The 57,671-nt window shown below is 44.8% G+C and carries 35 protein-coding genes (2 of these 35 cut by a window edge); 3 read left to right on the top strand and 32 right to left on the bottom strand.

Annotated elements, in window-relative coordinates; translation table 11 throughout:
• From AC0YN7_RS09150 to AC0YN7_RS09075, 16 genes are all read right to left on the bottom strand, one after another.
• Positions 1–1,392: the 5' portion of a M81 family metallopeptidase gene (locus AC0YN7_RS09150; RefSeq protein WP_475809668.1), read on the bottom strand. It extends 69 nt beyond the left edge of the window; only the first 1,392 of its 1,461 coding nucleotides appear in the window; its start codon is at positions 1,390–1,392; the stop codon falls past the left edge of the window.
• Between the two features lie 27 nt (positions 1,393–1,419).
• Entirely contained in the window at positions 1,420–2,853 is a 1,434-nt protein-coding gene (locus AC0YN7_RS09145; RefSeq protein WP_475809667.1) for a carbohydrate-binding family 9-like protein, read from the bottom strand.
• Positions 2,854–2,950: 97 nt separating this feature from the next.
• Positions 2,951–3,073, bottom strand: a complete 123-nt coding sequence (locus AC0YN7_RS09140) for an SDR family oxidoreductase (RefSeq protein ID WP_475809780.1) — start codon at positions 3,071–3,073, stop codon at positions 2,951–2,953.
• A gap of 171 nt (positions 3,074–3,244) precedes the next feature.
• Entirely contained in the window at positions 3,245–4,372 is a 1,128-nt protein-coding gene (locus AC0YN7_RS09135; RefSeq protein WP_475809666.1) for a M20 metallopeptidase family protein, read from the bottom strand.
• Between the two features lie 14 nt (positions 4,373–4,386).
• Entirely contained in the window at positions 4,387–5,301 is a 915-nt protein-coding gene (locus AC0YN7_RS09130) for a fumarylacetoacetate hydrolase family protein (protein ID WP_475809665.1), read from the bottom strand.
• A gap of 156 nt (positions 5,302–5,457) precedes the next feature.
• Positions 5,458–6,774: an aspartate aminotransferase family protein gene (locus AC0YN7_RS09125; RefSeq protein ID WP_475809664.1), complete on the bottom strand. Its 1,317-nt coding sequence runs from the start codon at positions 6,772–6,774 to the stop codon at positions 5,458–5,460.
• A gap of 88 nt (positions 6,775–6,862) precedes the next feature.
• Positions 6,863–8,599, bottom strand: a complete 1,737-nt coding sequence (gene ilvD / locus AC0YN7_RS09120) for a dihydroxy-acid dehydratase (protein WP_475809663.1) — start codon at positions 8,597–8,599, stop codon at positions 6,863–6,865.
• A gap of 23 nt (positions 8,600–8,622) precedes the next feature.
• A complete protein-coding gene (locus AC0YN7_RS09115) occupies positions 8,623–9,396 on the bottom strand; it encodes an SDR family NAD(P)-dependent oxidoreductase (protein ID WP_475809662.1) in 774 nt (257 codons plus the stop codon).
• A gap of 1,234 nt (positions 9,397–10,630) precedes the next feature.
• Positions 10,631–15,964, bottom strand: a complete 5,334-nt coding sequence (locus AC0YN7_RS09110) for a DUF4838 domain-containing protein (protein WP_475809661.1) — start codon at positions 15,962–15,964, stop codon at positions 10,631–10,633.
• A gap of 443 nt (positions 15,965–16,407) precedes the next feature.
• Entirely contained in the window at positions 16,408–21,693 is a 5,286-nt protein-coding gene (locus tag AC0YN7_RS09105; protein ID WP_475809660.1) for a glycoside hydrolase domain-containing protein, read from the bottom strand.
• Between the two features lie 56 nt (positions 21,694–21,749).
• On the bottom strand, positions 21,750–23,774 hold the full coding sequence (locus AC0YN7_RS09100; protein WP_475809659.1) for a hypothetical protein: 2,025 nt from the start codon (positions 23,772–23,774) through the stop codon (positions 21,750–21,752).
• Positions 23,775–23,827: 53 nt separating this feature from the next.
• Entirely contained in the window at positions 23,828–25,249 is a 1,422-nt protein-coding gene (locus AC0YN7_RS09095; protein WP_475809658.1) for a hypothetical protein, read from the bottom strand.
• 85 nt (positions 25,250–25,334) lie between these two features.
• On the bottom strand, positions 25,335–26,219 hold the full coding sequence (locus tag AC0YN7_RS09090) for a GNAT family N-acetyltransferase (protein WP_475809657.1): 885 nt from the start codon (positions 26,217–26,219) through the stop codon (positions 25,335–25,337).
• A gap of 21 nt (positions 26,220–26,240) precedes the next feature.
• Positions 26,241–27,125 (bottom strand): carbohydrate ABC transporter permease, encoded by an 885-nt coding sequence (locus AC0YN7_RS09085; protein ID WP_475809656.1) that lies wholly within the window; start codon positions 27,123–27,125, stop codon positions 26,241–26,243.
• 25 nt (positions 27,126–27,150) lie between these two features.
• Positions 27,151–28,047, bottom strand: coding sequence for an ABC transporter permease (locus AC0YN7_RS09080; protein WP_475809655.1), 897 nt, complete (start codon positions 28,045–28,047; stop codon positions 27,151–27,153).
• Between the two features lie 111 nt (positions 28,048–28,158).
• Entirely contained in the window at positions 28,159–29,862 is a 1,704-nt protein-coding gene (locus AC0YN7_RS09075; RefSeq protein ID WP_475809654.1) for an extracellular solute-binding protein, read from the bottom strand.
• A 211-nt stretch (positions 29,863–30,073) separates the two neighbouring features.
• On the opposite strand from AC0YN7_RS09075, the gene AC0YN7_RS09070 reads away from it, so the two are divergent.
• Both AC0YN7_RS09070 and AC0YN7_RS09065 read left to right on the top strand, forming a co-directional pair.
• Positions 30,074–31,831, top strand: a complete 1,758-nt coding sequence (locus AC0YN7_RS09070; protein WP_475809653.1) for a sensor histidine kinase — start codon at positions 30,074–30,076, stop codon at positions 31,829–31,831.
• A complete protein-coding gene (locus AC0YN7_RS09065; RefSeq protein WP_475809652.1) occupies positions 31,819–33,483 on the top strand; it encodes a response regulator transcription factor in 1,665 nt (554 codons plus the stop codon). The genes AC0YN7_RS09070 and AC0YN7_RS09065 overlap by 13 nt, the downstream gene beginning before the upstream one ends.
• Before the next feature lie 81 nt (positions 33,484–33,564).
• Here AC0YN7_RS09065 and AC0YN7_RS09060 read toward each other — a convergent pair whose 3' ends face one another.
• The 13 genes from AC0YN7_RS09060 to AC0YN7_RS09000 all read right to left on the bottom strand — a co-directional run bounded on the left by AC0YN7_RS09060 (position 33,565) and on the right by AC0YN7_RS09000 (position 51,684).
• Complete coding sequence (locus AC0YN7_RS09060; RefSeq protein ID WP_475809651.1) at positions 33,565–34,332, bottom strand: SDR family NAD(P)-dependent oxidoreductase; 768 nt, start codon at positions 34,330–34,332, stop codon at positions 33,565–33,567.
• A 45-nt stretch (positions 34,333–34,377) separates the two neighbouring features.
• Positions 34,378–35,862 (bottom strand): M81 family metallopeptidase, encoded by a 1,485-nt coding sequence (locus tag AC0YN7_RS09055; RefSeq protein WP_475809650.1) that lies wholly within the window; start codon positions 35,860–35,862, stop codon positions 34,378–34,380.
• Positions 35,863–35,962: 100 nt separating this feature from the next.
• Positions 35,963–36,157 (bottom strand): hypothetical protein, encoded by a 195-nt coding sequence (locus AC0YN7_RS09050; RefSeq protein WP_475809649.1) that lies wholly within the window; start codon positions 36,155–36,157, stop codon positions 35,963–35,965.
• 1,328 nt (positions 36,158–37,485) lie between these two features.
• A complete protein-coding gene (locus AC0YN7_RS09045; RefSeq protein WP_475809648.1) occupies positions 37,486–39,789 on the bottom strand; it encodes a glycoside hydrolase family 95 protein in 2,304 nt (767 codons plus the stop codon).
• A 129-nt stretch (positions 39,790–39,918) separates the two neighbouring features.
• A complete protein-coding gene (locus AC0YN7_RS09040; protein WP_475809647.1) occupies positions 39,919–40,713 on the bottom strand; it encodes a polysaccharide deacetylase family protein in 795 nt (264 codons plus the stop codon).
• 99 nt (positions 40,714–40,812) lie between these two features.
• Positions 40,813–42,525 carry a hypothetical protein gene (locus AC0YN7_RS09035; protein WP_475809646.1) on the bottom strand — a complete coding sequence of 571 codons (1,713 nt, stop codon included), beginning with the start codon at positions 42,523–42,525 and terminating at the stop codon, positions 40,813–40,815.
• 4 nt (positions 42,526–42,529) lie between these two features.
• A complete protein-coding gene (locus AC0YN7_RS09030; RefSeq protein WP_475809645.1) occupies positions 42,530–43,609 on the bottom strand; it encodes a glycoside hydrolase family 88/105 protein in 1,080 nt (359 codons plus the stop codon).
• 1 nt (position 43,610) lies between these two features.
• The gene (locus AC0YN7_RS09025; RefSeq protein WP_475809644.1) at positions 43,611–44,678 is read right to left on the bottom strand and encodes a TolB family protein; all 1,068 of its coding nucleotides are present in this window, start codon (positions 44,676–44,678) and stop codon (positions 43,611–43,613) included.
• Positions 44,679–44,702: 24 nt separating this feature from the next.
• Positions 44,703–47,045, bottom strand: coding sequence for a helix-turn-helix domain-containing protein (locus AC0YN7_RS09020; RefSeq protein ID WP_475809643.1), 2,343 nt, complete (start codon positions 47,043–47,045; stop codon positions 44,703–44,705).
• Positions 47,046–47,068: 23 nt separating this feature from the next.
• Entirely contained in the window at positions 47,069–48,673 is a 1,605-nt protein-coding gene (locus tag AC0YN7_RS09015; RefSeq protein WP_475809642.1) for an extracellular solute-binding protein, read from the bottom strand.
• 89 nt (positions 48,674–48,762) lie between these two features.
• On the bottom strand, positions 48,763–49,569 hold the full coding sequence (locus tag AC0YN7_RS09010; RefSeq protein WP_475809641.1) for a carbohydrate ABC transporter permease: 807 nt from the start codon (positions 49,567–49,569) through the stop codon (positions 48,763–48,765).
• A gap of 100 nt (positions 49,570–49,669) precedes the next feature.
• On the bottom strand, positions 49,670–50,644 hold the full coding sequence (locus AC0YN7_RS09005; RefSeq protein WP_475809640.1) for an ABC transporter permease: 975 nt from the start codon (positions 50,642–50,644) through the stop codon (positions 49,670–49,672).
• A 308-nt stretch (positions 50,645–50,952) separates the two neighbouring features.
• A complete protein-coding gene (locus AC0YN7_RS09000) occupies positions 50,953–51,684 on the bottom strand; it encodes a ThuA domain-containing protein (RefSeq protein WP_475809639.1) in 732 nt (243 codons plus the stop codon).
• A 194-nt stretch (positions 51,685–51,878) separates the two neighbouring features.
• On the opposite strand from AC0YN7_RS09000, the gene AC0YN7_RS08995 reads away from it, so the two are divergent.
• Positions 51,879–52,826: a helix-turn-helix domain-containing protein gene (locus tag AC0YN7_RS08995; protein ID WP_475809638.1), complete on the top strand. Its 948-nt coding sequence runs from the start codon at positions 51,879–51,881 to the stop codon at positions 52,824–52,826.
• A 33-nt stretch (positions 52,827–52,859) separates the two neighbouring features.
• Here AC0YN7_RS08995 and AC0YN7_RS08990 read toward each other — a convergent pair whose 3' ends face one another.
• The 3 genes from AC0YN7_RS08990 to AC0YN7_RS08980 form a co-directional block, all read right to left on the bottom strand.
• Positions 52,860–55,124 (bottom strand): helix-turn-helix domain-containing protein, encoded by a 2,265-nt coding sequence (locus AC0YN7_RS08990; protein ID WP_475809637.1) that lies wholly within the window; start codon positions 55,122–55,124, stop codon positions 52,860–52,862.
• A gap of 158 nt (positions 55,125–55,282) precedes the next feature.
• The gene (locus AC0YN7_RS08985) at positions 55,283–56,851 is read right to left on the bottom strand and encodes an extracellular solute-binding protein (protein WP_475809636.1); all 1,569 of its coding nucleotides are present in this window, start codon (positions 56,849–56,851) and stop codon (positions 55,283–55,285) included.
• Positions 56,852–56,907: 56 nt separating this feature from the next.
• A protein-coding gene (locus AC0YN7_RS08980) for a carbohydrate ABC transporter permease (RefSeq protein ID WP_475809635.1) crosses the window boundary here: on the bottom strand, positions 56,908–57,671 show its 3' portion. 112 nt of this gene lie beyond the right edge of the window; the window shows 764 of its 876 coding nt (coding positions 113–876); the start codon falls outside the window, past its right edge — the gene reads right to left on this strand; its stop codon occupies positions 56,908–56,910.

Raw genomic sequence — 57,671 nt, 5'->3', positions numbered from 1 at the left:
ACTGCAGCAGCCTGGTGTGTCCAGATAGATAGTATGCCGACAAACCGAGCCGAATGCGGTTTTCCATGCGACAGCTGCTTTGACGACGATAATATGGAAATCCTCAGCACGCAGTCCGACACAACCAATATGATTCGGATCCCACGGTCCTACACGTTTCTCGGTCATGACGATGGTTAAGTTTCCTGCTTCAATAACGGCCGTTTTGCCCATCGTTGCCCACTGTCCTGTCATATATTCGCCAATATGCTTATAATTCCCGTCCGATAACAGGCGGATTTTCCCTCGGATGTGAACTGGATCACCGTGCAGATGATCGCTTTTCCCACCAATCTCGGATTCGAAAATCGCTCCAACACCTAAGCGATGTGCTTCTAGCACGGCGTTTTCATCACGAATAACAATGAGGCATGTTTTCGTGGCATCAACTAGGTGCTGCAGCGTATGCGTAGCATCCCCTGGTCCGCCGCCTCCGACATTGTCGGAGCCTTCAACGAGAATAACTGGTCCTTCCGTCAATGCCATTGCCTTGGAGATTGCCTCTACAACTGGCGTATCGAGATGAGTCAGCTGCTCACGGCTGTTCCAAGCCATCTGACACAGTTCATCCGCGTATTGATCCGCTAACGCTTGGTCGTCATTAGTCGTAACTACAAATGCTATCCCTGCATCAGGGACATCGCTGTAAGGAAAACCTCCTGCGACCGTTATAGATAACACTCTCGGATCACGCTCAATGGCAAATGTCCGCTCCATAATATCCTTGAATGCTCCATCCTCTTCAGTCATCATCGTCTGAGGAACAATGAGCATCTGCGGAAACTTAAGCGCACGTACTGGCTTAATGTTTCCTTTAATTGTATGGATAAGCAGCTGGGTTGCTTCTCTGGCTCTTTCATACGCATCAACATGAGGATAAGTATCGTAGCCAACTACGATTTCAACATGATCGATCATAAGTGGTGTAATTGTAGCATGTAAATCCAACGTTAACGCAACTGGTACGTGAACCCCGACCTTATTGCGAATCCGACGCAGCAGCTCACCTTCGAAATCGAGATAGTTTTCAGAAACCATCGCTCCATGTAAAATGGCGACGACCCCGTCGGCTGTAGTATCTATCGAATTTATCAGAGCATCCAGCAGCGTATCCGCTGTCTCCGCTGTTACCATCCCGCTTGGTACTGCTGAAGTGTAGAATCCTGCTGCTAGCTCCGCACCTGCATCTTTAACCTCATCTACAACGCCGCCCATCGATGTACGAGTCCCCGTATAGCGATATAGGAAGCTTTCATTGCCAGTCACCCACTCATGGGCAAAATCTCTTATTTCTGTTATTCCAGGTGCGAACGTATTCGTTTCATGGATCACACCTATAACTGATATTTTCATAGCCGCTTATTCCCCCTGTGGCATCGCCTACTCAAAAATAACTGCACCAAATCTTGAAGGTGTATGAAAATCAACTATACCCGTTGGAGACCATGCCCAATAATGACGTTCACCCTGTAAATCTTCATCAATGCGATAAAAGTTTATTTTCCACGTTGTACCTTTCACTGGCACTTTATCGAAAGCGGCTACCGGCATAGTGATATTATAATAACGATACCCCTGTTCGTCGGTAGTTACTTCTGTTTGCATACCTTCTACATGCCAGCTAGTATCTACAACTAGTCTCTTTCCCGGCTCATTCACAATAAGCGCATCAAAAATCACGTTGAGCGGACTAAATTCTAATTCCTTATAATGTATGCCTTCTCCAGACTCATCAATAAAAATCTCTACTACATCTTCTTCGTAAATAGGATCATCATGATTGGTATAGTTCGCTACAACATGATCATCTTCGCATGCAAAATGTACATGAACATAGTCAGCGGTACGACACATTTTAACGAGTGTTGACAGCCTTGGCTGCTCTCCCGCCACTGTCCCAGACAGCTGAAAACCTTCAATCGCCGCCCAATCGACGACTGGCTCTTCACTATATGTACATGAATACGTATAATTTTGATTGGCTCTCATACTCCAACACCTTCCGGGCAGCTCACTGCGAAATATCTCAACGTTGCCATGATCAGAGATCGTCACATAACAGGTGCGGCCATCAGGTCCACCAAAAGTAATGTTCGTACAGTCTTTGCCTATTAACTGAATTTCTCGCAGCAGCTCACCTGATGGCGAGATCATCGCGATACACCCTTTGCCAATCCGCGTCGCATATAAATTACCGCTCACATCACAACGCATTCCATCTAATCCGAAATCCGGAAATGAAATGAGTAAACGTTTATTGTTGATCTCATAGCTTGGAGAAAGATCGTATGCCCAAATATTGCGCTGTATCGTTTCGTTCACATAAAGTGTTTTCTCATCGGGACTAACCTCAATACCATTGGTCGTCCCCATATTTTCTTCCAAAAGCGTCGTTTTTCCATCTAGATCAATTCGCCACAAATTGCCCGTCGATTGCTGCCAATTTGGATCGGACGCGAATAACGTACCATCTTTTGTTATCGCAATATCATTAGGCTGATTCATCGCTGGCTCATGTGCATATACGCTTATGTGCTTGGTCCCAGCAGCTACCTTCAAAATGTTATGGCCGCTATAATCAGCGATAAACATATCACCTGCTCGATTAAATCGGATTCCTGAAGCCGTGCTTCCATCAGGCAATTCAACATAAATACTGCACTCGCCATCAGGTGTAACCCTACCAATTGTATGCGATCGCTCAAACTCTACCGCATACAGATTGCCTGCTTGATCGCAAGCGGGCCCTTCTATTCCAGCGGTGAAGCCCGAAGGAGCTGTAAAGGCTCTGCTTACATACAATTCGCTACTCATATTGTTCATCTCCTTCTCTGCTAACTTAGAAGCGCACTTGCAGCTCCGATGTCATTATTTCTCGTTCCTTATGAAGAGAAGGCATGCAAGCGTATAGCTAACCTCCGTTCACTGGATACATTGAACCCGTCGCATAGGACGCTTCACCGGAAAGTAGAAATGCTGCCACTCTATTAATCTCATTTGCATTCCCGCTCCTGCCGAATAGACTTTCGCATATTCAACAGCCATCACGATCTACCATGCCATATTTCTGACCTATCCAAATCATACGATAAGAATAGATTATTGTAAATAATCTTCATTAAGATTGTAGACAATATAATCGCACAAAAAATAACAAAAAGCTTCTTCGTTTTTTAAACAAATCAGCTTTTTTTTGTAATAACTATTAAGATAGACGATTCAGCACAAGCTCCGTGAACAGGGAAGCACCTAATGAAATACTTTGTTCATTAATTGTGAATTTTGGACTATGCAAACCATAAGCTTCCTCCGCGTTCTCGCTCGGGCCAGATCCTAGCCAGAAATAACAGCCTGGGAAATGCTGCTGGTAGAAAGCGAAATCCTCCCCTCCCATGGAAAGCTCAGCATCTACACAGTGATCTTCTCCAATAAGACGTCTCGCTGCTTCTCTTAATGTTTTTTCACAATTTTTATCATTGAATACCACTGGGACCTGTCTTATATACTTAACTTCCGCTGTACATCGATAAGCATCTGCAATACGACCTGCTAATCTTTCTATCCGTTCTGGCATACACTCACGTATACCATTTGAATACGTTCTAATCGTACCTGTCATTTCCACCAATGAAGGGATCACATTATTCGCCGTACCTGCATGAATGCTGCCAATACTAACCACCACCGGTTCAATAGGCGAAATTTCACGGCTTACCGTTGTTTGTAAGCCCATAACAATCGCTGATGCCGCAACAATAGGGTCGATACACTGTTCTGGCATGGAACCGTGCCCACCCTTGCCATGTACAGTGATGTCAATACGATCGATCGCAGACATGAAAGGACCAGCCTTGGTGGCAATCTGACCAGTTGAGAGCGTCGGTAAATTATGCAGCCCATAAATTTCATCAACACCCGTTAATACACCCTCGTCTATCATTCGCTGAGCAGCAGCCAATATCTCCTCAGCAGACTGAAATATAAAGCGAACGTTGCCCGCCATACGGTCTTGATAGCGAACTAGAAGTGATGCTGCTCCCAACAATATAGTCGTATGCACATCGTGACCACAAGCGTGCATCACCCCTAATATTAAAATAGGGGCAGTAATACCAGCCTCTCGCAATTCCAATGCTTCATCTAAAATAGCGACAGCTAAGTAGTCAACGCCGCACCCTATAGCTTCCTTGGAAACTTCGACTGCACCATGACCATAAGCATCTGCTTTCACTACAGCCATCAACTTCATCGATGAGGGGATAACACTACGAAACCCTTCAATGTTATGGCGCAATGCATTCAATGAGATTTCGGCCCGAGTCGCTTGAAACAAATCATACTCTCTCTTTATTTTTTCCATTCTGAACGACGATCAGGATTTTCCGCAACAAACCGATTGGTTAATTGACCCAGCTTCTCTATAGTAATTGTCACCTCATCGCCTGGTTGAAGATAGACCTGTTCATCGAGCGGCTTGCCTAGAACTACTCCTTCTGGCGTTCCCGTCAAGATAATATCTCCGGGCACCAAAGTCATGTGCTGAGAAATATAACTAACAATTTCAGAGCAGTAGAATATCATATCCGAAGTATTCGAATGTTGTCTGACCTCGCCATTAACAGTTGTGTGTATGCTCAACTGATTCGGATTGCCAACCTCATCAGCCGACACCAAATAAGGGCCAAGCGGACTAAAATCATCACAGGTTTTACCGAGCAGCCATTGCTGCGTTCGCAATTGCAAATCCCTGGCAGACAAATCATTTACAATCGTATACCCATATACGTAATCCAAAGCCTGATCCTGCGGCACATATTTCGCTTCTTTTCCGATTACGATTACCAACTCAGCTTCGTAGTCCATCTTCTCCGTAACACGAGGAATCGCAATATTAGACAGGTTGCCGGTTAGTGAATTATTAAATTTGTTGAATAAGATCGGCACCTGAGGATAAGGAGCATTCGTTTCATCTGCATGTTTTTTGTAGTTCAGTCCTACACAAATCATCTTGTTCGGGCGAGTCACGCATGGCCCCCATTTCAAATCACTTTCTTGGAGCCACACATCCTCATTCATCTGAGCTTGATTCGCCAGAAGCTCCAATTTAGCTATCGCTTCTTTACCTCCTTGAATCAATTCCATATCGCATCGAGGAGCATCGCCCTCATATACCGCCAGTGCGGCTGTTACATCAAGCACACGATCTCCAACCATCATTCCTAACGCAGACTGGCCCTCTTTGATAAAAGTAAGTGTCTTCATATATTCACTCCGTATTTAGGCATTTTTTCCGAAAGTAATTCCTCTATCCATATAGAACGGTGAGCCTATCTATCATAAAGGACGAATCGTCAGAAGCTAGAAAAAGCTCGATTTTGATTACTCCCTTCGGATGTCCAAGTTCACCGCAAAAAAAGTTTAAATTCGAGCAATCGCACGCTCAAGTGCTTGCAGAGTTGCATCAATTTCCGCATCTCCGTGCACAGCGGACACATACCATAGACCATTCGGACGAATGAGTACACCTTCATCAAGCATCAGTTCTGCCAAACGGGAATATTTCGCTCCGTCACGCTTGTTGAATGAGACGAAATCCTCCACCCTTTCTTGCTCTGTAAACATGAAGTGGAAAACAGGTCCTAAATGATTAATAACCCCAGAAATACGATGTTTCGCAAGTACCGCTCGGATGCCTTCGACCAGCTTGCTCGCTACTTGCTCCATCTGTCCATAAATTGCTCCATCGTCTTTACCCAGTTCATTCAAAATAGTCAATGCTGCTGCCGTCGAGACACAGTTGCCGTTCAACGTTCCGAGGTGGCTGACCGTACCATTCTCAATCAGTGACATAATTTCTGCTTTACCTGCAACTCCGCTGATTGCTATACCACCGCCCATCGCCTTGCCTATAGTAACCAAATCAGGTTTAATACCGAACTTGCCATGCGCTCCACCAAGCCCTAGCCGGAATCCGGTAATAACCTCATCCATAATCATGACTATACCGAGCTCCTCAGTCAGTTTACGCATATATTGCAAATAACCTTCCTTCGGCTGAATACATCCAGAATTGCACATGATAGGCTCAGTTATAACGGCAGCTATCTCGTCTTTGTGATTGCGCAAAGCTGTTTCCAGCGCAACCTTGTCATTCCAAGGAAGCAGGATTACTTCTTGCAGACTGGTCTCACTTTGTCCCCCGGTGCCCGGTTGCACGGCATCAATGGATGAAGCCTTAACCCCAGTGGATTGTCTCATGTCTGAGCTTGGAAACGATGTGAAAATGGTATCCGACCAGCCATGATAATGTCCGTGGAAGCGGACAATCTTCCGTTTGCCTGTATGGGCACGCGCTAGTCGCAATCCCAACATCACCGCTTCTGTGCCAGAGCCGCTCAACACAGCGCGATCTGCACATGGCAGTATTTCCGTAAGCAGCTTCGCAAGCTCAATCTCTCCGGTATGCTGCAGCCCATATGTAGCACCCGAGCTCATAGCTTCTGTCACACTTTGAGTCAGCGCAGGATGTGCGTGTCCCAGAATAAGCGGACCATAGGCTAGCAGATAATCGATATATTCATTGCCATCCACATCTTTAATACGTGCACCGCTTCCGGATTTCGCGAATAAAGGCGTCGGTTTCATCGCTGCGCGCAGCGATGAAGCTACTCCGCCTGCCAAATACTTTTTGGATTGTTCATATAAGTCAATCGAGGTTTGATAATTTTTAGCCATATAAGTAGCCCTCCAATAAGTTCGAGTGTTTACGATAAAATTCAAAATACGAGTTTATAAGTCACTTGGTTGTCTTTGCTAATTACTATTAATAGCTTGAACATGAGCCGCCTTCGAGAGCAGGTCTTGCAAGCTTCGTGTATTGTCCGAGTACACCCTTATGAGAAATGAGCGGAGCTGACCAGCTTAGCATACGCTTCTCAATAATTTCCTTGATCTCCGCTTGCGTGCGTTCCACACCCTCTGTTCCAACGATATCTATTCTTCTGTTGGGAATATCAATCAGAACCAGATCATTATTCGCAACTACTGCAATCGGTCCGCCATCTACAGCTTCAGGTCCCATATAACCAACACAAGGTCCGCGTGTTGCACCCGAGAATCGACCGTCTGTTACAAGTGAGGTTGTATGCGAGAGTACAGGATCAGATGCGATAAGCTCCGACATGAAAAACATCTCCGGCATTCCAGTCGCTCGCGGTCCCTGATAACGGATTATAATCACATCTCCAGGTACAATCCCCTTATTTACAACTGCATCTACTGCTTCTCTTTCCGTGTCATATACCTTTACCGGTCCTTGATGCACCATCATAGATGCAGAAACGGCCGACTTCTTAATCGTCGCTCCACGTGGAGCTAGATTACCAGTCAGTACAGCAAGTGAACCTTCCGACTTCAACGGCTTGCTGATTGGGTAAATGACATTCCGACGATTCAGCTTGTAATTTGCTAGGAACATCTCGGCAAATCGCGGCATTTCATTCTTGCGGTACTCTTCAATGTTTTCCCGCAATGTCTTCCCAGTCACTGTTAATACATCGAGATGTAAAAATTGTTCAAGCTCAATCATCACCTGCGGCACCCCGCCTGCGTACCAGAACAATTCCGTTGGGTATTGACCTGCGGTTTTCGTATCCACGAGCACTGGAATGCGACGATGTATCTGATCAATCTCCTGTGCTTCCAGCGGCATGCCGATTTCACGAGCAATCGCGATCAGATGCATTACAGCATTCAGCGATCCACCGATAGCAGAATGAACCATAATCGCATTTTCGAATGCTTCGCGCGTTAGAATCTTAGCAGGAGTAATCTCTGCCTGTACAAGCCGCATGACTTGTTGTCCAGCTGCCCGTGCTGCACGGCTGATCTCCGCATTTGTCGCCGGAATAAGCGCTGACCAAGGCAACGCCAATCCCAAAGCCTCTGCCATCACCTGCATAGTTGCTGCTGTTCCCATATATTGACAAGCACCACAGGTCGGACAACATGCTCGCTGGAATGCCAAAAACTCTTCCTTCGTCATTTTCCCCTGATCGACTTCCACGCTCATATGCCATAACTCTTCATTAGATCTCATGCATGGGCCTGCGCCCATTGCACCTCCAGGCACATGAATTGCCGGTATATTAAGTCGAGCAATTGCCATTAAATGAGCAGGAACCGCCTTATCCCCTGCCGATGACAGCACCATCGCATCGAACGGTGTAGCGAGTGCATGAATTTCTACCATTGAAGCGATCATATCTCTTGATGGCAGCGAGTAACTCATTCCATTATGCGCCTGAGCTATACCGTCACATATATCTGTAGTTGTATAAATCGCAGGCTTACCGCCCATCTGGAAGACACCTTTCTCGACTTCGCTGATCAATGCATCCAAATGGTAAGAGCTCGGATGGCTTGCCCCGTGAGTACTCTCGATAAGCACTTGAACCTTATTCAAATCTTCTACCGTCCAATCCATAGACATCCGAAGAGCATCACCTTCAAAGCTAATTTTGCGAACTTTCTGACTTTCTAAATTGCTCGTGTTCTCCATTTGAACTCTACTCCCCCATAATTTTAATAAACTTCTGCTGTCAATCCACCATCAACAAACAAGTGATTTCCTGAAATAAAAGATGCATCGGCCGAAGCGAGGAACACTAGTGTCTTAGCAACCTCGTCAGGCTCAGCAATGCGACGCAGCGGATAATGTCGATATACTTCCTCCCGCGCTTTAGCCGGATCAGGCTGAAAATCGAAAAATTGCTTAACCATCGGCGTTTGCACATCTCCTGGACATATGCAGTTCACCCGAATGCTATATTGTCCATAGGAAACAGCCATGGACTTAGTCAGGGCAATGATTGCCCCTTTAGTAGCACCGTATATAGATAGATCAGGGTCACCAACTACACCTAGCACCGAACTGATCGACAATACAACGCCGCTTCGTTGTTTCATCATAATAGGAAGTGCATATTTACAACCCAAAAATACACCCTTCAAATTCACATTAATCGTCTGATTGAAATCAGCTTCCTCATATTCATGCAATGGCCCCATAATCTGAATAGCGGCATTGTTAACCAGAACATCAAAGCTTCCGAATTGATCGTTTACTAATGAAACGGCTTGTTCCATCTGCACAGCGTTACTAACATCCGCATGAATAGCTATACTTCTTCCACCGGCCCTTATAATCGAATCCGCCACACGCTCGGCCGCTTCTTGGTTATAATCCAATACGGTAACCTGTGCTCCTTCAACTGCGAATTGGTGCGCGGTTGCTTCGCCTAGACCCTGCCCGGCACCTGTTATCAGTACAGATTTCCCCTCAAGTCTCCGATTCAAAAACTCCCCACCTCGGCTCGTGTTAATGAATTTCCATAACTTACAAACATTATAATTCAATGTTGTATGATTGTCTACAATGTTACACCGTCATATTTGTAATATAAAAATAGTCTAGTTAATCATTCATTGCATGGCTTGTGTCCCTATTAAATAGAGAACAATCCTTTTTTCTTGGACTACCAACAGCTATATTTATTTTCAAAATAACTTTCGAGAGACCAAGATTGGGGAAATGTTCTTAAGTAAGCACTTCTGTGTCCTCAGCCTTATTAGCGATGTCTGTTAGTTTCAATATTTGAATTAAATCAGAGATCAAAAGGATAAGCTGTGATTTAGTTTCAGAATTTGAAATTAATCGCTGAATTTGCTTGATCTGAGCCTCCTTTTGGTGATTTAATTGCAAATTCTGAAATTAGCTCGTCTCAAATTCCATGATGACCCACGATAGTTTCACAAAGTGAAACTAAGTTAACTACACTTCCGGGCCGTCAGACGAACAGGTATTTTTCATCGAGATAGGTATCAACAAATTTGTGCATAGAGGCAGAATGACAAGATGGTGACATGGACATGGAGATGGAGATAGAGATGGAGATAGAGATAGAGTTTGAGTTTGAGTTTGAGTTTGAGTTTGAGTTTGAGTTTGAGTTGAGTTTGAGTTTGAGATATGGCAGTAGTCGTGGCACACAAAAAGATGACTCCTTGAAATCAGAAGTCATCTGCTGTTTGTATTAGTCTAATAAAAAACGTAAACGTCCGGCTCTCCCACCCTCTACGTCGAAGTCGTTCGTCTCGCGCAGATAAATAAATAACTTTATAAGTGATTACTTATATTTTTTATCTAGTTAGAAAAATCCACACATTATATGTCTTACCTGCTTCCGTATCAAAAACGATCGTTTGTCCGTTATACGTTACTTTGCGGCTTCTGCCATTCAATGAAATAACCGTACAATTCTTCAAGCGCCCTTGCTGCCATTCAATATCTGCTTTGGACCTTCCGCTTGCTGTCCCTTCACCATTCCCTCAGTCCATATTCTATCGAAGTTACTTTGTCACAGGGGCTTCAACCTAAGAATCTCTCCACCTGTTGCCCATCAGTTACTAAGGTGACTTGGTTCTTACCTCGACCGGACTCTCACCAGTTAGTTGTGTCTAACTTGGTTAGCCGCACAAACATAAATAGAGCCCGTGCGAAATGCCACGGGCTCTTGACAAGCCGATTATCGATTCATTTTTTTACCAATTCGGCATCATCCAGGTAGAAAGTCTCGCCAGCTCCGAAGTTTGATGCCTCGAATCCGACCAGCGCTTTTACGACTTGCTTCCCGTCTACTTGTTCAGGAATATCAAAAGTTAATTTCATCTGTTCCCAAGTTCCATTGCTAATAGTCGCTGGAGTAAGCGTCCCCAAATACTGCTTCAGTTGTGTGCCGTCCTCTGCCTGAAGATTAACGAACATTTGGACCGTCCCGCTTGCCATCGAGCCTTGCGGCTTATAGAGATAAGCAGTGTATTCATACTGTCCGTAATCGGTCAACCTGACGGTCTGGCTCGGCCATACCAAGCTCGTTCCAGACAAGTTCAAACTGTATTTGCCGGTTCTGGCTTGTTCATCGCTTCTCCCCACGAAACAGGTTACCGGGTTGCCGCCGCACCCATAGCCCCAAGGCAAAGCAACGGCATACGCGTATTCGATTTCGAAGGAAGAATTTCTTAATACGGAAGCTAGTGAATCAGCCGTAATGGTGATTTCCGGGCTCAATAGCATGCCCTCATTTTTATACGTAACCCGGTATTTCACGGTTTGTGCCAGTTGAGCCGGCGTAACGATCGGCACGGTTAGCGTCGCCGTATGTGCAGCTGCATCCCAGTTCACTGCGATCGGATGTTCACCTATCGCCTCGTGGCCGTCAACAATCGCTTGCACGGTGAAGTCTGCCGCAACAGGCACTTCTTCCGGGGATTTATTGAAGGCAGCCTGCACAATTCCGTTCTCACCGGTTACTCCCGTTAACATTAATTCATCAGCCGACAATTCCTCCAAGGTAAAGTCGTCCGCATATACCCAACCTGCGCCAGCCGCCTTGTAAATGACGATCGTGACATGGGAGAACCCTTCAGGCGGCGTAAATGTGATCGTATATTTCTTATACTCGTCAGAGTCAACCGTCACGTGGGCTCCTGTCAGTCCAACATCAGGAACGTCCCAAAAATTCATACCGACCAAATTAATATCCGGTTCTCCCGAAGCTTTCGCATAGAATGTAAGTTTATAGGTTTTACCGCTTTCAACGAATACATCTTGCTCGATGCTGCTCCCTTTGACTTTCAAAGCCTGATTACCTGAGTAAGCATCATTCGTCAGTTCAGCAACCGTATCGGGAAAATCGAACCACTCCGACAAGCCATCTTCAAAGCCTGGATTCTTTACGGTTGTTTCATTCATTGACAGCAAAATTAACTTCAATGCATTCCTAACGGTTGAAGAAGGCGATTCTTCGACCAACTGTTCAATTCGCTCTACCATCTCGCTATTCGGATGAGTCGTTATCCATCTTGAAAGCGCCTTTGTCTCATTGCTGGAAACGGCTCCCCAATTGAGTGGGCCTTTATATTGGTAAAACAGCTCATACGTAATATAATCAGCAAATTCCGCAACAAGCGTCTTCCTTTGATCCATCTTGGCGATTCTGTCTAGTATTTTGTTCAGTAAATCCGTCGCTTCAGCATCACTTGCTGGCTCGGCAATCTCGGCTTTCATGTCCGTATAGCTTAGCTTCGACAACTCATAAAATTCAAACATACGCAGTAGGTCTTGTGCCCGTTTCTTCTGCTGCTGCGTCTGCGCCTTGGCAACAACGGATTCAAGAAGTTGCCTTCTGACAGCTAGATCGCTCTGCGATATGTCTCTCAAATAATCCGGAGAGAGCAAAGGCATAAAGTTAGGTCTTTCTGATGCATTCTTCCACGATAAATACCATTCAGTGTCAAATATATCCTGCTCCCAAAATTTTTGCCAAAAAGCATAGTAAGCCTTAAGATCTACCGCTGCTTCAGGTCCAACTGCTCTTTCGTACCATTCTTCAAGCAATGCGTCTACATCCTGTTGCGGATCCCACTGCAGTTTGGCTGACAAGTAAGGCTTTGGCCCTTCACCGAAATTGGCATACAGCTCGCTATAATAAGCACCTACTCCGATAGAAGCCGCGTACTGGTATTGATCTGCCATCAGTTGGAACGGCGTTCTCGGCATCACGTAGGGCGAGCCAAACAGGTAATCATAGAAGGCTACAGTCGCCCCCACTTGCGTCCACAATTCTGACAATTCATACGCGGTCTCCCGCATGTCCGGATCTCCCCATGAGACACGCTCGTCGGTAATATAGACGACAACTCTCGGATCAAGCTTTACGTCAGATGGTGGGTCGTAAACATTTAAGTAAGCATATGTGCCAATATATTTATCTGGATGCTTGGCGAAGACGCCTTTCGACACTTTATCTACCCAATCGAAATAAATATTTGACATGTCGACCATTCCGATTGAATTCAGCTTGGCCGAAGGATCGGTAGGGTCTGCCTCGCAAAATGCCGTTGTATCATTTATCCCTAACGAGTAGGAAGTAGCCTCCGGATGATTATCGAAATAGGCATTAATAATATCGATCGATTCGGCGACGATCCCGTTTGCTTGAAAGCAGGGATGTTCCGTTTCCAAATTTTTATCCTGCGTATTTGGTTTGTAAAATTGTGGGTATTGGGCCACTGGAAGCATTCGATATAAGTTATGTGTGAACTCGATGCCTCCATACATTTGCATTCGCAGGTTTCTCGCCCACTCAGCACGAAGAGGCAGCTCTTCAAGTTGTTCTTCAAAATTTCTAGTGAAAAATGCCGGTTCTTGCCTCACGTTATCGCCTATCGGGACAACCAAGCTTGTCGCCTGCGGAACGTCTTCCCATTCTTCCCCCGGCATTAACCAGCGTACGCCAACGTAACGCTCCAGAAATTCGTCGACACCATACTCCGTTCCCCATGCCGCCTTACCAGCAATCGTAATTCGTTGAGCATTCTGATGTATAACAAATCCGTCAGCACCCATGCTATCAAACAATGTGGATTGCTCCTGTTCGGTCAATCCTTTCTTGCCGATATAAATCTGAGTCCCTTCGTACTGTTCAGGCAAGTCCTGCTCGATCGGCTCTCCGTTGCCGCTCACGGGAGCATCCTGATCGATTGCATCCGCATGGACTAACATTGCATCGTCGATGTAGACGACTTCACCCGCAGCGAAATTCACACCCTCAAACCCGACCAGCGCTTTGACGACTTGCTTCCCGCCTACTTGTTCAGGAATATCAAAAATCATTTTCATCTGTTCCCAATTGCCGTTGCTCACGGTCGCTGCCGTGATCGTTCCCAAATATTGTTTCAGCTGTGTGCCGTCCTCCGCCTGAAGATTGACGAACATTTGAACAGTACCGCTTGTCGTAGAGCCTTGAGGCGTATAAAGTAACGCGGTGTATTCATACTGTCCGTAGCCTGTCAGCAAGACTTTCTGGTTCGGCCATACCAGGCTCGTTCCAGACAATTTTAAACTATATTTTCCGGTTCTGGCTTGTTCAGCGCTTCTCGTCACGAGACTGGTTGGTGCTTCGAAACCGCCGTTCCAATATTCCCAAGGTTTAGCATTGTAATATCCCGCATATCCCGCTTCGAAAGACGAGTTCTTGAGCAATGAACGACTAGGATTGGCTGCAATGAAGATCGTTGGACTGGCAAACGCTTCCCCGTCTTTGAATCTCACTTGATATTTCACAGATTGCTGTACATTCGCCTTTTCGACGCGCGTAACGTTTAATGTAGCTGTCTTCGCAGTCTCGTTCCAGGTTAAGTTGGCCGGGCTTTCATTTTCTGTCGTTACACCGTCAATAATAGCCTGTACTGTGAAGTCCGACGCAGCAGGCGGAGTGGCGGGTGGGTTAAAGTACTCAACATGAATAATTCCGTTCTCGGCCGTCACTTTGTCTGAATTCAGACGATCTACCAGCAACGGCAGCTCAACGCCAGTCGATTTCTTGACATACTTGATCAGCTTGCGAGCAGCAGCTCTCGTCTGGTCGTCGGTCGTGCCGCTGATAACCACCGAAGCTGCGGCGCTTCCCTCATCTACGATTTTCAGTGTGTCACCTGGGTCCGGGCTCGGACTTGGGCTCGGACTTGGGCTTGGTTGTGGATTTGTTGGCGTAGTTGTACCCGATCCTGACGAGCTGTCTGTCCGATCCTTATCTACTAGCTTTGCTTCTATCGTAACCGTGACTTGACTGCCGAAGTTCACTTTATCCGGCCACTTACTCAGGTTCGAACCGCTAACATGCACATTGGCTATGCGAATCGTTCCGTCACCAGTTACGGTGGCGATAGCGTCAAATGTGAACTCTTCAACTACAGTGCCCTGTTTAAGAACAACGTTGACGCTGACGCCTACAGGATGAACTTGCCCGAATCGGCCAAGCAAAACCACTTCCCGTGACAAGGCGGACTCACTCAGATTGATCTCTACATCGTTAAATCCGCTGCCAGCGCCGGTCAGCTCTCCTTCTTCCAAAATACCTCCGCTTTGCATAAGAACATTAGATATGGTAGTTGTGCCAGAAACGAAGATTCTAACCGGAGCATTGCGTTTGTCGACGATAAGTGTTCCCATCAATCGGGAATCCTTGATCTTAATACTGTTGCTCCCGCCGCCGAACACGTACGTTTTACCTTTGACCGTTACGCCGTCCAGGAAAACATCCCCTTCGCCGACGCCTTGCGTGATATAAAGATCGCCGGAGATAACGAGATTTTTCAACTCCATGCCCGCGGTGTTCACGACAACATTGCCTGCGTAATCCTCTTCGTAAGTCCCTTCATTCCTAACAAGCGCCCCCATGACGTTGTCGAGCATTTGCACGACCTCAGCTCTTGTGATGTGCTCTTGTGGAGCAAATCGATTCCCGCTTCTGCCCTTGATGTATTGTCGGCTTTGCAGCGAGGCTACTGCCGCAGATGCATAAGCTGAAATCTGCGCTGCGTCGCTGAATGCAGCCCCTTCCAACGAGGCATCCTCATAGTGAAAAGCGCGTGCAACAATAACAGCTGCATCCTGCCTCGTAATGGCAGCTTCCGGCTTGAACTTGCCTGTACCCGTTCCTTGAATCATACCAGCGGCGTACACGTTGGCAATCGCGCCGGCGTACCAAGCGCTGTTCTTCACATCCGCGAACGGATTGGCGTCAGCGGATTGCCGCTGCAGATTGAATACGCGATCGATCAGTGCTGCGAACTCCGCTCTTGATATCGCATCATTCGGACGGTATTGCCCTGCTCCATATCCTGTTAGCAGTCCATTATTCACCCATTTCGACATTGTACCCTCTGCCCAATGTCCGATTAGATCCGATTGAACACTTACTTCCCTGCTTGCTTCTGCATGATTGGCAACTTGCCCCCACAGCGATACAACCATACCCATTACGATTACGATCGGCAGTAATCGCTTTTTGATCTTCTTTGCCATTTAAGCTGCCCCCCTTCAAAGTATAAAACGCTGTTCATATCCTACACGTCATGTGAAAGTGCAGCCATTTTTCACAGTCGGGAACAGAACCTGGAAACGTTTCGTTCCAAAACAGTTTCATATCTTCATCTTATCTTTCGTTATGTAGGCGCTTCCATTATCAAAAGTCTACTTTTATACTCATTTGTATACTATTTCATAACTCCGAGTACTCCTGCAGAGTCACATTCATTCTAATCGTCTTCGGCATCCTCTTGGTGCTGAAGAAGCTTTAGGGAGAGTTATACGGGATGACGCCACAGGAATACCGATTGGCCAAAAATGGCTGAAGCCGCAGGAATATGTGAGCGAGACTCCCTCCGCAACACAACAACCGGCCTTTCGGACGAATCATTTGTCCTCAAAGCCGGTTGTTGTGCCGGAAGCCAGACTGCGAAGCCCGGTCAGTTTGTTAGCTTATTCAAATAGTTATATATGGCTTGTGCTGCTTCTGCACGATTGACAGAGGCCTTAGGCGCAAAATTGTTATTGCCTCGACCGATCATAATACCCAGCTCCGCCAAAATCTTGGTTGCTTCTTTTGCCCATGAAGAAATCTGCGCGTCATCAGCATAGCTATTTGCTTCAGAAGCCTGGATCGCTTGTTTTCTTTGCCATTCCAAAGCTCTCTTCAGCAATACTGCCATCTCCTCGCGAGTTATCGAAGCTTGAGGGTTAAAGCGATTGTCTCCTTGGCCGTTAACTAGGCCAGCCTGTGCTGCGGCATTGACCGCTCCTGCAAACCAAGCATCAGGGCTAACATCCGCAAACATTTTGCTGCCTCCTTCTGCAAGGCCGATCGCTCTTGCCAGCAAAGCTGTGAATTCAGCTCTCGTAATTTCGCGGGAAGGCGCGAACGTAGCAGTTGTTGTACCTTTAATAATCTGTCTGGCAGCAAGCTCACGAATTGCTTCCTGCGCCCACCCCACTTTCGATAGATCATCGAATTTCTTCACAAACACCAAGCCTGCAAATTGCCCGCCCTGAAGCAGCTGGACGGTCAGGCGATCACCAGTCACCTCTTCATTCAAATAGACGAGCTCTCCATCCGCGCCGATCCGATAAACATGGTAGTTTGCCAGCTTATCCTTAGCAGCTAACAACGAAAGAGTCAACGGAGTTATAAACGGCTTAGCTGCTTGTTCTTTATCGCCTTTTGTCCATTTCACCAGCACTTCCCATACTTTGTCCGGGAATGAAACATCGGCGTATTGTCTTTTTGCAGCAAGTGAAGCCAAGCTTTGTCCTTGCTCCTCCGTCAATGCTCTTAGCTCCAGCTTAAGCTTATCAGAGCCTTCTGCTTCACTCGATTTCAACAATTCCTCTATCCACTCAGGGCTAAGCACTAGCTGAGCATCTCCCTGCTGAATAGTAAGGGACTTGTTCTTCCCATGCAGCTGTTTCAAAATATCAAGCGGAAGCACTGCCGCTTCCTGACCGGCCCCCAGCACAATTACCGGCTGATCCGAAGCTATATCCTGCGGCTTTACAACATACTCGCTAGGTTTAGAATTCGAGTCAGGGTTACCACCGGTATAAGGCGGATTTGTCGGATCAACTGGATCAATTGGGTCAACAGACAGCGCCTTCATTTCAAAAGCAACATAATTGGCCGTTGACGCTCCGTCCTGTAAGCCGTTGTCCGCCAAGCTTAATGCTACTCCATTTAAATTGTTTGGTTCCACCAGATTAATATGTGCCGTAATGCCAATTTTTTTGCCGGCTTCGGCCGTAATACCGATCGTTGTCCAAGGAATCGCCATCTCGATCTGATAACCGGCTGCAGTACGCGTGCTTTTTTGAATAATGCCTTGTGTCAGGTTGGCATTCGGAACGCCGTTATAATAGATTTCAGGATCATCGACTCTGATCGTGTATTGATGGGTGCCGCTATCGCGTACTCCTTGTACAAAGTTGCTGTCCACAAACAATTCGACGCTTGTTTCTTCCCATACTGGATGTGTTTGCGGCACATAAATATGGCCATCCTTCACATCAAAGGCTGCATACAAATATTCAGGGCTCCACAGCAATCCCAATCCGCCTCGACTGCTTTCGTCTAACAAATTGCCAAAAGCTTTAAATCCGATGTTCCAATTTGTATTCCAGGCTGTTTCATCGATTACCCCGTCTATATTCATCGCTGTGCTTTCAACAGCTTCAAGCATATAAATCGCTTTTTCTTTTGCAAATCTTTTCGGAAGCCAGGCTGAGGAAGATACGGCATCTTGTGAAATATCCTCCGTCAATGCCAGCTTTCCTGCTGCCGCCAAACCAGCATCATTGACATCCTTATCATTTACATGAGCGGTGAGGCCGATGATGTTGCTTGCCACCGGAGTAATACCAAGCGATCGCCATGGAATAGCGACTTCCATATTATAACCTTCCGCTGTTTCGGCGTAGCTATATTCAATCTTTTCATTAGGTCTCTGAGTCTCTCGATAAATATGCACCTCAGGATCATTCACTCTAAATACATATCTGACTGTATGGTCATCATAAGCCCCTTGCTTGCCAGTTCCATCCACATAAATTTCCAAAGAATCATCATCCCACGGATTGGCCGCGCCAGAATTGATAACTTGTTGATCTTTCACTGCTGCCGCTACAAATAAATATTCATCATTGTAATGATATGAGATTGAAGCTTCATTATCAGTAACGCCTGATTTATAGGCCAGTTGAGTGCTTGATCTCCACATCTGCTCATTTAACCTGCCATCCACATAAGGAATAACCTGACTAAATGGAAGATCATACTGCTTCATTGCCTCCATATCATTTCCCAATAGATGAAGGTCACTAAAGTATAATTCAGCTTCCTCTATGCCTGTGTCTGTTATTGTATAGAGGGTAACTGAGGCTATGTCAGACACATTGTTCTTTAATTCCGACAATTCAAACGTTACATGATTATCTCCCGGTGTTATGGTGCCAATACGATGATCAGAAACCACACCACTCTTATCTATAAGCTTAATAAAAATAAACCTTTGATCGTCAGAAGCATTAAACGTGTCAAATTCAATTGTCTTGGCCCATTTGAAATCCTTCAGCTCAGCATTAACAGGAATGTATATACCCGGATAGCTTTCCTGATTGCTTGCAGGTACCTTTACTCTTAAAGCTTTGCCTTCTCCTTTTGCATGATCCTCTGTAATGCCTACAATGGTGGAGGAATACACAGGTGTTATTCCACTTATCGCCTGCTGGTCTAGGAAGTTGTTAATTACTTTTTTTAGCATAATAGGCTCTAAAACACGAGATTTAATGATGATTCGTTTAGTAACTGTCAATTCGTTTGTGCCTTGCTTGAGCTTTATTTGAACATCAGTTGTACCTAAGCTGAAATTCATCATATAGCTGTAACGATCGCTTATGGCATTGCCAGGAATCGCTTCTCCATTAATGTTTACACCATCGATAGTGACCTCAGTTCCCTTTGCTGCATACACGACAACTTCTTTTTTAGAAAACTCATTTGGCAGATCATTAATTAAAATGAGCGCCTGCGGATCTCTTTCTAGCTCTTCAATAAAATCTGCAATCTCGCTCCGTACCTGCTGCAACTCTTGAGCATTTTTAGTAAATGATTTTACATTTGTAAATAAGCGATCATAATAAAGCTTAATCAAATCCTTAGCTGATACTTCTATTCCTAATTGCGCTGCTGCTTGGTTAATGCGTTCTTCCAGCATCCACAAATATTCATAATCCTGGTTGCCATCACGTATAGCCTGCAGCCTCAAAGTAGCAATCGGGCTGTTCATCCCGTATTTAGCACCAGGGTACAACAAGAATCCGTCTCCATTGGCTCCAGGAAATGCCATCGGATCATTCCAAATATCACGCGCTACATAAGTGCTGCCGGTCCATTTGAGATAAACGTTAACCGACCAATATAAATTCCCCTCAATGCCGTAAGAACGCTGCATCCAAGGGATGAGCCTTGCGCTGATCAGATCATCATCAATATGGTATGTTGGGTATGGATTAGCAGGCACGACACAGCCGTACCACCACATATTTCCTCCTTCAGCTTGAAATTCCTTTACCTGCTGTAAATACTCATCGCTTTCAAAATCACGGAATAATGGCGAAAACGTATTGACATCATTAATCAGAGCTGGATGAAGACCGGTCGTTACAATGTGTCTTAAATTAGGATCAATAGCAGCGATTTGCTTGCTGCGCTGATTTACTAGATCAAACATGGCCGGCGTCGGCTCGTCAATTTCTCCTCCCAAATAGTAGTAGGCTTTATCCAGCAGACCTTCTGACTTCAAGCTATTAACGAGCTGCGCCCCCCTGCCGCTTTCAAAATCGCCTACCGAATAAGGAATATTGTATGCCGATACGCGCGGATCCTTAACGTAAGGCTCTGCTTTAACTGCATAATTCTCGTAATCCCACGGGATGGGCAAATAGCTTGGAGTCACGTGATAGTCTAATAGAAATTCATAATAATTTTTGTACACATCCCAATATTCGGGTGAATCTTCCACCAATCCAGGGTAGCCAGCAGGCAGCATAGAGCCCCATATCGGAAAAGAGGTTTGCGCATGGTTTTCTTCCGGAAGCACAAAGTCTCTTACTCTTACAGTAACAGGCACCTGTGCCACACTGCCATTCGCCGTTATCGAAATCGTGCCTGTGTACATTCCGGCCGGTGTGTTCGCTTCTGTTTTTACCGTAAACCAGATCGCTTGATTATTTCCGTTTTGCACCTGGATCGATCCATGCAGGTTCATATATGGCGAATACGGAATTAGAGCATCCGGATACCAGCCCGGCTCATAGGCGCTATTAGACTTGTTAGTCGTTTTTACATAATGCTGTACAAGAACCTCAACCTGGCTTGCCGGTATGGTTGCGCTGCCTGAGGTTAAATCCGATATCTCAGCGTTCGTGATGTTAACATTGCCGTTTTTGGCAGTGAGCAGCACCTGTCCACTCTGATATTCACGCTTTGCCATCTCCAGATTAACGCTAGTTGAAGAAAGCGGAGCAGCATCCCGTTGAAGGTTCATGATGCTCGGAGCCGTCCAAACGCTGTATGTGCCTTCTGTCTGTTCGGTATCTGCATCTAATTGAACAAAAGATATATCGTCAAAATAGACTTTGCCAGCGCCGCCTTTGACAAACAAAAACGGTATCATTCGTTTTACGCCATTCGTAAGTGGAATACGCAATGGGACGGCGAATTCAAGGTACTGCCAGTCCCCTGTAAGCTGCACGTCCAAAGTCTTGTCTGCGTTCACTAGCCACCCATTGTCGTCATAATAATCCAAATTTAGCGATGGGCGGCCTGCCTGATCCGGATTTTCCGCCTTAACCCAAGCCGAGAATACATAATCTTTTGACTCGTCAACAGATATACTTGACGCATAGCGCCATGAGTAGTTCCAGTGCGCCGTGTCTCCATTATTTGGAAATTCGAAGAACGCACTAGTGTTGCCAGAATGCTTTTCTACATTACTAATGCCAAAATTCGCATTTCCTGAATTCACCCAACCAACCGGCTTGCCTTCCGACTGCAGCTCGAAGCCTGCGTTGTCAATCATATTGCCTGATGTCGCCGCCGCTGCCTTCGGCGTATACCCTGCTCCGGCAAATACCGGAACGATCAGACATAAGATCAGCCATTGAATAGCCCATCGTTTGCTTTTACTTTTCCATTTTTTCATCAACGTTTATCACTCCTGTTCTCTTAGTAACAAGCGATATGTATCTGTCCATGATGTTAATGTAAAAAAGTTAAGCGAAATGTTTCGAAAGATGCGTGATCCGGTACGCTTTCTCCTTGCAAGGTAAGACGAATGCCTCCATCTGGATGATCGGAAGCGCTTGCATCGACTTCCGTCCACAAACCTTCGCGAGACAGCTGCTCAACTTTGGACAGCTTCCGTTTTGTCGGAATCCACAGTGCAAGTGAAGGATACGACTCCATGCTGAAGTTGGTTAATCCAAGCAGCGCTTCCTTATCGTCCTCCCACCATACTGGATAAATATTGACTCCGAACTCCACCATAGCTGGAAATTCGCCTTCTGTTAGATAGGACATGATTTGTTGATACAGCCATTGTCGACCTGTCTCTTTCAACAAGCCTCCTGTATGTGGTACAACCACCATCGGATACGGCTCTCTCGTAACTACGACTCCTGAAGATTGTCGATTGCCAAGGTTATCGTAAATCTCTGACCATACCTCTGCGCCTTCCTCTGCTGATAGGATATAATCCGTGTGCAACGACATATATACCCAAGAGATCACATCCTTATTTCGCAACCAATCTGGTGCTTGAGGAGCCGTAATACGTTCAAAGGCAGTTCGATGCGACATGTCTCCTTTCTCTACTCGAATCGGACTATTCGTCAAGAGACCACGCTCGCACAGATGATAGTAGGCTTCGGAAGTGATCACTGTCCCTTTTTCTAGCCAGGACGTTATTGTCTCTGCTGGATAAGCAATTGCCTCTTTCATTGTGATCAATGTCGGTGTATGGCTGCCTGGCGCAACAGGAATACCGATTCGGGTAAGCGAGTGATTCATCCGCATGGACGGGCCATCGCTTAAATTCATACCGGCTGTCACATCAGGCTCGCTAGGGAATGGCAACGACGTCCCTCTTCGCACTTTCCCGGACAAAGCATCGGTAACAGCCTGCAAATAATCTTTCAGAGGACCTAGCGTTTTTTGATAATTACCCGAATGGTCATAAAAACCTAAAAAACCGTCATTAATGCTTAAAGTCAGCAGCGGACTGAAGCTTACAGTCAATAAATACAGCTCCAAAGCAAGCCCGCGCGCGGACTTCCCTCCGATGGTCCAAGGGAATTGCTCGATTTCGGAGCTAATTTGGCTAGGCTCCGTGATCATGGCAGCCATCGCATCAAACGTAGCGCAACGATCGAGAATGCCCGGCAAATCCTCGTCGGTATAGCTGGCACCGCCGAGCCTAACATGCGGCTCCGGCCTATTGTTCGTCCTGAACGCTTTGATCTCGGCATCTAAATGACGGCCGTGACGCAACATCATTTCAACCGTATTGGTCATCAGTCCCATTTGGATGTTCGGATTGGCGGATTCGCATGCCTCGCGGAGCAGAACGCCAAGCTCGACCAGAATATCCTCCTGGAAAGAGCGCCAGTCGCGACGCAACTGCAGCTCAGCTTCTGTACAAACTAACGGATCTTTCAGCAACACTCCATTAATTTCGTCTCGGCCATATGCAACTCCCATTTTATTGGAAAACGCCTCCATATGCCGATCGCAGAAGCACAGAAATGAATTCGTTTGAGCGCGACCAAACAATCGAAAATCGTCATCGATCCAAACCGCATCAACATCTAGTGAAGCAAACAGCTTATATGCTACATAGATATATTGGCGAAATTCCGGACATAGCGGACATGGACAGCCGTATTCCACTCTCCCTTGCCCGTCGACCATATCCGTAAATGTCTCAGCATGCTTTTCGGGCAACATATTGCTATGACCGAGGGTTACATAATAGTTAATCATCGGGCTCATCCCCGCAGCGCGAACTTCGGCGAACCGTTCGGCGAACAAGGGCAGACGCTCACGCAGACTCTCAAGACTCGGATGATTCGCCTCCAAATGCGTGCTGAACGCCATGACCGCATCGGCGCGAATGTTTTTGGCATACGTCATAAACGACTTCCACAGCGCATCATCCTGTAGAATGGTAAATAGAGGGCGCAAAATATATTGCACCTTCTCCGATTTAATGTTCGAATTGTTCATTGTCGCCATCCTTCACAAGCATTTTTTACAATCGCTCTTACAATTTTTATTTCCTAAGCTTCCTCTTCCCAAAGCGACTGAATGGTTTCTACCGTATAGTCCACCAGCGCTTCACCGCCTTCTACACCTACATAACCGCTAAATAACTGTGTGCTATAGCCTCCGGTTGCAATCGCAGCAGCAGTCGGCAAGTATCCACTGTTGCCACATGCCAACTGAGCAATAAAGGTCAATTTGGCTGCGCTTCTCGCTTTAATTTGCAAACCATACTCTGTAAACAATTCAAATGGATTTGTTGCAAACGCAGCATCACCAAGACGCAGTACATGTAATTCTATCGGATAGGACGAAGTCACTTGAAGATGTTCAAAACGATCTACGATCGCATAGTAATTAAATATTTCACTTTGTTCCTTGAAACCAAGCGATGTGAAATAGGCAACTGCATCTGTCTCCTTATCGATTTGCTCTTTGAAGCGGCTTAACTCCTGTTTGGCCAAATCAGCTTCAGATTTAACCACTTTCCTAAGCGGCAAATCGATTTGTCTCACCGTATGCTTGAATATCGGCATGGTTTGAATATTCCCCTTGGCCATTTCCAGTCCATCTTCCAAGGCTCTTAGCAGCCTTGATGCTAATTGACGAAGCTGATCATCAAGCTCGTAATTGCTGTGATGCCTGTTTATGGAATCAAGCGGCGCAAGATCTCCAGCTGCACCAATCATTCCAAGAACAGGTACACTTGAATCCCACCGCTCTGTAATCAGGTTTCTTAATTCTCCGAAATAATCAGCCGAAATACTGGAGATGCCCTCCACCACTTGTGCGGTACAAGCAGCACTAAATAAAATGCCCGTTAACTCATGCTTGGCATCCCAAGTAAATAGCATTGCCACACGAGGATCCTCCGGTCCTCCCAGTCCACGGAAATGCACGGAATTAACCTGACCGTACATGACACCAGTTCCATCGTCATAAATCGCTCTGCGATTAAATCCTAGTGCTGCATAGCCTTCAGCTGTGCTAATGCCTCCAGGCGCTCGCCCTTCCCATGCTTCCTTTACAGCCTCGGCAATTCTCTCAATGGCAAACTCCGAATACTGCTCAGGTGTCATAATATCAGCATGTGTTGTGCGATAACCGAGATTTGGAAATCGAGTTGTCTCATGAGCAAGAAGAGGTCCCGTATGTGTGTGAGACGCATTCAGGATGACATGACCCGGATCAAGATCGGGCACACTTTGTTTGACTTTATCCCGGACACCATCTCTAATATGATTATCGATAGCAACTAGATCACAGCCTACTAGAACAGTTCCCTGTGCCTGAGATCCATTACCCTCCAAAGCCATTGCAGTAGCAAACAATGGATCCCGTACATGATCGGTAATCCTTTCATGGAACTGGCCTGCCAATGATACTGGCCTTTGTGGTGTGATGCTTTTGGTGCTCCATCCGATATTTATAGTGGCCATCGATATATAGCCTCACTTTCAATATATGCTCCTAGTCATTCATCACTTAAATGCCATAGAAGTCGACCCACTTCCGCGCCGTTACTTATTTTAAATGAAGCATCATCAGTTGTTCCTCGTAATCCACCGTAAAACCGGCTTCCGTTAAGGCATTTATCGCAGCATGATTTGTAGCACGCAGATAGTGAGCTGAGCGGGGTACCGCAGCGTCCAAAGGTCCATAAACCTTATCCAGCATATAGCGAACAACATTACTACAATCCTCACACTTAGGATTCGCTTCACAATGATACAGAGTTATGCCTGATAATTCACCTGACTTGGAAATACTTCTGGAGAACAAAGCATAGCCAGCAGCCTCGCCATCACAGACATAGACAATCAAAGACTGGCAACCAGCCGACATATTAAACCATTGTGTCATCCAAGCTGTCTTTTCCAAATAAAAGGGCAATCGGCTTACAGCCTCCGGCACCCCATACACATCCAAATAATGATCAGACTTCGAACGTTGAAAAGGTACGCGTTCAAATGCTCCGTTGCGAATGAGGACAGGCAAACCGTTGATGCTTTGAAATCCCGCTTTATTATAAGCGGCAATCGCATTCGTATTATCAATCCTTACCTCCAGGGTAACGATATCCACATCCGCTTCTCTCATTCGCCTGATAGCCTCCTGTAACAGGATTTTGGCGATGCCTCTGCCGCGAAAGAGAGGATTAACACCCGTACCACCATTCCACGCAGTCTTCACTCCATGGATATGCTTAACGCCGATAAAAACAAAGCCTGCAGGTATCCCGTCCATATACGCTGCAACGGATAGATGAGGTTGGATGCTACCTGCTCCCAGATGGTTCAATGTCTGATCAACTAACCGCGTCATATCGCTAAAATACTGCTGAAATCCGACGTTCCACAGCTCATTAATTTCATCAAGGGTACACTCATTAAGACTTTTAATTTGCACTAGCTCCTCCGTCATTTGCGATCATTCCTTTACACTGCCCAACACGATTCCCTTGATAAAGAATCGTTGTAGGAACGGATAAATGAGTAAAATCGGAAGGGCCGCTATAAAAATTTGCGCCGCCCGGCTCGTCCGGTTGTTCATGAGCGCATTCAATTCCGCTTCTCTTGCTGTTAGATAGGCCGGGTCCAGCTTAATAATTATGGTCTGCAGAAAGCTTTGCAGCGGATAATTCTCCGTGTGATTCGAGAGAATGAGACCGTCGAACCAGCTGTTCCAATGACCAACCACGGCAAACAGCAGTAAGGTAGCAAGCGCAGGCATTGACAGTGGCACGAAAATCCGCCATAGCACAGTGAAATATCCGGCGCCATCCAGCTTCGCAGATTCCTCAAGCTCTTTGGGTAAGCCACGGAAAAAGTTGAGCAGCACGATGACATTAAAGATAGGAACGGCGGAAGGGATAACAAGCGCCCAAATCGTATCCAATATCCCAGTATCCCTAATTGTCATATACCACGGAATCAATCCGCCACTGAAAAGCATCGTAAAAACAAAATACCATGCGTAAATTGTTCTTCCTGGAAATTGGCTATTTTCCTTTGATAGCGGGTATGCGATCAGAATCGTCAGCAGCATGTTGATAGATACACCAATCACAACTCGTTTGATAGAAACGCCGAAGGCGACCAAATATTCTTTTTTGCCAAATACATTCTGATAAGCGGCAGTCGTCCAATCAACAGGCCAAAATGTCACTTTACCGGCAGTTACGGCAGTGGCAGAGCTGAATGACAGTGCAAGAATATGGACCATGGGAAGAACGCATGCAATAGCAACGAGTAACAAAAAGCAACCATTAATAATGGTAAACAGGCGATAACCGCTTGTCATTTTAACAGCCACTGTATTCCCCCCTAATTACGCATTTCTAGAAGATTCGATAATTTGCAAAACGGTAGGCTAAGAAATAAGACAATGATATTAAAAACAAGGAAACGACGGACTTAAATAGACCGATCGCTGTCGCAATTCCATACTGCGCTTTCTGGATTCCAATCCGGTATACGTAAGTATCGATAATATCACCAGTCTCGTATACAGGAATGCTGTATAGATTGAACACCTGATCGAAGCCCGCATTGAGCACACTGCCAAGACTAAGCGTACTAAGCAGTACGATAATCGGCAGCATGCCGGGCAATGTGATATGCCAAGTTTGTCGCCAACGGTTTGCCCCATCTATTTCTGCAGCCTCGTATAGCACGGGATTGATGCTCGTTAGAGCAGCCAAATAAACGATTGTACTGAAGCCAAATTCCTTCCAAACATCGGAAAACACCAAAGTCATACGAAACCAGCGGTTATCGCCGAGAAAGAAAATCGGATTGAAACCAAATAATCCGAGTAATTTATTCACAATCCCCTGAGAAGGGGACAAAATATCGATGAGAATACCACCCAATATAATCCACGACAAAAAATGCGGTAAATAAATTAATGTCTGAACAGTTCGCTTGAAAGCTGCTTTCCGAACCTCATTAAGCATGAGGGCTATGACAATGGGTACGATTAATCCGGCTATCATCTTCATCAAGGCAATAATAATCGTATTGCGAATAATCTGTGAAGTATCCGGGAGGGCCATTACGAAATTAAAGTTATCCCATCCGATCCAAGGCGACCCCCAAATCCCTTTGGAGGGCAAAAACTTTTTGAAGGCAATAATAAGTCCCGCCATTGGGCCGTAGCTGTACACGAGCACAAGTAGAAAACCTGGCAAAATCATCAGATGCAGCGGCCAATGTTTCCGTATTGTGGAGATCATCGCTCCACCTTCTTCCTTTGCGTTTTCTGAATCGGGGTTAGGAGAAGATTGTCCATTTCTGCATCTTCTCCTCCTCCCAACTGTCACTTTATTGGTGTTACCTCTTTAGAGTTAATTCATTTTTTCATACCATTCATTTACTTCTTGGGTGATTTTTTCTCCACCTAATTTTTTCCATTCCTCAGCAAATTTGTCGAACTCATCTATCGATGTGCTGCCTATAATGATTTTCGTGAATATTTCTTTCTCTTTCGTCTTTAACAAATCGCCCCGCTCGATCATCGTCGGAGTAGCAGCGCCATAAAACTCGTCGAAATGATATCGATCCTGCTGACTGTACTCGTACATTCTGGCAAAAGCCCCGCCTTCGCCTGCAATTTTGACTTGAAACCAGACGCTAGTGTCACCTGCTTCGAACTGCTTGATCTGGTCATAACGGTTTTTGAGGTCTCCACTCCATTCAAATGCCGAAGGATCATTCGTTTTTAAAGCCTTTGCGATCTGCTCTCCACCCTGAAGATAAAGATCCTGCAGGAATACACTAATCGGATTCACATCCCAGGAGGAGACCTTTCCTACATCTTTCAAAGCTTTTCCGAAACTGTAGACGGCTTCCGGCGATCCGTCCACAGGCTTCCCTTTTGTTACTTCCTCGATCCAATGATTCAGCAATTTGAAAACAGCTTCCGGGTTTTTCGCATTTTTGTTGATGACGTAATATTCGCCAACACCTGCCGACACTTGTGTCATCGCAGGCGTACTGTCAATGGAAGGAATCGTATATACGGCCCAATCCTGCGTTACTTTATTATCCTTTACGACAGCCTCTTGCATGGCAGCGCTATACCAGAACTGATTGAAAAACAGGCCTAAGCGATCATTCGCCACATACTCCACTATTTTCGAACTGTCGTTGACAGCCGCTTCAGGGTCAATCTGTCCTGCCTTATACAGATCCTGCAACTGCTTCAAGGCCGTTTTCACCTCAGGCTGTATGCTTCCATACACCAATTTCCCCGAGCTGTCCTTTATCCATTGCAAAGGGTAGGCATGGTAACCGTTAAGAAAATTAATAGGCGAGCCTATACTGTCCTTATCCATTCCCAAGCCGAACACTTTCCCTTTACCGCCCGAATCTCTCGTAGCGAATGCTGCAGAGATTTCCAGCAAATCCTGCATCGTATTCGGTTCCGGCAAGTTCATTTCCGTCAACCAATCTTTGCGCACCCAGACGAATCCCGCGCTGTTGAATGGACTGTTCGTCCGTGGAATGGCCATCAGCTTCCCATCAACCATAGCAGACTGCAGTTGCTTGCCTCCATCGGCTGTCAACCTTTGTTTCACATTCTCGCTGGCATACTTCTCATATGCCTCTGTCAAATCCATCACCATGTCAGATTCCACCAACTGTGGCAAATCCTCAGCCGGCACTCTGAAGAAATCCGGTAGGTCGTTGGATGCAATGGTAATTTTAAGCTTGGAGTTATATTCCTTGCTGTCCACCACCCAGTTATTTTTGAGTTTAATTCCGAAGTCCCTTTCATAGGCATCATAAATCGCATTCTTATCCATCGTCTCGCCCTCATAAAGCATCGAATCAAAATCCATAGCTCTAACCGTCGTTAATGTAATCGGAGGATCATATTTACTATTCATATCGATTTTTTCTTCAACAGCTGGAGCCGACTCTACCGGTTTCGATGTTCCAGTGTTTTGTTCTTGGTTGCCCCCATTCGTGCCGCTGCACGCTGCCAATACCGGCAGCAAGGCGAGTACACAAGAAAGTGCAAACCTTTTTGTCTTACTGAGACTCATCTTATTTCCCCCTCTTAATGGTTGTTCATTCGCTTGCCTGGTCTTTACTATACTATTGGAATCTTTGTACAACTATAGGCATTCCTAAACTTCTATATGCATTTGTATACTTCTTCGAAATGCTTCGAAGGTCAAAGTGTTTGTAGCTTGACGAGCTATTGGAAAGTATTTATGATAGGTTCTACTAACAGTGCGGTAGGGAGGCCGTTTCATGAGAATGTCGATATTCATCAAGTTGACAATCATCTTTTTAGGTGTTTTGCTGCCGTTCTACGCGATGACGCTGCTCTTGAACGTGAAAGGCTCGCAAAGCATTCATAATGAGATTAGCCATTCCGTAAACAGCCGGAACTCATTTTATATGCAAAATCTCGAGCAGGAAATCAAACGTCTATCCCAAACTTTTTATGAATTTATGGTGGACAAGGACCCCATGCTCATCGGTATATCGGAAAATCTGCATGCTACAGATCTTCAGGATAAGGTGAAGGTTTTGCAAAAACGATTGCAAATGGTTAGGTCATCCAGCACTTTTGTAAAGAAGCCGATGATTTACTTCCCTCTCATGAATAGGATGATTACTCCGAACGAAGTATCCGACTATAATAAGCTTGAAAATCTTGAAGAGGTAGATAGACTGTCCAGAAACGTAGACCCCAGCCGCATCGTCCAATTGAAAGACGGCCGCTTTTTTTTGAGCTTGCGTTATCCAATGACCACCGATTTTGAACGCCCGCCCTTGTTTGTAGTTATGCTGGAGCTCTCTTCCGACCAATTAATGGATAGCTTGCGAAATATCGTCAGTCCACAACAAGGGAATTCCCTGCTCGTCCATAGGTCAGAAAACTGGATGCTTTCCAGCACTCAGGATGACAACATGCTGCAAAATATGAAAGCGCTATCCGAGGATAATAGAACAGGGGATGCCCTTTCCGGCGCCGGCTCTGTAAAGTTGATGAATACAACGTATTGGGAATCCTTTATTACATCCGACTCACTCAATCTATCTCTGTTTGTCTATATTCCGGAAGAGAACGTATTGGGTGAATTGAGAAGCTATGAAAAATGGGTATGGGTTATTCTAACCATATCGATTGTCGCTATTATTCTACTCGCTTTAACATTGTACAGAATCATTCATAACCCGCTCAGAAAGCTTGTTTCCGCTTTTCGCAAGGTAGAACAAGGTCTTTTTACGCCGGTTACGGTGAAAGCGACAAAGGACGAGTTCAGCTATTTGTTTGCGGGCTTTAACCGTATGGTCGCCCAACTTAACATCTTAATTCATGAAGTGTATGAGAAGGAAATTAACTCGCAAAGATCGGAATTAAAGCGACTTCAGGCGCAAATTAACCCGCACTTTCTGTATAATTGCTTTTTTATAATGGGCGGCTTGATCACCGATAAGGAATATGACAAAGCGTCTGGATTCAACTTTTACTTGCGCGATTACTATCGGTTCATCACGAAGGATGCAGAAGATCTAATTCCGATGGAAGAAGAAATGAAGCATACGAAGACATATGTGGATATTCAAACGATCTGTTACGGAGATCGCATCGACGTCGAAATAGAGTCGCTACCCGAGCTTTCGGGCTGCGTGCTTGTGCCTCGCCTGATTATCCAACCGATTATTGAAAACGCCTATAAATATGCGCTGACCTGCCATGCTTCGCAGGGCCAATTATGGATTCACTACGAAAAGGAAAAGGAAATCATGAGCATCATGGTAGAGGATAACGGAACGAACATCGAGGATGTTCAAATTGCTGCCTTATCTGCCCAGCTTGCATCAACAGTAATACCGCGGGAAGAACCTACCGGATTAATTAATGTGCATCGCCGTTTACAGCTAATGTTTGGTCAGAACTGCGGCTTAGCCTTCAGCAGATCTCAGTTGGGTGGTTTATGCGTTATAATCAGGATCAAACAGCAAAACGATTTGGAGGAAACGGCATGTACCGAATGATGGTTGTTGATGATCTCCCTATTATTGTTGATCGCCTTGTAGGGTTAATTGGAGAGCACGAACAATTAGAACTCGACATGTATAAAGCCTATTCAGCATTTGAAGCCATCGAAATTCTCAAAAAAACCAAAATCGACATTGTGCTGACTGATATTAAGATGCCTGGCATGGAAGGAATCGAGCTGCTTTATGAGATCCACAAATATTGGCCGAAATGCAAAGTCATTTTCCTGACAAGCTACGGTGAATTTCATTATGCAAAAGCTGCTATCTCTGGCGGAGGATTTGATTTCATCCTTAAGTTCGAAAACGACGAGGTCATTATCAAAGCCATATTAAAAGCAGTTTCGGCGCTTCACGACGAGTATGCAACAATAAAGCAGCTTCATGAGGCACAAATTCAGAAAAGACAGGTGACCCCGTTTCTGCAAGAGCAGATTTTGTACAATTTGCTGTATGGAAAAGGAGATTTTCGACGCAGCAAAGAACAATTCAGTGAAATAGGAATCCAGCTGAATTGCGACATGCCTGTGTATGTACTTGTAGGTAGAGTAGACGACTGGACTTCGATTACTGGGACAACAGATCGAAAACTGCTGCTGTATGCCGCGCGCAATGTTACAGAAGAGCTGCTCAACGTATCGGCCGTTATAGCGTCGCTAACAGTTGAAGAATCAAGAGTGGTTTGTCTTCTCCAGCCCAAGGATATCTTGATCGCCGAGCATCAGGAAGAACAAGCTGACGAAATATGGGAACGAACCTTTGTCTTTGTGTACGAATCCATTCCCTCCATCCAGTCGGCATGCCGCGATTTGCTCAAGCTTTCGTTTTCTTTTGCGCTCGGGAAGGAGCCCGTTATGCTCAGCCAGCTCCCGGAATTGTTTGATCATCTACGCTCTCTATTCTTGAGCCATGCCAGCGCGGGCAGAGAGCTGCGGCTCACGGATCGAATCGCCTCGGACGCTAACAATCCGTCTGTTGCTGCCGCTAAACATAAAATGCAAAGCTTCGTGATCAAAAAAATAGAGCTGCTCGGACACTATCTGGAAAATGGAACAAAAGAGGAATTTGACCGGCTATACGAGGAAATTATAGGCGATACGGCTCGCGAGTCCAACTCTGGTTTTTTGAAGCTAGAGGTCTATTACAGCTTAGCTTCCGTATTTTCGTCCCACTTTCGTCTCCTTCCTCCAGATTCTGCCCTAACAGCAAAGATCGAGCTGGGAAAACTGACGCAGGCGAATCCTGAGGATTTGTCCTGGGAAGAAATAAGGACCTACTTTTCCGCAATAGCGAATCGAATCTTCGCGCATAAGAGTGAAACCAAAGAGCTTGGCAAAGAAAATATCATTTTATGGTTGAACGATTATATTGGGAAGCATATTGACGAGGATTTATCGCTAACGCGTCTTGCTGAAACCGTCCATTTGAATCCTGTGTATCTATCGCGCATGTATATGCAAGCATCCGGTATTGGGATTTCCGATTATGTGAATATATGTCGGTTAGATAAATCAAAAGAACTGCTCAAAAACACCCACTATAAAATATATGAAATTGCCGAAAAGGTGGGCTACGATTCGGCACTGTCGTTCATTCGTTTTTTCAAAAAACAAATGAATATGACCCCGCAAGAGTATCGGAATTTATGAAAATATATACGAATGAGGATGAGTAAAAACAGCCGGCACTATTGCAGTCCGGCTGTTTCGTTACCAAACTATTCATGCAAACTAATTCATCACCCATCCACCATCGGCATTCAACGTCTGACCTGTAATACAATCACTATCCGGCGTTGCAAGGAAAACAAAGCTGCCGACCATATCCCCTGGGAGAATTCTGCGCGGAATAGATTGCTCCGATGCGAAATAAGCACGCGTTTCCTCCTGTACTTGTGGATCAGGAAAATCAAGCAATTCCTGCTCTGTCATTACAGCACCAGGGGTAATCGCATTAACCGTAATACCATGTTGACCTACTTCTCTACTCAACGCGCGTGTAAAACCAATAACCCCACCTTTGGAAGAAACATAATGTAAGAAATCTTTTTGTCCTCTCAAAAAGGTAACCGACGATACATTGATAATTTTACCGTAGTTTTGTTGCTTCATATGGGGAAATACAGCTTTGCATGTGAATAAGCATGATTTCAAATTCACGTTCATAACACGATCCCAGTCTTCACTCGTGATTTCATACCACTTTTGACGGGGATAGATTCCAGCGTTGTTCACTAAAATATCAACCCCGCCCCAAGCTTCGGTGATTTTCCGCACCATATCTTCCACCTGTTGCTCCTGGCTGACGTCACAGCAAACCGCCATAGCCTGACCGCCCTTAATACGAATATCCTCCACTACTTGATCTGCTTCCGCCTCGTTACCGGGATAGTAGTTGACTGCTACCTTTGCTCCTTCCCCCCCGAAAGCAAGACAAACTTCACGACCAATCCCACGGGATCCACCAGTAACAAGAGCAACCTTATTTTGTAATCTCATATTTGATCATTCCTTCCATATCAGTTTTACTTCTGAAGAGTGTCCTCAAAAGAAAAGCTCTATATCTTGATCCCAAGGGTACATAGGTCGTGCAATGTTAACGTAAGGGAGACTCTGAAGATTTGCAGTACTCGCACCAGGTGTGTCCAATATGTAAATATGTTCTGACAGCTTCTCGTATGACGAACGGAATTGGCAAGCCGATTTCACCAGAACCAGATCTACTTCTGTCGGCTCTAAGCCCATGCTGCGATACATCGCGGGATCACCAGTAAAAACCGCGCGTTCGGTAAGCAACAACGATATCCCGCCCATTTGAACGACAACTGCTCGCCCCATATTACCAACTAAATTAGCTTGAAAGCCTTCTCCGAAGCGGAATTTCCCATCTCCAATTCGTTGAACAATCCCCTGTATTTTTAAAGGTGTTCCCGAATCCTTGCTGATCGAATGCCCTAGTGTAAGTGAAATAGAGCTGCCGACTCCCGCTTCAATCGCTTCCGATACCCCATGCGCATCGACCATCGTAAGGAGACACTTCCAACGTTTTTCTGCTTGATGATGCAGCAACTCCCGAAGTACGAAGTTGCTATCACCAGGGGATCCCGCACCCGGACTATCTGCTGAATCGGAAACGATGACTGGACCAGTGTGCTTCTGTTCTGCGAGGATCGCAAGTACTTGGGGCACAGTAAATAGACTGACATCAAACTCGCGTCTTTTTTCCCAAGCTAATTTTGCTAGACGCGATGACTCTTGTTCGTTACGCACTTGATCTTCCCCTACAACAACAACGGAAAATCCCATCTCAGCAATATCCAGCCACGGTTGAACAGCAAACAAAGAAGTTACGATGGATTGACCCAAGCGTTCCCCTTCCGCAGCTTCCTCTAATAATTCAGCCATCGGACCGCTATAGGTCTGCTGGTTTTCAGCTGGTAAAATCATCGGCACTTTTCTCAACGTAACATGAGGCTTCACTTCTCCTCTCAGAATGGAGAACAAAAGCTGGCCTGCACGATAAGCGGTCTCTTTGAAATCTACATGTGGGAACGTGCGGTATCCGACTAGGCCGTTGATCTGTTCCACCATTTTTTGAGTGACATTAGCATGTGAGTCAAGCGTAATCACAATAGGAATAGATTTACCGACTTTCTCCCGGATCGCGACGAGTAGTTCTCCTTCAGGATCCTCACATCCTTCGGCAATTTGTGCCCCATGCAATGCAAACAATACACCGTCTATCGCAGGAGCACGCTCTATCCATTCAATAACAGCTTGCTTGAACCAATCAAGGGAGGATCGGGAAATCCCGCCAGATGAAACCGCGCTGGCAAACAGTGTGGGAATCAATGTCGCGCCCTGCTCTTCTATAACTTGCTGAAATCCAAGTAGTTCGTTATGTATCGTTGATGGTTCCCGTAGTTTATCCCCTTCAATAAAAAAGTTCTGTCTGAAATCCTCTATTGTACTCGTTAATGGACTGAATGTGTTTCCTTCCTGTAGTATCCCACCGACTAAAATATTCATCTATATTCACTACTCCTCCTGCAAATTTGTCTATCTTTCCATTAGTAACTAGAGCATGATCCACCTTCAAGCGCAGGTCTTGCCAGCTTTGTATACTACCCTAAACGATATCTATTCTCCTGTTTGGAATATCAATCAGAACTAGATCGTTATTCGCTACTACCGCAATCGGTCCGTCATTTACAGCTTCAGGCCCCATACGGCAACCTGAGCCGAATTGAAGCGCTGTTGCTTCGCCTAAACCCTGCCCAGCACCTGTTATCAGTGCAGATTTCCCCTCAAGTTTCCGATTCAATATTTCTTCACCTCGGCTCAAGTTAATGAATTTCCATAACTTACAAACATTATAATTCAATGTTGTATGATTGTCTACAATGTTACATGGTGATATTTGTATTATAAAATAGTAGTAGATTTATTCTTTCATCCATGGCCATGTCTCCCTATTGAACAGGAAACTATCCCTTATTCTTTGACTACCAGCAGCTATATTACTTTCGAGTTAGAAGTGTTTTAAGTGTTCACTTATAACGCTTCTATCCGTTCATTTGCTATTCATCGATATTAATGCGATTTAAGCCTGTGGTTGACTGCCAACACGTTCGCCCCAACGCACGGTGCAGAAACATTGGTTCCGTTACTACAGTGTATTCGGTATCGATTTGACTTTCTAATTCCAAATAAGAATGTATAACCTTCGAGAGACCAAAATTGAGGAATTGTTCATAAGTAAGCACGTCTATGTCCTCAGCCTTATTTGCAATGTCCAATTAGTTTCAATATTTGCATTTATGTCAGATAGCAAAAGGATAAGCTGTGATTTAGATTCAGAATTTGAAATTAATCGCTCGATTTGCTTGATCCGAGCCTCTTTTTGGTGATTTAATTGCAAATTCTGAAACTAGCTCATCTCAAATTCCATGATAACCCACGTTAGTTTCACATTGTGAAACTAAGTTAACTGCACTTCCAAGACGGCTGACGAATAGGTATTTCATAGAGATAGATATCAGCGAACTTGGGCATAGGGGCAGAGGGACAGATGCTGACATAGACATAGACATACAAATACAAATACAAATACAAATACAAATACAAACAGAAACAGAAAGAGAGATAGAGACAGAGATAGAGATAGAGATAGAGATAGAGATAGAGATAGAGATAGAGATAGAGATAGAGGTAGAGATAAAGTAGAGCTAAAGTTAAAGCTAGTGTTAGAGTAAGAGTTAGTGTTAGAGTTAGTGTTAGAGTTAGTGTTAGAGTAAGAGTTAGTGTTAGTGTTAGAGTCACAGTTAGAGTCACAGTTAGAATCACGGATAGAGTCAAAGTTAGAGTCAAAGTTAGAATCACGAATAGAGTCACAGTTAGAATCACAGTTAGAATCACAGTTAGAATCACAGTTAGAATCACGGATAGAGTCAAAGTGAGAATCAGATTTGAAGATATGGCAGTAGTCGTGGCCCACTAAAAAAAGATGACTCCTAGAATCAGAAGTCATCTGCTGTTTGTATCAGTCTAAAAACTAATGTAAACGTCTGGCTCTGTCATCCTCTACGCCGAAGTCGTTCGTCTCTCGCAGATGAACAAACAACCTAATAAGTGAATACTTATACCTCTTAACTAGTTAGAAAAATCCACGTTATAAGTCTTACCCGCTTCCGTATCAAAGACGATCGTTTGTCCGTTATACGTTACTTTGCAGCTTCTTCCATTTAATGAGGTAATCGTGCATTGCTTCAAGCGCCCATGCTCCCATTCGAGATCAACCTGGAACCCTCCGCGCGCTTTTAGCCCCTTCACCATTCCCTCTTCCCATACCGCGGGAAGAGCTGGCAGCAGTTCTATTTCACCAGTATGGCTTTGTAAAAGCATTTCTGAAATACCGGCAATCCCGCCGAAATTTCCGTCGATCTGAAATGGAGGATGGCTGTCGAATAGATTCGGAAGAGTAGAATGCTTCAATAGCATCGCTACATTGTCATATGCCTTTTCACCGTCTTTAAAACGAGCCCACATATTAATAATCCAAGCACGACTCCAGCCGGTGTGACCGCCTCCATGACTCAAACGGTAATTTAGCGAATTTTGTGCCGCTTCCATCAGCTCAGGGGTAGTAGCATAAGTATATTGCCCGCTCGGATATACCCCATATAAATGAGAAATATGACGATGACCTGGCTCCACTTCCTCATATTGTTCGCACCATTCCAAGAGCCTGCCATCCGTGCCGATTCCAGGCATCGCTAGCTCGTTCAATACATCCTTCACTTGTTCGATGAAATCGTCGTTAATTTCGAGCTCCTGTGCCGCTTCCACAACAGATGAAAACACATCCCAGATGATTTGCTGATCCATCGCAGGCGCCATGCACAAGCCTACATTTGTACCTGAAGGTGAAATATAATTATTTTCCGGTGAAACGGAAGGACCAGAGACCCACTGCCCGGTTTCGGGATGCCTAACTAACCAGTCTAAGAAAAAGAGCGCCGCTTCTTTTAAAATCGGATAAGCTCGTTCTTCTAGGAAATCAGTATCTCCATTAAAACGATAATACTCCATGAAATCCCGGACACACCATCCCGCTCCCATTGGCCACATGCCATAATTAATATTGCCAAGTGGGGCGGTGAACAACCAAGCATCTGTCGTATAATGCGCCACGAATCCGCGGCAATCATACACCTCACGAGCCGTCTTCTGTCCGTTCTCTACCAGACCTTCTAGTAGATCAAAATAAGGCAAATGGCATTCAGCAAGATTGGTTACTTGTGCAGGCCAATAATTCATTTGCAGATTAATGTTGATATGATAGTCGCTATCCCATGGAGCCTTCATATGCGGATTCCATATTCCTTGAAGATTGGCTGGCATATTGCCAGGTCGGCTAGAAGAGATTAGCAGATACCTGCCATAATGATAATATAAAGCAATTAAACTCGGGTCTTCCTTCCCAAGCTTAAAAGCTTCCAATCTCTGATCCGTTGGAACAGATTCAGTGTTCAGCAAAGAGGACACACTCTGCCCTATACGGAGCTCTGAGCGATGGAACAGGCGCTGGTGCTCACCAACATGCTCACTCTTTATCTGCTCATATGATTTATTAAGCGCTTTCTCCAAATCGGCTCTGCATCGCTCAATACGATCTTGAAGTAAAGGTTGCAATGGATTAGCGAAATGGTAGTCTGTGCGTACCGCCAAATACATAATGATAGAGTTGGCATCGCGTACTACGAGACCTTTACCCTCTTGGGCAATCTGACCGCCTTCTGTCACAACCTTTAATACGCCAGAAAATCTGACACCCGGATGAGTATCCCCATGAGCCGCCTGACCTGAAATTACAAGCGAGTCGTTACCTATCAACGATATCGACGCATCTTCATCTCTCGTCATTTTAATCCGAGTATTAATTCGTCCTAGACCTTCCGTATGCCAACGAATAACGAGCACCTCATCGACTGTACTTGAAAAGGCCTCTTGGTAATGACGTACGCCCCCCTGAAGGTACGTCACGGTTGCCACCGCTGAATTCAAATCCAGCTCTCTTCTATACTCGCTTATCGGCTCATTATCCATTCGTTCAATCCATATATCTCCAAAAGGCTGATAGCTTCTTGGACCCGTATGTGGGGAAAGAACTTTCTCCCGAACAAGTCGCTCGGCTTCCTCAGGCTTCCCCGCAAATAACAGTTCCCTCGCCTGGTTAATCGCCTCGTTTGCTCCCTCTTGATGAACCGGGATAGGAGGACCCGCCCAGATTGACTCTTCATTAATTTGAATTTTTTCAATAGGCCAATCACCAAATACCATCGCGCCAAGTCTACCGTTTCCAATCGGAAGCGCGCGATTCCAGCATTCTTGCTCAGTTAATTCACTCAATGTGGATGGACGATCATACCATAGCTTAGTGTTTTCACTCATCATATGTATCCCCTTATTCAGCATGCTATTTTAATAAATAATTCTAGCAATACAAGCGAGTTCCTCTGGGCTAATATTACTAGAGCATACTAATTAAGTAAATAAATTTAATTGGGCGTTATATGCAATATTTTATAACTGAAGCACTTGACCCGCACTAATCTTAACAGATTCCCCTTCAACGCTTATCCAAGCGTCCATCGCAGAAGGATTATGAACTATACTTCTGTCAACTGAGAATCTCAGCCTCTCCAACACTTGCCTATATGCTATAATTTCAGCGTTCGTTGCATGCCATATCGTATCGTTTTCCTTTAAGAGTTCTCCTGCCCTATCGATAATCTCCCAATTATTGTCGTTGTCAAACTCATAGCTATGGCCCCAAACATAGAGTAAAGACATCTTTTTTACATCCTTATGGGAAATGAAGGCTTCGACCTTCTCTACTAATTGCTTATGATGGCATGTTGGGTTCCAACGCAAAGGGTCTGATGGCATATCGAACTTACCATGGCTGTTCACAGTTCTTGCATATTCGATTCCAAGCACCGGCAGCATGGATACGACCTTATCATTATAAGTTCCAAACGGATAGCTCATACCTCGAACGGGATAAAGGACAAGGCTTTCCAGCACCCTTCGATCTTCCATTATTTCATGCGCCACTTGATCTGGAGGAGATATTTCTAGAAAAGGGTGATCGACCGTATGCGCGGACACCTCATGACCATGATAAAGCGTGCGTACCTCTTCCGCTGTAATATATCCTTCTCGACCGAAGAAACCGGAATTCAGATGAAAGGTTCCCTTGAAGCCATACTGATTCATTTTCCCTACGAGTCGACGATCCTGAGTACGCCCATCATCAAAGCTAAAAGTCATTGCTTTCGTTCGTCCTTCAGGAAATAACGTATACTGGATTTTCATAAAATTTCCCCCTTACTTTTATTGCTTTCATCTACTAGATTATACCAAGAAATATGAAAAATCCAACGGTATTTCGACCGGTTAAAGGATACAAGGGGATTACATCGTGCCTGGTCGCAGCGGCAAAGAAAGCGTCAGTTGCTCGTTATTCCAGCTTCCGCTCACTGTTGCCAACCCTTCTGTGCGTTCGATCTGTTGTGCAAAGCTCCCGAGCTCTCCCCCTATGCAAAGGGAAAAGAGAAATGCAGCCTCATTCAGCTTTTGAAAATCTATTACTCTTTCTTCACCCGCATGAAGGACCAAATCGATACCCAGCACGCCATCAGCTTTGTTCACTTCCCAGCTCCAGTCCCGAGCTGCTGCCCCAGCACTATGATCTTCAAACGCGGCAAACCAATTGCACAGCGATACTATTGTCTCTCCGATTTGAAGGCTTACACTCTCTTGTTCCACTGATGCGCTTACCCGCTCCAATAAGCCGCCTATTTCCAGTCGCAATCTAAAATCAGACGCCTTGATTGTTCCATCAACCATATCCAGATTCGGGTGAGTATCACCGCCATTGACCACAAAATTCACACCAAACAGCACATGGTTCTCCCTCTGCTCACCATGAAAAATGGCTGAACAGTAATCATAACCATCATGCAAAGCGCGCAGATGCAAATAGGTCGCCTGACCTCCATTATCCACATACACCAGCAGCGTCCGTGTCTGGTTCCACATGATCTCTTTGTTGAAGCTGCCAAGCGAATAGGTTGGCGTCATAAAAGTAGTTGCCCACTTTTCCATGCCGCTGCCATTTATTCCAAAGCACTCCCTAATATTACGCTGACTTTTGTCAAGGAAACGTTCCAAATACTGCTCTGGACAAACAATTCCGCACTTATACCAATCCTCACTAAAAGGTAGCTCTTCCTCCTCATAAAAGGTTAATTTGCCTCCTGTTGCCATTTGCAGGAACGCTTTATTATGAGATGAAAGCAAAGTCTGATAACAGCGGCTATGAGGACCTGACCATTGCATGGTACTGGCATGGAAATGATCTGCTACGCTTTTCCAGGCAATATGAAGCAAGTCGTTTCCGAGCTGCTTTGCTTGATCATTTCTCGTTTCCATAACAAGAGCAGACAGCTCCAGAATAGCTACGTAAGTGTAATTTGGACTATTATATTCTTGGAAGGCCTGACGAGGCAGCGTATAGTTATGCAGCTTTTCCAGCCGTTCAAATCCGTATTCCGCATAATCCTGCCGTTCGAATAACTCACCAGCGATGAGGGTAACGAACGCACCCATAATCGCAATATTGGTGTAATGCGGTCCGATATTCCGTATAATAATCGCATCACATGCATTGAAGATCGCTTGTTGAACTGATTGCCGCAGTGACTCTGGCAATCTGGAGGCATGCCTTGAAATAATCAGTACGAGAAGCTTGCCGCAGAAATCAGCCCAGTTCCAATCTGGAGGCGACATTTGATCCAGCGGCTCCTCATAAAACCAAGACCAGATACCGAACGTGCTTCGACTGCGATCGGTGTCCTGCAGTGAAACGACCTGCTCAATAATATCGAAAGCACGCTGTTCATAGCGATCTTCCTGTGTATCCAGCAAACCGAGTGCATAGGAGAGCGAACTGCGTGTTGAATGAATAAAATCAGCTTGCTTGATCGTCGTATGATAACCGGGACTGCTAAATGGCGATGTTAGCATGCGGTTTTCTGGATTGTATTGTAAGTTTCGGGAATCAATCAGCTTAATCAGCTTTTGTTTGTTATTAAATAAATGGTTGGAATAGTCCGCTATGATCATTTCATCACTCCTCAATTTTCGATTTACGTTCAACAGCTTCTTTATTAGCCGTCCAGCACTTGAATTCTGTCAGTAGCTGCAAAGCCAAGCCTTGCCCATAAAGCGTAGGATAAATCGGGATATTGTCATACGCTTCCACAGACGGCATAATAGGTGTGCCGCCCGACACTCCGACAACCTCGCCAGACTGACTGATTAAGGACAGTACTTCCGATACTGTTCGCTCAGCCGGCTCCACGAATGAGGCATCAAGTATACCCGCGTTAATTCCTCTAATGAAACCACATGCGATTCCGGCACTTGCCGAAGTTTCTTTATACGTATTGACGCGATCAAGTACCGTATGCCATAGCCCATCAGCAGCCTGACAAGAGCGAAGTGCGGCAGCAAGGCTGCGATAGCGCTCATGCAGCTCTATAGGAATGTCTATCAATCCACTTATTTCTTCTATAATCTCAGGAACGCTTAATACGATCCAGGCATTCGCCCGTGCCCAATGAACCGCCGACATATGGTCGCCAGCCTCACAGTTCCAACCATGATATAATAGCCCCGCTTCTTTATCCTGAAGCAGCTGCATATGAAGCATCGTCTGCTCCAGCGCCTCCTCAGCCAACTGCTTGTCACTAGTCAATTTTGCAAGGCGTGCTAGAAACAGCACCGCCATAAATACAGTGTCCGCCCAGACCTGTTCACGGAATTCGGCAGCCTCGGTAACGGTATGCTCAAAAGCCTGCTCTCTTGTACGCGGCGCTTCTTTCAGCATCCACTGTGCAATTTCCTGCGATTTCGTAAGCAGCCACTCCTGACCGGTATGACGATACAAGGATGGAAATACAGCAAAAGGTGCCATTGAATTGATTACTTTCTGCACATCTGATTTCTGTTTATTCCGCTCCACCCATGTCTGAACGTAATGGATTACTTCTTCTTGCCCTGTCTTATCTCCGCAATCCAAAATTGAAATGACACCGACACCAGGAACCCAGTCCCAATGATTGATATCCATGCCCCAATTACCTTGATGATCTTCGATCATATAGGAGTAGATTTTGCTCATCGCATCATCAATTCGTTGTGTCATCTCAATCCTCCTCGGACATTTGCTCAATATCAATAACACCGATCCATAAGTTTTGCTGCTCATCCGCAAAGGTAAAAGATACCCGTTTGCTGTCAGGACTGAACATCGGGTGAGGATGTCCGGGATGCTCTCTCCACATTGGCAGCTCGCACAGCAGTTTGGATGTTCGTGACTCCAAATTAATTAAGACGATTTTGCTTACGGCATTATCTTCAATCGTATCTGCAACAACAAAGCGTCCATCAGGGCTAGGTGCTGCATGCCAGTACCTATAGTCACCATTGATAAACTCCCGCTCCTGCCCCCACTTCTCAACCCTATACACCCCTGTCGGTTTAAGCGGACTTTGCGGATATTTCACAAAATAGAGATGCTTTCCGTCTGCCGCCCACATCTCATGCCCGACATACTCCACATGCTCTCCCGTTTCCAGCCGCTGCTGGCGGAACACATTGCGTATCTCACCTGTAGTTGTGTCTGCGACATAGATGCGATCAGCAATATGCTCGGTCTTGCCCTCGTGAGCAAAAAAAACAAGCTGATCATATTTGGGATTGATCATAGAATGATTGGCTATCGGGTAAGGCTCTTCGAAGCCTGGTGCAGCCACTGCAGTGACGATACCCGTATCAACCTCAACAGTCCCGATCACCCAATTATCGAAGCGCTTCCAATAGATACCTAGTCTTCTCCCGTCATCGGTGATGGAGAGCGGGCCATACACCAGAGCCCCATCCTCCATGCTGCAAACGGTACGAACCGTCTGCGTATGCAGATTGTATTCATAAATGACTGAACCGACGTAATAATAGAAGAGATCATTTGCCGATACGAGACCAATGCCCCAATTAAGATCTGTCAGAAGTGTCTCTGATGCACCGGTCTTTGTATCAAAACGAACATAACGACCTTTTTTGTCCCCATCTATATCCGTGCAAACGATAATGTGACGACTGTCTGCCATCCAGGTTTGTGCTGTAAAATAGTTCTGGCCCGTATCAGCGCCGGGATTTCCTACTGCCTGAATTTCGATATTTGTTAATCGGTCCTTCAACTTGCGAATCAGCATGCTGAGGCCTTCCTCTCCTCTATATTAGACTTCCCCGTCCTGCCCCTCACGTGCCCGCTCTCTGAATTCCGTAGGCGTAAGCCCGGTTATTTTTTTGAAAATTCTCACAAAGCTATTCACATTCGTATAGCCAACATGCTCTGCAATATCACGAATTTTCTCTTCTGTATCCTTGAGCAGCTGCTTGGCCTTGTTCATACGCGTTTCCATTAAATAATCGATAAAATTACATTCCTTCTGTTCTTTGAACAGCTTGCTGAGATGAGAAACGCTCAAATGAAACTCGCTCGCGAGCAGATTGAGTGACAAGTCGCTGCGCATATAATGCGTTTGAATATACAGCATCACATTGTCAATGACATCATTGCGCTCCCTGCTGCTGCGCTTTTCCCTTATTCGTTCGATGAAGCTTGAGAGCGATTGTATCGTAAATCCCTCAAGATGGTGCAGCTGCTCGTACTGATTCAGCATCTCAAGCATATACTGCTCCGGAAACATCCCTTCGGGATCAACGCCAATTTCCACAGCTGCGGTTGCCGCCTTCATCAGACATTGCACAATCAACTGCATGATCATTTCAGGCGGTACATTATGCTCAGTGAAGGATTCGAACCATCTGTGCACTTGCTGCTTCATCTTATCCGCGTCCGACAACTTGACTGAAGCGACGATCCCATCTGTCATAGCGAATAAACGGTAAAATTGCGGTGATTGATCGCTGAATACATCCTCTTTCGTAATAATCGAATTGCTGCCCATCACCAGCTTATAGCGCAGTGCCTCAAGCGATTGCTTATAGGAGCGATGAATATCATTGACCGTCTCGACCGTATCTCCAATTCCGATTGTAATTGTACGGCTAAAGTATTCCTGAACGAAATCCTTCATTAAATCAGCAACTGCCACCGCCCGCATCATATGACGCTCCGGCTCATCCACATCGTCAAAGCTCATAATGACCGCGCATTTACCGCTGCTCAGCTCCACGGCAATACCGCGGCTTTCCGCATTCATCAATTCCTCAGCAACGTTGCAGAGCGCATAAGCATACAGCTGCAAATCCCGCGGTGAAGCAATTTCATGCTTGCTGTCAAACTCAATGCTCATGACGACAAAACGGTCTGGATACAAGCTAATGCCAAGCATGTCCATATAAGGCTGCAGCACCGCAAAATTTTTGCGTTTCTCAGACAGCAATTCCGTAAGAAGCTGCCATTTAATGAGCGGCTTGCTTTCAATCACCTGCTTATGCAGCTCTTCCCTATCTTGTAAAATATCCTGCACCGTCGATTCGAAATATTGGAATTCATCTGTATATTTCCTTGCTGTCACATCCTTCCGATGGACAGTCAGATGCCGTGTCATCGCATGGATAAACCGGTTGACCGGCTTGAAAATCCAGCGTCCCACCATTGCTGCAGATGCCGTAGCCACTACAAATAATACGATTGCAAGTATAAGCAGTCCATTGCGAATGGCGTAAAGCGGCTTCAGAAATTGCGCCTCTGGCACAATCCGCACAATATTCCAACCCGTATAATCCGATTTTACATAAAAAACAGAGGAAGCTGTCCGTTCAACATCTTCAGAGAAATGGCCGCTCGCTTCCGATGCATTCAAAATTTGATGAATATACGAAAATTCACTAATATCCTTGCCCAGCTTGCTCTGATCAGAATGCAGCACCACGACACCTTCACTATCAACAATGAAGGTCTGTCCCTTATCCGTTGCCGCCGTATTACGGATTAATCCATACAGCAGATCCTCCTTAATATTTACAGCAATCGCACCTTCGCGTGTGCCAGGAGAATGAATAAGCGGGTAGGAGCGAACCAATGTCACAACATTGCGATAAATCGGATATTGCGAGTGATTGAGCTGTACCTTGCGAGTTGACATCCAGTTGAAATATCCCTCATACTGCTGAAACTCTGGAATCCATGAGAAATCCAGCTTATAATCCTGCTCATTCAGTACATCGCCTGACACCAGCCGCTGCTTGCCATACGAAAAAAGATCAATGGAAAAAATATAATCGATGCTGTTGATCGCATTCGTAATTAAATTGGTTGCTCGAAACGAAATGTTCTGGCTTTCCTGCTCGCTCAGCTCATCATTGAAAAACCGTCCCACCTCATATGATTTCAGCAGTTGAATAGCTGATTTATCTATATGCTTAAGTGATAGCTCCAGCTTGTGTTCCAACTGCCCTAGCAACTCCATGTTCGTACTGGTCAGCTGACGCTCCAATTGGCGATTAAATACGGTATACGTTAAAAAAGCAGAAGAAAAAACAAGGAGGAACAGCAGCATCGATAGAATTGCAACCGCTTTAGTAAGTCGCCGATTTTGTACGAGCTTCATCTCTGTTCCTCCCCCTTTATCATTTAAAAGCTGGATTTATTATCCTCATACCACTTTTGGGCGATTTCCTCTGCTTTTTCGCCACCCAGACGTTTCCATTCCTTGCGAATCTCATCAAGAGCCCACTGACCTGTGTATTTCTCTCCTTGAGTTACCGCATTAGCTCGTGTTTCCCGAATAAAGGTGTCGAGCGTTGATCGGATTTCATTGATTTCATCAAAGCTTGGCTGATAAGGAGTGTCGCGTCGGAACTTATTTTTCATTACAATATCTAATGATTTCATATTAAGCTTAGCAATGCGCTGCGACATTTCATCGCTGGCAGCTCGAACAAGTATATCCTCGGCTTTGAAGCCACTCTCATCTCGCATTACAGCGTATTCGCCTGCGTAAATAACTTCTTTTGTAAATTTATCTGGGTCGAGTCGCTTGGCTACGCCATTAACCATTTCATAATGCACGCCTTCCTCGCCATTCACCAGCGTGAACCAACCTTTCTCCAAAATCCAATCTAAATATTCCATTGCGGCCTTCGGATTTTTCATATCCTTATTGAAAGCGATATAGAATAGGGGTGATGCTTCCTGATATGTTCCATATCTGCCATGCGGAGTAGCTACAGCTTCCAGCGGCTCTGGCTTAGCGTCCGGCACGTTGATCAGCAAATCCTTGTTTATAATATCCATCGACCATTGCCCCATATAGATACCAGCCTTGCCAGTTGTCCACAACTGAGTTGCACGCTGATTGTTGCTATCCGTTAAATATTCACGATCGACAAGCCCCAAATCATATAGCTGCTTCTCCAGTGCAATCGTTTCGCCGAAACGGTCAAGGGTCGCACCGTATACCATTTTCCCATCTTCCACATACCATTGATTGTTTATTGCCCCATAAAGAGCAGCGTAAATATCATTTGTCGTATGACCGACAATTGGCGTACTGTCTGGATAACGCTCTTTCATCGCTTTTGCTACGACAATCAACTCTTCCACAGTTGTCGGTTGTTCAAGCTGCAGTTCATCCAGCCAATCCTGTCTTATCCACATTCCATGATTCACAATGCCTGTAATCGCACGTTTTGTCGCTACCGCGTAGACTTCACCGTCGAAAGTAATATAAGGCAGCAAATCGGGATTCTCTTCCAAATATTTTTTGTAAGTCGTACTGTATTTTTCAATATACTCCCCAATCGGTTGAATAACCCCTTGGGTGACCAGCTTCCCAATATATGTCCGGTCATACTCCCACATCAGATCTGGCGCCTGTTTCGAAGCAATCAATACATTAAGCGTATCCTGCGCTTGGTTGCGAGGTACAGGTACGATCGATACATCAATACCCGATTGCTCGCGAATCCATTTCACCCAGCGATTTTCCTCATAGGTGCCCTCATCACTAGATACTTGACCTCTGTCAAACGTGGAAATACTGACCTTCTTCGGCAACTCTTCATACGGGTCCTTTTCTTCGGATGGGGTCTCCCCGGTAGGTTTAGCAGTGCCTTGGTTTGTCGTGTTCGTAGGGCTTGTGTCTCCCCCGTTGTTGGAACACGCCGTTGCCAAGAGCACCATAATCATAACCAGCATTAACAGCATTTTCCCCTTGCGTGTACTATTCTCTTTCATACTTGACCTCCTACAGGATTATTTTATTATATCAAAGCGCGCTATTAAGGCGCACTTGATATTTCAGCTTGTTGCACGCGTTTTGGCAGCTATCCTTTAATAGAACCAAGGAGCACGCCTTTAATAAAATGTTTCTGCAAAAATGGATACACACACAGGATCGGCACAATGGCAAACACGACTGACGCAGCTCTTATGCCTTCCGGCGTAATCGTAACCTGCAGCACACCTTCACCGCTTCCGCGCAGCAGCTCCGGACTAACCAAAGAGATCATCTGGTACAATTTCACCATCAATGACACTTTATCTGTACTCCGAATATAGATCAGTACATTCATATAAGAGTTCCACCAGCCAACAGCATAGAACAGTGTCAATGCGGCGATGACCGGCTTAGAGAGCGGCAAAATAATTTTCCATAGAATAGTGAAATCACCAGCGCCGTCAATCGCGGCTGATTCTTCCAGCTCATCTGGCAGCCCTTCCAGGAAGGATTTCATAACGAACATATTGTAAGCGCTTATAAGTGCGGGAAGCCAAAGCGACCAGTACGTATTGACAAGTCCCAGGCTATTAATAAGCAGAAAATTAGGAATCAGTCCGCCGCTAAACAGCATCGTAAATAAAATGGCCATGAGCATCATATTTCTGCCCTTCAGCCTTGCTTTAGAAAGCGGATAAGCTGCAATTATAGTAAAAAACATATTCAACGCAGTTCCAATTACCGTAATTACGATAGTGTTCTTCATTGCAATAATTAATTGACCGTCTCTCAATAAGTTTTTATAGGCTTCCACATTGAATTCAACCGGCCACATGAAGATTTCCGCAGCATTGATCGCCCTGCTGCTGCTAAACGATACTGCAATGACGTTAATAAACGGAAATAATGCCATATAAGCGAGCAACGCCAGTAAGGAGTAATTAAGCCAGCGAGATATTACTGATAAAACGGTTTGTTGTCCAAGCTTCAGAATGCATCACTCCTTTCATCCCTTACCATAATCCTCGTTCTCCCAGCACTTTTATAATACGGTTCACTGATACGATGAGGATTAGCGCAATCAATGATTGGAACAAGCCTAATGCAGTTGTGTAACTGTACTGCAAGTTCACAATCCCTCGGGTATAGACGAAGGTGCTAATTACCTCAGCGACACTGGTTACAGCCGGATTCCGCAGCGCATACACCTGTTCGAAACCGACATCCATCATTTTGCCTACTTGAAGAATAAGAAGAATCGCGATTGTACTGCGAATGCCCGGTAGTGTAACATGCCAGATCTGTCTTATTTTATTGGCTCCATCAATTTTGGCTGCTTCATATAATGTCGGATCGATCGAGGCCATCGCAGCCAAGTAGAGAATCGTCCCAAATCCTGCCTCTTTCCAAATACCGGACACAATGAATGTCACTGGCCACCAGAACCTATCAGCCATAAAATAGATCGGCTCGATTCCAAATGCCTTCAGTAAATAATTCACAATTCCTGTAGATGGCGATAACAGTGCAATAATGATACTGCCAAGGACAATCCACGAAATAAAATGAGGAATGTACAGCAAGTTTTGCAAAGAACGCTTATACCACTCCACCCGCACTTCGTTAAGCATGATCGCGAGTAAGATCGGAGCAGGAAAAGCAAAAACCAGATGATACAAGTTGAGAAGCAAAGTATTTTTCAATACTACATAAAAATCTCGGCTTGCAAACAGCTTCTCGAATTGTTGAAGGCCTACCCACGAGCTACCCCAGATCCCATCGGACAATCGATAATTTTTGAAGGCAATTATTTCTCCGGCCATCGGTGCGTATTTAAATAGCAGTAAATAAATGGCTACAGGCAATAGAAGCATATAAAGAAAACGATTGCGTTTTAACTCCTTCCGCAAGAACGTTATCCAACTCGAGCCTGATCCTGTCTTCGGCACCCTAGACATTGGAGCCACCGTTTGCGAATGCTGCTTCAATGTAATCCCCCTTTCTTCATGCTTGTTATAATTTTGACCAGCAATGCCCTGCCAACCAAAAGTAACATGCTCGGTGCTTTTTCCGAAATCTCCACTTTTTGTGCCGCTATTCTTTCACTCTGAAAGGGTACCCTTCAATTTTTGTGATGCTATCCCTTTTCCATTCATTCAGAATCATCTGAAACCATTTGATATACAAAAAAAACCCTGATAGATCAAGGTTTCTGATCACATCAGGATTTTTATCTAACGGTGCGTGAACACGCACCGTTTTTTTATATTTGTGCTTATGCGGACTTTCAATTTCGTTAATTGTTTGCTTTTATCGTTAGTTTTTCTAAAGGCTTTGCATTCCCATATACTGGACGATTGCGTTTAACCGGCTGTGCCCATTTCACGGCATTCGCAATAACGCGTTGAATGTCTTTGTTATGATAAGTTGGATAGGTTTCATGCCCCGGTCTGAAATAAAACACTTTGCCGTTTCCGCGCATAAAGGTGCATCCGCTGCGGAATACTTCTCCGCCTTCAAACCAGCTTGTAAAAATAACCTCATCCGGTGCAGGAATATCAAAATGCTCGCCATACATTTCTTCTTTTTCCAGCTCGATATATTCTCCAATTCCTTCTGCAATCGGATGGCTTGGCGCAACAACCCAAAGACGTTCTTTCTCATCAGCCTCACGCCATTTTAAATCACAGCTTGTACCCATTAATGATTTAAAGATTTTTGAGAAGTGACCAGAATGAAGTACAATTAAGCCCATTCCATTCAGTACACGCTGCTGTACTTTCCGTACGACTTCATCCTTTACTTCTCCATGCGCAAGATGTCCCCACCACACTAATACTTCCGTATTGTTTAATACTTCATCCGTTAAGCCATGCTCTGGCTCATCCAAAGTAGCAGTCTTAGCTTCAAGCCCTGCTTCCGTTAAAAATTGTGCAATCGCGCCATGAATGCCAGTTGGATATAGTTGGCCTACAATTGGATTACTTTGTTCATGCCGATTTTCATTCCATACCGTTACTTTTACCATTATATGTACACTCCTTATGCGCTTTATTACTTTCAGTATAGAAAATCAGAGCTGTTAAAGAAATGCTAAAACATGCCCATTTTATATTCAAAAGTGTCTTCCTTTTCTAAATCAAATGAAAAGGTACCGTGTGTAAATGAAATTATTAATTCGATATTTCCAAAAGTGTTATACTCAAGAAGGAGGTAATGATCATGCCCTTATTAGAAACTACTATCGATCCGCATTTTGATGCTATTAATGAAGAAGTCATCTATCAGAATCCGTTGCTTTTTCTAAAAATATGGGAGATCAGAACAGAGGCTCACCAATACAGCGTTTTAGAAAAACACCCCTGGCACTACCATAAAGAAGTAGAATTTCTTGCTGTCTTAGAAGGCCACTTAGGTGTGCAAAGCAAGCACAATTACGTTGTCCTCGGGCCGGGAGACGTTATGATTCTAGGAGCATCCCAGCCGCACCGTTCCCATAAGCCTCTTACCGGTGCGCTTCACTACGTGGTTTTTCAAATCGATCTGATCAAACATTTTGACCAAAGCACCATGCCTTACTTGTACTGTTTCTCGGAACTGACTCAAACTCAACCACTGGATAAACTAAACTATATTTTTGATGAAAAAGAGTCAGCCAAACGAGAAACGTATGCTTTCATCATGGAAATTTTCAATGAATCGCAAACACGGATGAGAGGCTACGAAATTGCTATCAGCTCAACGATTAAGAGATTGATGCTGCTACTGTTAAGAAACGACAGCCGCAACGTACTAAACTATACGGAGGAAACCGATTTAAATCGATTAAGACCGGTTCTTGATTATATAAATACCCATTTAAACGAAAAACTCGTCGTAGAGGATGCTTGTACTTTACTCAATTTGAGCTACCACTATTTTATAAAATACTTCAAAAAAACGATGGGCGTCTCTTTCGTGGAATACGTTAATTATAGAAGAATTAAAAAATCTGAGCTTTTATTGCTGACGAGTGAACTCAGTATTATGGATGTCAGCTACGAGGTAGGCATTTCCAACATGGCCCAGTTTTATAAGCTTTTCAAACGTCATAATCAGTGCTCACCCAGAGCATTCAAGCTTCGCATGCGAAGTGAGTCTAAATCGGCGATGGAAGACACACAACAATAGACGATATCGTTACATTAACAGGATGATCGCCAGTCAATGATCAATTTGATGTTTTTCACGGAATTGTCCTGGTGTTATGCCTTCTTGTTTGCGGAAATATCGAATGAAGTTTTGCGAATTATTGTATCGCAAACGCTCAGCAATCTCTAAAATCTTCAAATCGGTATCGACAAGGAGCTTCTTGGCTAACTGCAAACGAAAATTCGATAAATAATCGCTGAAATTGATGCCTACCTCCTTGCGAAATACACCACGGATATAATCCGGGTGATAGCCCAGCCTTGATGCGCATTGATCTAATGATAGGTCATTTTCAGCCTCTTCGTGGATCATGGCCAGCATCTGATCTGAGATCTTGGCGTATTGATTTTTTCGTTTCTTCTCTAATAAATCCATCATCGGATAGATGAGTATTTGGCTAAACCATTGTTCAATTTCCTTGATCGTTTTAAGCTGATATAGCTGATCAATAAGTGACTTTTCTCCATCATAAAGTGACTCAATGGGTTCACCCAAGCTCTGCGCCATTCGTACTAAATCCAAAAGGAATGCCGTTAGAGGTACGAAGTATTCTCTGTGCCCTACCTTCTCGTAGAAGATATCTTGCAGATAAGTATGCAGCAGCAGGTCCGCTTGAGAATAATTGGCCAACTTGATTGCATCAAGCAACTCCTGCTTAATTCCGTCAGGAATACGTGACAGAATCGTCCCCTCCGGTTCCACATCCATAATATGAATAATACAGCTTGGTCCCATGCGGATTGTATATTTAAGCGCCTCGATTGCTTCCTGATAAGCCCATTGAGCAGATCCAAGCGTTGGATAAAAACGGCTAATCCCCACGCTTACTTTTAATCCCAGAAACTGATCAATCTTTTGTCTGATCTCATCGGCGTACTCATTAATTCTAATTTTAAATAATTCCTCAGTTAAATCATTGCTTCCAATCAATGTAACCTGAGTACGCTGCATAACAACAGGCTTCAACCTTTCGTTCTTCTGCAAAACCTCACCGACAATATTATTTATTGCAAATAATAATAACTCTTCATCACTCATCTCATATCTAGTTCCCTCAAGTGTATCAATCTGGATTGCCATAACACCTATATAACTCCAATTGCTATTAAGAGTTATTGCATCCAAACGCTCACTGATTTCCTGCGCTCTCACCTCTCCCTGATAAAGCTTGATCATGAACAGTTCATCCACATATCGCTGCTGGCCTTCAATTATTCCGGTAAGGCGGTGCTTCGTGTGGAGCATCTCATTCACCTGACTGCCGATATACTGAATCTCATCACTGCTATGATTGACCGTTGACACTTCCTCCTTCTCAGCCAGAAAGCGGTACAGATGATTTATGGGACTGTACATTCTCCTAGACCCCAGCCAGGCAAGCAGCAGAGTACCAGTAAGAATCAATAAGCAAGCCGTGTAGGTATACCATTTAATCACATTAGAATCTTTCGTAATGAGATTCACCGACGATATAGATACATAGGTCCAGCTATTATAGGAGGATTTGCGGAAGCTCACACCAATATCTGAATTCGTATTTGAATGGTAATCGCCAACCGTTTTCGTGGAATCAAATATAACCTCGAGCTCTTTCTTATTGCTAAAGTCCTGCCCTATTTGAACCGCATTGCTATGCGCAATTACAATTCCGTCATGATCGAGAATCATGACCTCTCCAAGCTCATTATTATTAGTCAATAATTTACTGATTTCTTTATTCATAAATTTTAAAATCATTAACCCCGAGGGAGTTTGTGAATTAATAGGCAGCTTTTTTACCAAATGAACCTGCTCTCCTCCACCTGTTGTAGCCCAGAAGCTTGTTTTTCCAACTTTAGAATAGTTGTTAATCATTTCACTTTGATTATATTCTTCTAAACGCAGTACCTCAGTACTGTTATCTATCACCCATCCGTTGTTGAAACTGACTAATAATATATCATTGATCCCGAGCTCGAAGCTTTGAAGCTTATGCAAGCCTTGAAGCAATTCATTCACCGTTTCGAATTGATTGGGGGTTAATAACATATTTAATGATGAACTGACTAGAGATGAGTTAATGAATTGAACAGCAGATAAATCCGCCATTTTTAGCAGTTGCTCCACACTTTGCTGCGTTTGCTCCAAATTTAGCATATTGGCTTTGGTCACTTTATCTTGAATAATCTCAGATGATTTATAATAAGAAAGAACTCCGAGAACGATCACAGGAAGAGTGCTGAGCAGCATGCTAAATAGAAACAATCGGACTAAAAATTTTGGTAGACGGATTCCCAAGATGAGTAAGACCTCCATGCGTCAAGCGTAAACGGCTGTCGCCGTCTTTTCGGAAAAAGCTAATTTTAAATAACTTTAGGAATTCACCGCCAATCCTGGAGTGAATTCCTCATACATTATTGTAGTTCAACTATCTTTCTATGGCTATACGAACTTTATTATTTCTGCACAGCGTTGTATTGCTCCGTATACTCAGCAAGCGCTTGATCTCCGCCGCTTTTCCGCCATTGTTCCACAGCGCTATGCCAGCCAGCTTCATCAATCTCACCCATAATGAATTTAACCCTAGCGTCTTGAACGATTTTGGTGATTTCAGAGCCTTTTTCTGCCAGGGTAGCCGATTCGAACGATTCCACTGGATTCGCAACAACAATATCCACATTATCTCTAAATATTTGTTTGTATTTCTTTACAATTGGCGCATCCTCGCCAGCAGTTACCAAGTTGCCATCATCGAAACGAAGCTGGTAAATTGAGTTTACGTCAGTTTCATAAGCCTTGCCATCTGTACGAACAGGTACGCCATTTTCCAATTTATAATGCTTGCCTTCAATTCCCCATTCAAATAAGTTTTGCATGTCTTCATCCGCTAGCTTATCAAGGAAAGCAAGAATTCCCTTCAGTTCTTCTTCTGTTTTCACGCTCGTTTTCGGGAACATATATAATCCGTTATAACCGCCGTTGAACAGCATTTGTCGCTCGCCTTTCGGACCGTTGATACTGCCGATCACATCAAGCTCAGCATCTGGAACTACTTTATACAAGTCATTAAAACCGCTGTTCGTATCATCTAGCGCGCCGAAAATGATGCCTGCTTTGCCTTGATTCATCGTATCCCGGCGATTGTTTCCCGGTGCAACCGCGAAATCCTGATTAATCAATTTCTCGTCATACAGGCGCTTATAGAATTTCAAGACTTCCAGATACTCTTCCTTAGAGAAGTCAACAACAACCTTCCCATCTTCAATTCCATACAGATTATAACCGCCATGCCAAGATAATAATGGCGAGAAGCCGTTTAATGCTCTACCCTCATACATGCCAAATGTATCATTTTTCCCATTCTTATCCGGATCTTCTTTAGCGAATGCTTTGATAACATTGTAAATGTCATCAAGCGTCTTCGGCTCACTAAGTCCTAATGAAGTTAACCAATCCTTACGCAGAATAGCGCCTTCGCGAGCTACGGGACGGCTGCGGTATATGCCATACACCTTGCCGTCTACGGAAACATTATTCAGAACGAGTGAGTTAAGCTTGCTCAAATTCGGATAATCCTGAAGATAAGGACCGATTTCCCAGAACATACCTGACTTCACTGCATTAACAATGCTAGGACTCTTATTGCTCGTGATCAGCATGATTTGAGGGAGCTCTCCGCCCGCAATCGTTGCATTCACTTTGTCATTATAAGCAGAATTCGGAACCCATGTAATATCAAGCTTTGTTCCGGTATATTCCTCTATGAGCTTAATCGCTTCATTATCTGCTTTCGGCGGCTCGACCGAGTAGTATTGATTCATCATGGACAATTTAAGCGGTTCGCTCGGTTTCGTCGTTTCCTGTGGGGCAGCAGACTGAGCTGATGTGGGCGATGATGAATTTCCCTTCTTGTTGTTGCTAGTTCCTGTTTCGTTTCCCTGACCGCATCCAGCCAGTATAATCGCTGATAGTGCAACGACCCCGCTGAACTTCAAAATTCCTTGTAACCGATTCCAACCTTTCATTGAAAAATCCTCCCCTTGCTCTCATAGTTTTATATTAAATGACAACGCTTAATACGTCATCCTTTAACCGAACCTAATAGTACGCCTTTCGCAAAATGTTTCTGTAAAAATGGATACACAATTAAGATTGGCAGAGTCGATACCGTTATAATCGCCATCTTGACGGACTGCGGTGGAATCGTGAAAGCTTCGTTCACCTGCCTTGAATCACCTATACCGCCTTCGGCCATAATGACCACCTGTCGCAGTAGAACCTGAATGGGCCATTTGGTCGTATCATTGATATACAGAATGGCTGAAAAAAAGGAGTTCCAATGCCCAACAGCGTAAAATAACGAAAATGTCGCAATCGCGGGCAACGAGAGGGGAAGTACGATTTTAATCAATATCCCCAGATCGTTGCAGCCGTCGATCTTGGCTGATTCTTCAATGCCGTCAGGCATCTGTTGAAAAAAGTTTTTCAGAATAATAAGATTGAATGCGCTAATCGCACCCGGAAGCAGCAAGGCCCAAAACGAGTTCATTAGTCCTAATGCTTTCACAACCAGAAAAGCAGGAATCATTCCCCCGCTGAATAACATCGAAAAAATGATCATCAGCATAATCGGTCTTCTTCCCAGCAAATCTCTTCGCGAGAGAGGATACGCCATTATGGATGTGAATATGAGATTGATCGATGTTCCCGCCACAGTAATAAAAATGGTATTTAATAAGCTGCGGACAATGGTATCCGTCGAGAAAATATAAATGTACGCATCCAATGACCATTGCCTTGGAAAAAACACAACACCTCGCCTAGCGAATTCCTCTGCGGACATGA

Source organism: Paenibacillus sp. J31R122 (assembly GCF_056269185.1).
This window is presented reverse-complemented; position numbering and strand designations above follow the sequence as displayed.

Coding starts and splice junctions, on each gene's coding strand:
- AC0YN7_RS08995 (WP_475809638.1), top strand. CDS start 51,879: ATGCCCTTATTAGAAACTACTATCGATCCGCATTTTGATGCTATTAAT.
- AC0YN7_RS09130 (WP_475809665.1), bottom strand. CDS start 5,301: ATGAAGACACTTACTTTTATCAAAGAGGGCCAGTCTGCGTTAGGAATG.
- AC0YN7_RS09030 (WP_475809645.1), bottom strand. CDS start 43,609: ATGACACAACGAATTGATGATGCGATGAGCAAAATCTACTCCTATATG.
- AC0YN7_RS09075 (WP_475809654.1), bottom strand. CDS start 29,862: ATGAGTCTCAGTAAGACAAAAAGGTTTGCACTTTCTTGTGTACTCGCC.
- AC0YN7_RS09035 (WP_475809646.1), bottom strand. CDS start 42,525: ATGATCATAGCGGACTATTCCAACCATTTATTTAATAACAAACAAAAG.
- AC0YN7_RS09020 (WP_475809643.1), bottom strand. CDS start 47,045: ATGAAGCTCGTACAAAATCGGCGACTTACTAAAGCGGTTGCAATTCTA.
- AC0YN7_RS09015 (WP_475809642.1), bottom strand. CDS start 48,673: ATGAAAGAGAATAGTACACGCAAGGGGAAAATGCTGTTAATGCTGGTT.
- AC0YN7_RS09000 (WP_475809639.1), bottom strand. CDS start 51,684: ATGGTAAAAGTAACGGTATGGAATGAAAATCGGCATGAACAAAGTAAT.
- AC0YN7_RS09045 (WP_475809648.1), bottom strand. CDS start 39,789: ATGATGAGTGAAAACACTAAGCTATGGTATGATCGTCCATCCACATTG.
- AC0YN7_RS08985 (WP_475809636.1), bottom strand. CDS start 56,851: ATGAAAGGTTGGAATCGGTTACAAGGAATTTTGAAGTTCAGCGGGGTC.
- AC0YN7_RS09070 (WP_475809653.1), top strand. CDS start 30,074: ATGAGAATGTCGATATTCATCAAGTTGACAATCATCTTTTTAGGTGTT.
- ilvD (WP_475809663.1), bottom strand. CDS start 8,599: ATGGAGAACACGAGCAATTTAGAAAGTCAGAAAGTTCGCAAAATTAGC.
- AC0YN7_RS09110 (WP_475809661.1), bottom strand. CDS start 15,964: ATGGCAAAGAAGATCAAAAAGCGATTACTGCCGATCGTAATCGTAATG.
- AC0YN7_RS09125 (WP_475809664.1), bottom strand. CDS start 6,774: ATGGCTAAAAATTATCAAACCTCGATTGACTTATATGAACAATCCAAA.
- AC0YN7_RS09100 (WP_475809659.1), bottom strand. CDS start 23,774: ATGAACAATTCGAACATTAAATCGGAGAAGGTGCAATATATTTTGCGC.
- AC0YN7_RS09040 (WP_475809647.1), bottom strand. CDS start 40,713: ATGAAAATCCAGTATACGTTATTTCCTGAAGGACGAACGAAAGCAATG.
- AC0YN7_RS09145 (WP_475809667.1), bottom strand. CDS start 2,853: ATGAGTAGCGAATTGTATGTAAGCAGAGCCTTTACAGCTCCTTCGGGC.
- AC0YN7_RS09010 (WP_475809641.1), bottom strand. CDS start 49,569: ATGGCATTATTTCCGTTTATTAACGTCATTGCAGTATCGTTTAGCAGC.
- AC0YN7_RS09065 (WP_475809652.1), top strand. CDS start 31,819: ATGTACCGAATGATGGTTGTTGATGATCTCCCTATTATTGTTGATCGC.
- AC0YN7_RS09025 (WP_475809644.1), bottom strand. CDS start 44,678: ATGCTGATTCGCAAGTTGAAGGACCGATTAACAAATATCGAAATTCAG.
- AC0YN7_RS09055 (WP_475809650.1), bottom strand. CDS start 35,862: ATGAATATTTTAGTCGGTGGGATACTACAGGAAGGAAACACATTCAGT.
- AC0YN7_RS09105 (WP_475809660.1), bottom strand. CDS start 21,693: ATGAAAAAATGGAAAAGTAAAAGCAAACGATGGGCTATTCAATGGCTG.
- AC0YN7_RS09060 (WP_475809651.1), bottom strand. CDS start 34,332: ATGAGATTACAAAATAAGGTTGCTCTTGTTACTGGTGGATCCCGTGGG.
- AC0YN7_RS09095 (WP_475809658.1), bottom strand. CDS start 25,249: ATGGCCACTATAAATATCGGATGGAGCACCAAAAGCATCACACCACAA.
- AC0YN7_RS09080 (WP_475809655.1), bottom strand. CDS start 28,047: ATGATCTCCACAATACGGAAACATTGGCCGCTGCATCTGATGATTTTG.